At 58.0% G+C, this 56602-nt stretch carries 59 protein-coding genes (2 of these 59 running past the window's edge); 31 read left to right on the top strand and 28 right to left on the bottom strand.

Annotation, left to right across the window (positions count from 1 at the left end; genetic code table 11):
- From pyrH to lpxB, 12 genes are all read left to right on the top strand, one after another.
- On the top strand, window positions 1-408 hold the 3' portion of the coding sequence (pyrH, locus tag BMY55_RS08990; RefSeq protein ID WP_091432240.1) for a UMP kinase. Its footprint begins 366 nt before the window's first position; the window shows 408 of its 774 coding nt (coding positions 367-774); the start codon falls outside the window, past its left edge; its stop codon occupies window positions 406-408.
- A gap of 154 nt (window positions 409-562) precedes the next feature.
- Window positions 563-1129, top strand: a complete 567-nt coding sequence (gene frr, locus BMY55_RS08995; protein ID WP_091430034.1) for a ribosome recycling factor — start codon at window positions 563-565, stop codon at window positions 1127-1129.
- 48 nt (window positions 1130-1177) lie between these two features.
- Window positions 1178-1927 (top strand): isoprenyl transferase, encoded by a 750-nt coding sequence (locus tag BMY55_RS09000; RefSeq protein WP_091432242.1) that lies wholly within the window; start codon window positions 1178-1180, stop codon window positions 1925-1927.
- Window positions 1928-2049: 122 nt separating this feature from the next.
- On the top strand, window positions 2050-2868 hold the full coding sequence (locus BMY55_RS09005) for a phosphatidate cytidylyltransferase (protein ID WP_091430036.1): 819 nt from the start codon (window positions 2050-2052) through the stop codon (window positions 2866-2868).
- 13 nt (window positions 2869-2881) lie between these two features.
- The gene (gene dxr, locus BMY55_RS09010) at window positions 2882-4072 is read left to right on the top strand and encodes a 1-deoxy-D-xylulose-5-phosphate reductoisomerase (RefSeq protein ID WP_091430038.1); all 1191 of its coding nucleotides are present in this window, start codon (window positions 2882-2884) and stop codon (window positions 4070-4072) included.
- A gap of 38 nt (window positions 4073-4110) precedes the next feature.
- Window positions 4111-5451, top strand: a complete 1341-nt coding sequence (rseP, locus tag BMY55_RS09015) for an RIP metalloprotease RseP (protein ID WP_091430039.1) — start codon at window positions 4111-4113, stop codon at window positions 5449-5451.
- Between the two features lie 499 nt (window positions 5452-5950).
- The gene (bamA, locus tag BMY55_RS09020) at window positions 5951-8305 is read left to right on the top strand and encodes an outer membrane protein assembly factor BamA (RefSeq protein WP_091430041.1); all 2355 of its coding nucleotides are present in this window, start codon (window positions 5951-5953) and stop codon (window positions 8303-8305) included.
- A 121-nt stretch (window positions 8306-8426) separates the two neighbouring features.
- Window positions 8427-9026, top strand: coding sequence for an OmpH family outer membrane protein (locus tag BMY55_RS09025; RefSeq protein ID WP_218142237.1), 600 nt, complete (start codon window positions 8427-8429; stop codon window positions 9024-9026).
- Between the two features lie 80 nt (window positions 9027-9106).
- Entirely contained in the window at window positions 9107-9574 is a 468-nt protein-coding gene (fabZ, locus tag BMY55_RS09030) for a 3-hydroxyacyl-ACP dehydratase FabZ (protein ID WP_091430044.1), read from the top strand.
- Between the two features lie 3 nt (window positions 9575-9577).
- On the top strand, window positions 9578-10387 hold the full coding sequence (lpxA, locus tag BMY55_RS09035) for an acyl-ACP--UDP-N-acetylglucosamine O-acyltransferase (protein ID WP_091430046.1): 810 nt from the start codon (window positions 9578-9580) through the stop codon (window positions 10385-10387).
- 9 nt (window positions 10388-10396) lie between these two features.
- Window positions 10397-11212, top strand: coding sequence for an LpxI family protein (locus tag BMY55_RS09040; protein ID WP_091430048.1), 816 nt, complete (start codon window positions 10397-10399; stop codon window positions 11210-11212).
- A complete protein-coding gene (gene lpxB, locus BMY55_RS09045; protein ID WP_091430049.1) occupies window positions 11209-12384 on the top strand; it encodes a lipid-A-disaccharide synthase in 1176 nt (391 codons plus the stop codon). The genes BMY55_RS09040 and lpxB overlap by 4 nt, the downstream gene beginning before the upstream one ends.
- 25 nt (window positions 12385-12409) lie before the next feature.
- On the opposite strand, the gene BMY55_RS09050 is transcribed toward lpxB, so the two are convergent.
- Both BMY55_RS09050 and mnmA read right to left on the bottom strand, forming a co-directional pair.
- Complete coding sequence (locus BMY55_RS09050) at window positions 12410-12898, bottom strand: DUF2059 domain-containing protein (protein WP_091430051.1); 489 nt, start codon at window positions 12896-12898, stop codon at window positions 12410-12412.
- 105 nt (window positions 12899-13003) lie between these two features.
- Window positions 13004-14158 carry a tRNA 2-thiouridine(34) synthase MnmA gene (mnmA, locus tag BMY55_RS09055; protein WP_091430052.1) on the bottom strand — a complete coding sequence of 385 codons (1155 nt, stop codon included), beginning with the start codon at window positions 14156-14158 and terminating at the stop codon, window positions 13004-13006.
- Window positions 14159-14283: 125 nt separating this feature from the next.
- On the opposite strand from mnmA, the gene sciP reads away from it, so the two are divergent.
- Complete coding sequence (sciP, locus tag BMY55_RS09060; RefSeq protein ID WP_091430054.1) at window positions 14284-14562, top strand: CtrA inhibitor SciP; 279 nt, start codon at window positions 14284-14286, stop codon at window positions 14560-14562.
- 99 nt (window positions 14563-14661) lie between these two features.
- Window positions 14662-15375, top strand: a complete 714-nt coding sequence (gene ctrA / locus BMY55_RS09065; protein ID WP_091430055.1) for a response regulator transcription factor CtrA — start codon at window positions 14662-14664, stop codon at window positions 15373-15375.
- 69 nt (window positions 15376-15444) lie between these two features.
- Here ctrA and BMY55_RS09070 read toward each other — a convergent pair whose 3' ends face one another.
- Together BMY55_RS09070 and BMY55_RS09075 are read right to left on the bottom strand one after the other, a co-directional pair.
- The gene (locus BMY55_RS09070; protein WP_091430057.1) at window positions 15445-16353 is read right to left on the bottom strand and encodes a pseudouridine-5'-phosphate glycosidase; all 909 of its coding nucleotides are present in this window, start codon (window positions 16351-16353) and stop codon (window positions 15445-15447) included.
- Window positions 16350-17246, bottom strand: coding sequence for a PfkB family carbohydrate kinase (locus BMY55_RS09075; RefSeq protein ID WP_091430058.1), 897 nt, complete (start codon window positions 17244-17246; stop codon window positions 16350-16352). Before BMY55_RS09075 ends, BMY55_RS09070 begins: the two co-directional genes overlap by 4 nt.
- Window positions 17247-17552: 306 nt before the next feature.
- On the opposite strand from BMY55_RS09075, the gene rpsB reads away from it, so the two are divergent.
- A complete protein-coding gene (gene rpsB / locus BMY55_RS09080) occupies window positions 17553-18335 on the top strand; it encodes a 30S ribosomal protein S2 (protein ID WP_091432245.1) in 783 nt (260 codons plus the stop codon).
- Between the two features lie 110 nt (window positions 18336-18445).
- The gene (tsf, locus tag BMY55_RS09085; RefSeq protein ID WP_091430060.1) at window positions 18446-19321 is read left to right on the top strand and encodes a translation elongation factor Ts; all 876 of its coding nucleotides are present in this window, start codon (window positions 18446-18448) and stop codon (window positions 19319-19321) included.
- 463 nt (window positions 19322-19784) lie between these two features.
- Here the strand turns inward: tsf and BMY55_RS09090 are convergent, their stop codons facing one another.
- From BMY55_RS09090 to BMY55_RS09125, 8 genes are all read right to left on the bottom strand, one after another.
- Window positions 19785-20540, bottom strand: a complete 756-nt coding sequence (locus BMY55_RS09090) for a helix-turn-helix transcriptional regulator (protein ID WP_091430061.1) — start codon at window positions 20538-20540, stop codon at window positions 19785-19787.
- Window positions 20541-20982: 442 nt separating this feature from the next.
- A complete protein-coding gene (gene phoB / locus BMY55_RS09095) occupies window positions 20983-21672 on the bottom strand; it encodes a phosphate regulon transcriptional regulator PhoB (protein ID WP_091430062.1) in 690 nt (229 codons plus the stop codon).
- Window positions 21669-22400 (bottom strand): phosphate signaling complex protein PhoU, encoded by a 732-nt coding sequence (gene phoU / locus BMY55_RS09100; protein ID WP_091430064.1) that lies wholly within the window; start codon window positions 22398-22400, stop codon window positions 21669-21671. The genes phoB and phoU overlap by 4 nt, the downstream gene beginning before the upstream one ends.
- A 34-nt stretch (window positions 22401-22434) precedes the next feature.
- The gene (gene pstB, locus BMY55_RS09105; protein WP_091432248.1) at window positions 22435-23232 is read right to left on the bottom strand and encodes a phosphate ABC transporter ATP-binding protein PstB; all 798 of its coding nucleotides are present in this window, start codon (window positions 23230-23232) and stop codon (window positions 22435-22437) included.
- Between the two features lie 31 nt (window positions 23233-23263).
- A complete protein-coding gene (gene pstA, locus BMY55_RS09110; protein ID WP_091430065.1) occupies window positions 23264-24628 on the bottom strand; it encodes a phosphate ABC transporter permease PstA in 1365 nt (454 codons plus the stop codon).
- Window positions 24625-26091 carry a phosphate ABC transporter permease subunit PstC gene (gene pstC, locus BMY55_RS09115; protein WP_091430067.1) on the bottom strand — a complete coding sequence of 489 codons (1467 nt, stop codon included), beginning with the start codon at window positions 26089-26091 and terminating at the stop codon, window positions 24625-24627. Before pstC ends, pstA begins: the two co-directional genes overlap by 4 nt.
- Before the next feature lie 88 nt (window positions 26092-26179).
- Complete coding sequence (locus tag BMY55_RS09120; RefSeq protein WP_091430068.1) at window positions 26180-27232, bottom strand: substrate-binding domain-containing protein; 1053 nt, start codon at window positions 27230-27232, stop codon at window positions 26180-26182.
- Window positions 27233-27383: 151 nt separating this feature from the next.
- Window positions 27384-28421: an ATP-binding protein gene (locus tag BMY55_RS09125; RefSeq protein ID WP_091430070.1), complete on the bottom strand. Its 1038-nt coding sequence runs from the start codon at window positions 28419-28421 to the stop codon at window positions 27384-27386.
- A gap of 230 nt (window positions 28422-28651) precedes the next feature.
- Between BMY55_RS09125 and BMY55_RS09130 the strand changes: the two genes are divergently transcribed.
- Complete coding sequence (locus BMY55_RS09130) at window positions 28652-29038, top strand: hypothetical protein (RefSeq protein WP_091430072.1); 387 nt, start codon at window positions 28652-28654, stop codon at window positions 29036-29038.
- Here the strand turns inward: BMY55_RS09130 and BMY55_RS09135 are convergent.
- The gene (locus BMY55_RS09135; RefSeq protein WP_091430073.1) at window positions 29032-30126 is read right to left on the bottom strand and encodes a DUF6456 domain-containing protein; all 1095 of its coding nucleotides are present in this window, start codon (window positions 30124-30126) and stop codon (window positions 29032-29034) included. The genes BMY55_RS09130 and BMY55_RS09135 overlap by 7 nt on opposite strands.
- A gap of 245 nt (window positions 30127-30371) precedes the next feature.
- Here BMY55_RS09135 and BMY55_RS09140 point away from each other — a divergent pair, with 245 nt between their 5' ends.
- Window positions 30372-30668 (top strand): DUF6477 family protein, encoded by a 297-nt coding sequence (locus tag BMY55_RS09140; protein WP_091430075.1) that lies wholly within the window; start codon window positions 30372-30374, stop codon window positions 30666-30668.
- Between the two features lie 91 nt (window positions 30669-30759).
- On the opposite strand, the gene BMY55_RS09145 is transcribed toward BMY55_RS09140, so the two are convergent.
- Window positions 30760-32301: a trimethylamine methyltransferase family protein gene (locus tag BMY55_RS09145; protein ID WP_091430077.1), complete on the bottom strand. Its 1542-nt coding sequence runs from the start codon at window positions 32299-32301 to the stop codon at window positions 30760-30762.
- A gap of 186 nt (window positions 32302-32487) precedes the next feature.
- Between BMY55_RS09145 and guaA the strand changes: the two genes are divergently transcribed.
- The 9 genes from guaA (at window position 32488) to BMY55_RS09190 (ending at window position 41109) form a co-directional block, all read left to right on the top strand.
- Window positions 32488-34047: a glutamine-hydrolyzing GMP synthase gene (guaA, locus tag BMY55_RS09150; protein ID WP_091430079.1), complete on the top strand. Its 1560-nt coding sequence runs from the start codon at window positions 32488-32490 to the stop codon at window positions 34045-34047.
- Window positions 34048-34448: 401 nt separating this feature from the next.
- Window positions 34449-35108, top strand: a complete 660-nt coding sequence (locus BMY55_RS09155) for an FkbM family methyltransferase (protein ID WP_177179319.1) — start codon at window positions 34449-34451, stop codon at window positions 35106-35108.
- Between the two features lie 44 nt (window positions 35109-35152).
- Complete coding sequence (locus tag BMY55_RS09160; protein WP_091430082.1) at window positions 35153-35437, top strand: putative quinol monooxygenase; 285 nt, start codon at window positions 35153-35155, stop codon at window positions 35435-35437.
- Entirely contained in the window at window positions 35434-36303 is an 870-nt protein-coding gene (locus BMY55_RS09165) for a DMT family transporter (RefSeq protein ID WP_245744699.1), read from the top strand. The genes BMY55_RS09160 and BMY55_RS09165 overlap by 4 nt, the downstream gene beginning before the upstream one ends.
- 203 nt (window positions 36304-36506) lie before the next feature.
- Window positions 36507-37565 carry an OmpP1/FadL family transporter gene (locus BMY55_RS09170; RefSeq protein ID WP_143064317.1) on the top strand — a complete coding sequence of 353 codons (1059 nt, stop codon included), beginning with the start codon at window positions 36507-36509 and terminating at the stop codon, window positions 37563-37565.
- Window positions 37566-37708: 143 nt separating this feature from the next.
- Complete coding sequence (locus tag BMY55_RS09175) at window positions 37709-38569, top strand: ATPase (protein WP_091432253.1); 861 nt, start codon at window positions 37709-37711, stop codon at window positions 38567-38569.
- Between the two features lie 47 nt (window positions 38570-38616).
- A complete protein-coding gene (locus tag BMY55_RS09180; RefSeq protein ID WP_091430085.1) occupies window positions 38617-39555 on the top strand; it encodes a homoserine O-succinyltransferase in 939 nt (312 codons plus the stop codon).
- Window positions 39556-39629: 74 nt separating this feature from the next.
- The gene (gene ppk2, locus BMY55_RS09185; RefSeq protein WP_091430086.1) at window positions 39630-40499 is read left to right on the top strand and encodes a polyphosphate kinase 2; all 870 of its coding nucleotides are present in this window, start codon (window positions 39630-39632) and stop codon (window positions 40497-40499) included.
- The gene (locus tag BMY55_RS09190; protein ID WP_091430088.1) at window positions 40492-41109 is read left to right on the top strand and encodes a TetR/AcrR family transcriptional regulator; all 618 of its coding nucleotides are present in this window, start codon (window positions 40492-40494) and stop codon (window positions 41107-41109) included. The genes ppk2 and BMY55_RS09190 overlap by 8 nt, the downstream gene beginning before the upstream one ends.
- Window positions 41110-41124: 15 nt before the next feature.
- On the opposite strand, the gene BMY55_RS09195 is transcribed toward BMY55_RS09190, so the two are convergent.
- From BMY55_RS09195 to iscR, 11 genes are read right to left on the bottom strand one after another with little or no spacing between them, the layout of a single operon-like run.
- Window positions 41125-42345, bottom strand: a complete 1221-nt coding sequence (locus BMY55_RS09195; RefSeq protein WP_091430090.1) for a cysteine desulfurase — start codon at window positions 42343-42345, stop codon at window positions 41125-41127.
- A 14-nt stretch (window positions 42346-42359) separates the two neighbouring features.
- Window positions 42360-42962: a YIP1 family protein gene (locus tag BMY55_RS09200; protein WP_091430091.1), complete on the bottom strand. Its 603-nt coding sequence runs from the start codon at window positions 42960-42962 to the stop codon at window positions 42360-42362.
- Between the two features lie 3 nt (window positions 42963-42965).
- Window positions 42966-43454 (bottom strand): YIP1 family protein, encoded by a 489-nt coding sequence (locus BMY55_RS09205; protein ID WP_091430093.1) that lies wholly within the window; start codon window positions 43452-43454, stop codon window positions 42966-42968.
- 15 nt (window positions 43455-43469) lie between these two features.
- Window positions 43470-44759 (bottom strand): Fe-S cluster assembly protein SufD, encoded by a 1290-nt coding sequence (gene sufD / locus BMY55_RS09210; protein ID WP_091430095.1) that lies wholly within the window; start codon window positions 44757-44759, stop codon window positions 43470-43472.
- Window positions 44756-45520, bottom strand: a complete 765-nt coding sequence (gene sufC, locus BMY55_RS09215) for a Fe-S cluster assembly ATPase SufC (protein WP_091430097.1) — start codon at window positions 45518-45520, stop codon at window positions 44756-44758. The genes sufD and sufC overlap by 4 nt, the downstream gene beginning before the upstream one ends.
- A 12-nt stretch (window positions 45521-45532) precedes the next feature.
- Window positions 45533-45844 (bottom strand): heavy metal-binding domain-containing protein, encoded by a 312-nt coding sequence (locus BMY55_RS09220; RefSeq protein ID WP_091432256.1) that lies wholly within the window; start codon window positions 45842-45844, stop codon window positions 45533-45535.
- Window positions 45845-45870: 26 nt separating this feature from the next.
- Window positions 45871-46065 carry a hypothetical protein gene (locus BMY55_RS09225; RefSeq protein ID WP_143064318.1) on the bottom strand — a complete coding sequence of 65 codons (195 nt, stop codon included), beginning with the start codon at window positions 46063-46065 and terminating at the stop codon, window positions 45871-45873.
- Window positions 46062-46487 (bottom strand): hypothetical protein, encoded by a 426-nt coding sequence (locus BMY55_RS09230; RefSeq protein ID WP_091430101.1) that lies wholly within the window; start codon window positions 46485-46487, stop codon window positions 46062-46064. Before BMY55_RS09230 ends, BMY55_RS09225 begins: the two co-directional genes overlap by 4 nt.
- A 1-nt stretch (window position 46488) precedes the next feature.
- Window positions 46489-48012, bottom strand: a complete 1524-nt coding sequence (gene sufB / locus BMY55_RS09235) for a Fe-S cluster assembly protein SufB (protein WP_091430103.1) — start codon at window positions 48010-48012, stop codon at window positions 46489-46491.
- Between the two features lie 26 nt (window positions 48013-48038).
- Window positions 48039-49082, bottom strand: coding sequence for a cysteine desulfurase family protein (locus tag BMY55_RS09240; RefSeq protein WP_091430105.1), 1044 nt, complete (start codon window positions 49080-49082; stop codon window positions 48039-48041).
- Between the two features lie 58 nt (window positions 49083-49140).
- Window positions 49141-49602 carry a Fe-S cluster assembly transcriptional regulator IscR gene (iscR, locus tag BMY55_RS09245; protein ID WP_091430108.1) on the bottom strand — a complete coding sequence of 154 codons (462 nt, stop codon included), beginning with the start codon at window positions 49600-49602 and terminating at the stop codon, window positions 49141-49143.
- 188 nt (window positions 49603-49790) lie between these two features.
- Here iscR and BMY55_RS09250 point away from each other — a divergent pair, with 188 nt between their 5' ends.
- Together BMY55_RS09250 and BMY55_RS09255 are read left to right on the top strand one after the other, a co-directional pair.
- Complete coding sequence (locus tag BMY55_RS09250; protein ID WP_091430111.1) at window positions 49791-50444, top strand: alpha/beta hydrolase; 654 nt, start codon at window positions 49791-49793, stop codon at window positions 50442-50444.
- An 11-nt stretch (window positions 50445-50455) separates the two neighbouring features.
- Complete coding sequence (locus BMY55_RS09255) at window positions 50456-50671, top strand: hypothetical protein (protein ID WP_091430112.1); 216 nt, start codon at window positions 50456-50458, stop codon at window positions 50669-50671.
- A 12-nt stretch (window positions 50672-50683) separates the two neighbouring features.
- On the opposite strand, the gene BMY55_RS09260 is transcribed toward BMY55_RS09255, so the two are convergent.
- Complete coding sequence (locus tag BMY55_RS09260; RefSeq protein WP_091430114.1) at window positions 50684-51094, bottom strand: VOC family protein; 411 nt, start codon at window positions 51092-51094, stop codon at window positions 50684-50686.
- 309 nt (window positions 51095-51403) lie between these two features.
- Between BMY55_RS09260 and BMY55_RS09265 the strand changes: the two genes are divergently transcribed.
- Window positions 51404-51874, top strand: coding sequence for an SRPBCC family protein (locus tag BMY55_RS09265; RefSeq protein WP_177179320.1), 471 nt, complete (start codon window positions 51404-51406; stop codon window positions 51872-51874).
- 193 nt (window positions 51875-52067) lie between these two features.
- Here BMY55_RS09265 and BMY55_RS09270 read toward each other — a convergent pair whose 3' ends face one another.
- Window positions 52068-53546 carry a carboxypeptidase M32 gene (locus BMY55_RS09270; RefSeq protein WP_091430137.1) on the bottom strand — a complete coding sequence of 493 codons (1479 nt, stop codon included), beginning with the start codon at window positions 53544-53546 and terminating at the stop codon, window positions 52068-52070.
- A gap of 9 nt (window positions 53547-53555) precedes the next feature.
- Window positions 53556-54704: a heme A synthase gene (gene ctaA, locus BMY55_RS09275; RefSeq protein WP_091430139.1), complete on the bottom strand. Its 1149-nt coding sequence runs from the start codon at window positions 54702-54704 to the stop codon at window positions 53556-53558.
- A gap of 196 nt (window positions 54705-54900) precedes the next feature.
- On the opposite strand from ctaA, the gene gyrA reads away from it, so the two are divergent.
- On the top strand, window positions 54901-56602 hold the 5' portion of the coding sequence (gene gyrA / locus BMY55_RS09280) for a DNA gyrase subunit A (protein WP_091432259.1). Its footprint extends 1031 nt past the window's final position; only the first 1702 of its 2733 coding nucleotides appear in the window; it begins with the start codon at window positions 54901-54903; its stop codon lies beyond the right edge, outside the window.

A 56602-nucleotide genomic window follows, 5' to 3' on the forward strand; every position in this document is an offset into this window, starting at 1 on the left:
GCCATTCCGATGGATCAGGTGTGCGAGCCGTATATCCGACGCCGCGCGGTGCGCCACCTTGAAAAAGGGCGCGTCTGCATCTTTGCGGCAGGTACTGGAAACCCGTATTTCACCACCGACACAGCCGCGACTTTGCGCGCAAATGAAATGGCTTGCGAGGCGATCTTCAAGGGAACGAAAGTCGATGGGGTCTATGACAAGGACCCGGTCAATAATGCGGATGCCGTGCGCTATGATAAAGTTTCGTATGACGATGTTCTGGCCAAGCGGTTGGGGGTGATGGATGCGTCGGCAATTGCCTTGGCGCGTGACAACAACCTGCCTATCATCGTATTTTCGCTGGATGAACCGGGTGGGTTCCGGGGCATCCTGTCGGGCAAGGGCACCTATACCCGTGTTGGCAGCTGACCGGCGCAGACGCATGGGGCGATTTTTCGCCAACCGATGAAACACCGTGCTGGGTCCGGTCAACCGGACCTATACATCATATGGCTGGTGGCGTTATACCGGGCCGAAGACGCTCGGACGTAGGGACGAGAAGAAGACAAGGGGAAGCCACAGGATGGCAAACGAAGAATTTGAACTGGATATGGGTGATCTGGAACGCCGAATGGACGGTGCGATTGCATCGCTCAGAACGGAATTCGCGTCGCTGCGCACGGGGCGTGCGTCGGCCTCGATGCTTGAGCCGATCATGGTCGAAGCCTATGGGCAGCGCACACCAATCAACCAGGTGGGCACCGTGAACGTGCCGGAACCGCGTATGGTGACCATCAATGTCTGGGACAAAAGCATGGTCAACGCGGTTGAGAAGGCGATCCGCGAAAGCGGGTTGGGCATCAATCCTCAGCTCAATGGCACCATCATCATGCTGCCGATCCCCGAGTTGAACGAAGAACGCCGCCGCGAGTTGAGCCGTGTTGCCGCGCAATATGCAGAACACGCGCGCGTCTCTATTCGGAATGTGCGTCGTGATGGCATGGAACAGCTTAAAAAGGCAAAGAATGATGGAATGAGTGAAGATGATCACAAATTCTGGCATGATGAAGTGCAAGGCCTGACAGACAGATTTGTTGGTAATGTCGACAAGGCGCTTGAGGTAAAACAAGAAGAGATCATGCAGGTCTGACCCTCAATCGGGCGAAGATTGATCGAATAAACAGAATTGGGCATGTCGATGGGCAGAAAAGCCGCGGACAAAGCAGAGAAGGCGCATAAGTCGCCTGATCATGTTGCCATCATCATGGATGGCAATGGCCGCTGGGCGCAAAGTCGCGGAAAACCCCGACTTTTTGGCCATCACGCAGGTGCCAAACGGGTGCGCGAGATCGTCGAAGCCTGCCCGGATCTGGGCGTGAAATACATCACCATTTTTGCATTCTCGACCGAGAACTGGAAGCGGACTCAGGCCGAGGTTGCCGGTCTGATGAGCTTGTTTCGTCGCTATATCCAGAAAGAAGCGCGTGCCTTGCTGGCCGAGGGCGTGCGGGTGCGCTTCATCGGTGATCGTGACCGGCTGGACAAGAAGCTGATCGCTCTGATGCACGAGCTGGAGACGCTGACCGAAGGCAATGACCGTGTTCATCTGACCATCGCCCTGAATTATGGTGGCCGGGACGAGGTTGCGCGCGCAACACGTCGCATGGCGCTGGATGTGGCCGCGGGTCAGCTGGATCCTGAAAGCGTGAATGAGCAAACGCTTACAAGTTACTTGGATACATGCGTTTTACCCGATCCAGACCTGGTAATCCGCACATCCGGCGAAGCGCGAATTTCGAATTTTCTGCTGTGGCAATCCGCCTATGCGGAGTATGAGTTCATCGACACGCTCTGGCCCGATTTCTCAGCCGAGGTCTTTGAGGAGGTGGTCGACCGTTTTGCCGGGCGCGAGCGCCGGTTCGGTGCGGTCGAAACCGCTGCCGAGTAACCTTCAGACCGGTCCCTGATCGGCCCATCGGTGGCGCGACAATTGCGCCACGCCATAGCTTTGCCCCACATCTGCGTGATCAACAGCTTGAGGGCCGCGCGTGTGAGTGCCATAAACCCCGCATGACAACCGCAAATTCTTCTTCGAAATGGTCCGATCTGGCACCGCGCGTGCTTTCTGCCATCGCCATGGCAGCCATCGCAATCGTAGCCGTTGCGCTTGGCAATCCGGTCTATCTGATCATGATTGGCACAGTGATCGGGCTGTCCGTGGGGGAGTTCGCGCGCCTGATGCAACCCGAGACACCGCGCGTCTATATTCTGTTGGGAATTCTGGCGGCCATCGCCATATTCGTTACCGGGCTTGGCGTTGATATCGCCGATCGGTCAGGTGGTTTGATCGCGTCCAGAACGCTGTTTTTGCTGATTCCACCGCTGCTGGGCACCGCATTGATCAAACGGCACAAATTGTTGTTTCTGGGTTATTGCAGCCTGATCATGCTGGCCGGTTTGGGCTTTGTGGTGATGGGACCGGGCAAGGTTCTGATCTGGTTCTTGCTGATCATCATCATGTCCGACGTGGCTGGCTATTTTGTGGGCCGCACGCTTGGTGGGCCGAAATTCTGGCCAAAGGTCAGTCCCAAGAAGACATGGTCCGGCACGATTGCGGGCTGGGTCGGTGCACTGTTGATTGGCTTGCTTGGGGCAGGTCTGGGCGATTTCACCCCGACGGAAGCCTTGTTCGCCCCCGTGATCGCCTTCGCCGGTCAAATGGGTGACATTGCTGAAAGTGCAATCAAGCGCAAGATGAATGTGAAAGACAGCTCAAACCTTATTCCGGGTCACGGCGGTGTGCTGGATCGGTTTGATGCTATGATCGGCGCCTCGGCGGTTCTGCTGCTTCTGACTGGGGCCGCATCCTTTATGATTTCAGCGGTATGACAGGGCAGGGCGCATGACACCGACATCGCAGCGCAGGGTCTCGATCTTTGGGGCGACCGGGTCGATTGGGCAATCCACGATTGACCTGATCGCGCGTGACCTTGCCGCCTATGACGTTGTGGCGCTGACCGGTGGGCATAACGTGGCCTTGCTGGCGCGCGATGCAATCCGTCTGAACGCGGACATCGCGATCACCGCGCATGAAGAGCACCTGCCAGCCCTGCGCGACAGGTTGTCCGGTTCGGGGATTGAGGCTGCGGCAGGCGAGGCCGCGATTGAGGAGGCCGCCACGCGACCCGCCGATTGGGTCATGTCCGCAATCGTAGGGGCGGCCGGTTTGCTGCCAGGTCTGCGCGCACTGGAAGCCCGCGCGACGCTGGCACTGGCCAATAAGGAAAGCCTGGTAACGGCGGGGCCGCTGATCATGGCCACGGCAAAAGCGCATCACGCTCGCATTCTGCCCGTGGACAGCGAACACTCGGCGGTGTTTCAGGGGCTGGCAGGCGAAAACCTGGCAGCGGTCGAGCGGGTGATCATCACGGCCTCGGGTGGGGCATTTCGCGACTGGCCGTTGGAAAAACTCGCTCATGCCACGTTGGCGCAAGCCAGTGCCCATCCAAACTGGGATATGGGTCAACGCATCACCATCGACAGCGCATCCATGTTTAATAAGGCATTGGAAGTAATAGAAACCAAAGAGTATTTTGGTTTTCGTGCAGATCAAATCGAAGTCGTCGTGCACCCCCAAAGTCTGGTTCACGCGCTTGTCGGGTTCAACGATGGTGCCTTGATGGCGCATCTTGGCGCGCCGGATATGCGCCATGCCATCGGATATGCGCTACATTGGCCGGATCGGCGCACATTGCCAGTGGATCGTCTGGATTTGGCCCAAATTGCAACCTTGGAGTTTCGTGCACCTGACGAGCAACGATACCCCGCCCTGCGTCTGGCGCGCGAGGTGATGGCGGCAGGCGGCTTGTGCGGAGCGATTTTCAACGCGGCGAAAGAGGAGGCGTTGGACAGTTTCATTGCGGGCCGCATCGGTTTCATGGATATGGCTGACGTGGTTGAACAGGTTTTGACGCGTCTTGACGCAGATGTGACCCTGATGCAGGGCGCAATGACCCTTGATAATGTTCGCGCCGCCGACCAAATGGGACGGATAACTGCCCAGCAAGTCATCGGTTCATACCCCGCCGTGTAAGCGGCCAATAGTAGAAAAAAGAGCAGGAGAGACATCCCATGGAATTCACCGGGTTGCTTCCCGATTTTGGAAACCTCGCCTTTACGATATTGGCGTTCCTGGCTGCGCTGACGGTGATTGTCGCGGTGCATGAATATGGCCACTACATCGTCGGGCGGTGGTCCGGGATCAAGGCAGACGTGTTTTCGATCGGGATGGGCCCGGTTTTGACCTCGAAGATGGACAAACACGGCACGCAATGGCAGATCGCGGCCTTCCCCATCGGCGGATATGTAAAGTTCCGGGGGGACGCCAATGTCGCGTCGGGCAGCGCGGATGAAGACGCCATGGCGGCGATGAGCGCCGAGGAAAGGCGCCATACCATGCATGGGGCCCCGCTCTGGGCGCGGGCAGCCACGGTTGCAGCCGGGCCGATCTTCAACTTCATTCTTTCGATCATTGTCTTTGCCGGGCTTGCGCTTGCCACCGGCGTCGCGCGTGATCCGCTGTCGGTTGCCACACCATTGGACGTGCCGGGAATGGAAGATGGCCTGAGATCCGGGGACGAGATCCTGTCGATTGCCGGGATCGAGACTCCGCCCTTGGCGGACTTTGCCACATTGGTCGAAAAGCTGCCCGATACGGCCCTGATCGACTATCGGGTTCGGCGCGATGGGCAGGTGATGGATCTGACCGCAACCCATCCCTTTCCCGCCCTTGTCGGGTCTGTCAGCCCGCAATCGGCGGCGATTGATGCGGGTTTGAAAGAAGGCGACTTCATCGCGACGGTCGATGGCACCCCGGTGCCCACCTTCAACACCCTGCGCGAGATCGTGGTGAACGGTGATGGAAGCCCCATGACCCTTGGCATCGTGCGCGAGGGCAAACCGCTTGAGGTAACGCTGACCCCGCGCCGGCAAGACATTCCCAGCGCCGATGGCGGGTTTGAAACCCGTTGGCTGATCGGCATCACCTCGGGCATGGTGTTTGAACCGGCGACCCGCACACCCGGTGTCTGGGAAAGCGTCGCGTCCGGGGCTGAACGGGTGGTCTATATCATCCGCGCCAGCCTGTCGGGGCTTTGGCATATGATCACCGGTGCGATCTCAAGCTGCAATCTGTCCGGTCCAATTGGCATTGCGCAGGTCTCGGGGCAGGCCGCGTCGATGGGAGCCACCAGCTTCATCAGTTTTATCGCGATGCTGTCGACGGCCATCGGTCTGTTGAACCTGTTCCCGATCCCGGTTCTGGACGGTGGACATCTGGTGTTCTATGCATGGGAGGCGGTGACGGGCAAAGCACCGTCCGACAAGGTTCTTAATGTTCTGTTGGCAATTGGTCTGTCTCTGGTGTTGTCCTTGATGGTGTTTGGGGTCACGAATGACCTGTTTTGCCCGTGAAACCACTGTAAACCCGCACTTGCCACAATCTTGCCGCAATTCTGAAAAGGTTGTGCCGCAATCGCTTTTTAATCTTTGAGGTGTCGTGAACTGCGACTCGTTGAAAGGGTTGGGCAATGGACCGGATAGATCGCGGATCAAACGCATTCGCTGTTTTGGTTGATCTGAACTGGGATAGATTATTCTTCGCGAGCGCGATTGCAGCCGCTCTCCTCTTAAGCGCGGCGCTGCATAGTCTTTTGTGATCCCCCGAAAATCGCCGGGATGGCACGACCATCACCTTGACCCGCCACAGCAACCCTGTGCGCGGGTTTGTCATGACCGGATGCCGGATTTGATCGCGTCGAGCGCATCTGGACAATCTACATCGCACGCACACCGGAGGTCATCGAATTGGCGCGGCGCCGCCCCCTTTCGAAAGTCTTGTTTCGCGCTTTGACAAGACCGTCGCAACCCCTTATCCACATTGGCACTGGGATGTCTGGGGAAAGTAAATACGATGGCATTTGATAAGAGGTTGGGCAGCAACCGTTTCAAGACAACAGGGCGCGGCGCAAAAGGTCTTTTGACCAGCGGTGGGCTGGCATTTTTTCTGGCAATTACCGGGGTTACGGTCACGGTGCCGCATGTTGCGGTCGCGCAATCCTATGCGTTCCAGCGGATCGAGATCGAGGGCACGCAGCGGATCGAAGCCGCCACCATCCTGTCCTATCTGGGAATCGCCCAAGGAGAGGCCGTCTCGGCGGCGCAGTTGAATGATGGATATCAACGTCTTGTCGGCTCTGGCCTTTTCGAAGACGTGCAAATCCTGCCACGCGGCAACACTTTGGTGGTAAAGGTCCGCGAATACCCGACCATCAATGTTGTATCGGTCGAGGGAAACCGCAAGGTCAAAGATGACGTCTTTGCACCCCTCCTGAAATCCCAGCCACGTCAGGTCTATAGTCCGGCCAACGCGGAGCTGGACGTTCAAACCATCACCGAGCTGTATCAGGCGCAAGGCCGATTGGCGGCGCAGGTGACACCGAAAATCATCCGCCGCTCGAACAACCGTGTCGATCTGGTGTTCGAAGTTGTCGAAGGCCGCAATGTCGAGGTCGAGCGTCTGTCCTTTGTCGGCAACCGTCAGTTTTCGGACAGTCGACTGCGGCGGGTTCTTGAAACCAAGCAGGCCGGCATCCTGCGTGCCCTGATCCGGGCCGACACCTATGCGCCGGAACGGATCGAGTTCGACAAGCAGGTGTTGCGCGACTTCTATTTGTCGCGCGGCTATGTGGATTTCAAAACCACGGGCGTCACAAGCGAATTTTCCCGCGAGCGCGACGCTTTCTTCATCACCTTTTCGGTGCAAGAAGGCCAACAGTTCCGGTTTGGCAACATCACCACCTCGTCCGAGGTGAACAATATAAACGCGGCCGACTATCAAGCGGTGCATAAATTGCGCTCGGGTGTTGTCTACAGCCCGGCGCTGATGGACAACGCCATTGCGCGAATGGAACGTCTGGCCATTCGCAATGGTCAGGATTTCGTCCGCGTTGAACCGCGAGTGACCCGCAACGAACGCGCGCGCACGCTGGATATTGATCTGGTTCTGGTCCGCGGCCCGCGCATCATCGTCGAACGAATCGACATCGAAGGCAACGCGACCACGTTGGATCGCGTGGTGCGCAACCAGTTCCGCGTGGTGGAAGGCGACCCGTTCAACCCCCGCGAAATTCGCGAGGCGGCAGAACGTGTGCGCGCGCTTGGATATTTCTCGAATTCGAATGTCGAGGCACGCGAGGGATCTGCACCCGACCAGGTGGTGATTGATGTCGATGTCGAAGAAGCCCCGACCGGATCGCTGAGTTTTGGCGGCGTCTATAGTCTTGAAAACGGCTTTGGTCTGAATATTGCTTTCACGGAACGCAACTTCCTTGGTCGCGGACAGTATCTCAGCGCCAGCTATTCAAGCGGTGAGGATACGTCGAGTTTCTCGTTCAAATTTGCCGAGCCGAATTTCCTGGATCGTGATCTGGAGCTGGGGTTCGAAGCCTATTATCAGGAAACCGCCTTCGCCTCGTCCTTCTACAACACGCGCTCGCTGGCAATTCGGCCTTCAATCTCGTTTCCGATCAGCGAATATTCCCGGCTTGGTCTGCGTGTGTATGGCGATGGCGCGGAAATCACCGATGTCGATAATGATAGCTCGCAAGTCCTGAAAAACGAAGGCGCGCGCGGCCGGCAGGTTGGCGCGGGTGTCGGTTTGACCTGGAGCTATGATACGCGCCGCACCGGGTTGGACCCGAACCGCGGGTATCTGCTTCAGTTCGACGGCGATCTGGGCGGTCTGGGTGCAGATTATCAATACGCAAGGGCATCCGCCTTGGCGCAGGCTCAGACCAAGATATGGAACGATCAAGTGACACTGACGGCGACCATCGAAGGCGGGATCCTTCACGGTCTCGACGGCAACCCGTCGCGGGTGACGGACCGCTTCCGCCTTGGCCCGTCCAAATTGCGGGGATTTGCCACCAATGGGATCGGACCGCGGGACCTGACGGCAATCAATCAGGATACGTTGGGCGGCAACAAGTTTGCGGCCGCGCGTCTTGAAGCTCAGTTCCCCGTTGGCTTGCCCGAAGAATACGGCATCACCGGCGGTCTGTTCCTTGACGCCGGGACGTTGTGGGGGCTGGACGACACGTTGGGCGGCACGATTGACGACAGCGCGCATCTGCGTTCCTCAATCGGGGCGTCGATTTTCTGGGACACACCGATCGGTCCGCTTCGGTTCAACTTCTCGCATGTGTTGGCCAAGGAAGACTATGACGAAGAGAACAGCTTCGAGCTTACGATTTCGGCAGAGTTCTGATCCAGTGATCCGGCTGGCGCTGCGATACGCATGTTGCGGTTTGCGGCGTCATGCCGTCCGGTTCTTCTTTCCGGTCTCATTGGCGACGGGGCTGATTTTCGGATCACTTCCCACGCCGGTGATGGCCCAGCAGACTGGCAGCGCCGTGTCTCAGATTGTCACCATTGATCGGCAAAGTCTGTTTTCCGACACACAATATGGCCGCAGGGTGGTCGAAACGGTCGAGTCTGAACGCGTGCGGCTGGCCAGTGAAACGCGCAAGGTCGAAGAGGCCTTGGTAAAGGAAGAGCGTGAACTGACCGATAAGCGGGACGGTATGTCGCCCGATGACTTTCGCAAACTTGCCAAGGCGTTCGACGAAAAAGTTCAAGCTCTGCGCACTGAAGGGACTGAACGCGAGCAGGAATTTGTCCGCACGCTGGAACGGGAACAAGCCGCATTTTTTGAACGGATCGGCCCGATTCTGGGAAAGCTGGTGCGCGAATTGGGCGCTGTGGTCATCTTGGATCGGCGCGCCATACTGCTGACCACGCAGAACATCGACATCACCAAACTTGCGGTTGAGCGTATCGATCAGGTGCTGGGTGATGGCAGCGATTTGCAAGACAGCGCGCCCTCATCCCCGGCGGGAGAGGTTGTGCCCCCGGAACAGCCCGCACCCGAAATGCCGGTCTTTCCCTTGGGGGACGCAGCCCCGGACGGCACATCGCCTGATAACTGATAGCAATTGTTTCAACCGTTCCAGACTGGTAGTCAGATAGGACTGGGCCACCAAGAGCCCCATATGCAAAGGACGTGACTATGACATCAGACGTGCCCAGCACCGCAGATATCCAACTGATCCAGCAATGTATTCCCCACCGCTATCCTTTTTTGCTGGTGGACCGGGTCGAGGATATTCGCGCCAAGGAATTTGCCAAGGGCATCAAGATGGTCACGATGAACGAGCCGCATTTCCAGGGACACTTTCCGGGTCTGCCGATCATGCCGGGTGTCACGATCATCGAAGCGATGGCGCAGACCTCGGCGGTGATGGTGTCCTTGTCGTTGGGCCTTGTCGGGTCGGGAGCCGTTGTCTACTTCATGGGCATTGACAGCGCCAAGTTTCGTCGCAAGGTCGTGCCGGGCGATGTGCTTGAGCTGCATGTGACCACCATTCGCGGCGGCGCCAAGGTCTGGAAATTCGACGGGCGCGCCATGGTCGGTGACCAATTGGCCTGCGAGGCGACCTTTATGGCAATGATCGACGTGACCGGCGGGAAAGGCTGACCGATGACTGCCAAAGGGGGCGTTGATCCCACAGCCCTGGTTCATGCCAGCGCGATCATAGAAGACGGCGCGGTTGTTGGTGCCGAGTGCCGGATCGGCCCGTTTTGCGTGATCGGCCCGAAGGTCAGGCTTGGTGCCGGGGTCGAGGTGAAATCCCATGTGGTGATCACCGGCGATACCGAAATAGGCGACGAGACTGTGATTTTTCCGTTTTCGGTGATTGGCGAGATTCCACAGGATTTGAAATTCGCGGGCGAGGATACGCGGCTGGTGATTGGCAAACGCAACCGCATCCGTGAACATGTCACCATGAACACCGGCACCGCCGGCGGCGGCTTTGTCACGCGCATTGGTGACGATGGGTTGTTCATGGCGGGCAGCCATGTGGCCCATGACGCCCAGATTGGCAACAACGTCATTTTGGTCAACAATGTCGCGGTGGCCGGTCATGTGGTCATCGAAGATGATGTGATCGTCGGGGGTCTGTCCGGGTTGCATCAATGGATCCGCATCGGTCGCGGTGCGATCATCGGCGCCTTGTCGATGGTGACAGCCGATGTTTTGCCACATGCTTTGGTGCAAGGGCCGCGCGCGGAACTGGACGGGTTGAACCTTGTCGGGTTGAAACGTCGTGGGGTGGCGCGAGCTGATATCGCGGCCTTACGGTCTGCCTTGCAGGTATTGAAAAACGGCGAGGGGTCGTTTCGCGACCGCGCCGCCGGTTTGGCGGACAGCGCAGACAGCGACTATGTTCGCGAACTGGTTGCCTTTATCACCGGTGACAGCGACCGTGGTTTCCTGACCCCAAAATAGCGAGCAGCAATGACCGACCGCCTTGCCATCATCGCCGGAACCGGGGACCTGCCGCACCGCATTGCCGCCAGCAATCCGGGCGCGCTGTTCGTGACGATCAAGGGCGTCGAAGTGGCCGCCCCGGACGGGCATGAACTGGTCGAGGCGAGCTATGAAAAACTGGGTGCCTTGTTCAAATCCATGCGCGGGGCAGGGGTCGCGCGCGTGGTTTTTGCGGGCAAGGTTGATCGCCCTAAGCTGAACCCCTTGCGGATGGACCGTGTGACTCTGGGCCTGTTTCCTCGGGTCAAGGCGGTTCTGGGCAAGGGCGATGACGCGCTTTTGCGGCTGGTGGCCGAGGTTTTCGAAGAACAGGGGTTTCAGGTGGTCGCCGCCACCGATGTGGCGCAAGGGCTGAGCCTTGACGCCACGGTCATCGGTCGCACCCCCAGCGATCAGGACCGCCGGGATGCGGATCGTGCCTGGTCCATTCTGAACACGTTGGTCCCTGAAGATCTGGCGCAGGGGGCAGTTGTGGCGGGCGGACAATGTCTGGGGATCGAGACCATTCAGGGCACCGATGCGTTGTTGCGTTTCGTATCTGAATCTCCCGAACATCTGAAGCTGGGCGCGCGTGGCGTGTTTGTAAAACGTTCCAAACCCGGACAAGACCAGCGCATGGATATCCCGACCATTGGCCCGGCAACCGTGGAGGCGGTGGCCAAGGCGGGCCTGGGCGGCATCGTGATACCGGCAGGCGATGTGATCGTTATGGAGCAAGACGAAGTCGTACGATTGATTGAAGAGCATGATCTTTTCCTGGACGTGCGCGGGGCCACGCCATGAAGGTGTTCCTGATCGCGGGCGAACCCTCGGGTGATCGGTTGGGCGCGGCGCTGATGGCGGGACTGAAATCTGTGGTGGATGACGTCGAGTTTCTGGGCATCGGTGGCACCGCGATGGCTGGTGAAGGATTGCAATCGCAATTTCCCATGTCCGACCTGTCTGTCATGGGTATTGCCGAGGTCGCACCCAAATATTTCCACCTGAAACGCCGCATCCGTGAAACGGCCGAGGCAGTGATTAAAGCCAGTCCCGATGTGATGATCACGATCGACAGTCCGGATTTCTGTCTGCGCGTGGCGCGGATCGTGAAAGAGGATGAAGTTGAGGGGCTGACCTTTGGCCGCGACATTCCCACGGTGCACTACGTTGCGCCCTCGGTCTGGGCGTGGCGTCCGAAACGGGCCGAGAAAATGGCGCAGTGGATCGATCATGTGCTGGCGCTATTGCCCTTCGAGCCACCTTACATGGAAGCCGCGGGGATGAGTTGCGAGTTTGTCGGCCATCCGGTTGTGGCGGAGCCGGTCGCTTCGGATGCGCAGGCGCAGGCCTTTCGCGAGGATCGTGGGATTGGTGATGTTCCCTTGCTTCTGGCATTGCCGGGATCGCGCAAGGGCGAGGTGGCGCGCCTGGCTGACCGCTTTGGCGAGACTTTGGGCCGTGTTCAACACGACCTCCCCGACATCAAGGTCGTATTGCCGGTGGCGCAGGGCGTGGACGGGCTGGTGCGTGACATGACCGCCAAATGGCCCGTGCAACCGATCCTGATCCCTGCTGATCAAGCAGATCAGAAACGGGCCGCATTTCGGGCGGCAGATGTGGCTTTAGCTGCGTCCGGGACGGTATCACTTGAACTCGCGGCTGCCGCGACACCGATGGTGATTGCCTATGACATGAACTGGCTTAGCCGGCTCTTGATCGGGCGCTTGTTGAAAATCGACACCGTGACATTGGTCAATCTGGTGTCCGAAACGCGGGTGGTGCCGGAGTTTCTTGGGCGAAACTGCACGCCCGACCAGATCGCGCCGGCGCTTCTGGCAACGCTGGCCGACCCCTCGGCCCAAAAAAGCGCGATGTCATTGACAATGGATCGTCTTGGCAAAGGGGGCGAGGCACCCGGACTTCGGGCCGCCCGTTCGGTTCTGAACGTGGTGGCGCGGGCACAAACAGCCTGACGCGCCAGCCGATACAGCTTAGGCGCTACTCTGCCTCAGCGCCTTCGCTCAGGATCGCCTGAACTTTCGGGATGATCTCGGGCATCTTTTCCTGCACCATTTTTATCACCATTGGCGTCTGCCGTTCTGTCACCTGTGGCAGTTTACTCATCGCCGAACGACCCAGATCGGTGGCATAGAAATCGCGAATGGCCTTGATCTCGTCAAATGTGAACAATTCGGCCATGACAGCTGCCTGATCGCGCATGATATCGTACATGGGACCGGTCATTTCATCCTGATAAAGCTGGTCGATCCGGGCGATCTGGTCATCATTCAGGGGAATGCCTTTGGCGGTGACATCATTGACAAGGGGTTGCCACATGGTCTTGACCATTGCTTCCATGTCCATGTCTTCCAGGGTGGCTTCGATATAGCCGGTGGCGATCGCCAAACGCTGCTCATAGGTTTCCGCAGCCAGAACCGGCGTACCAAGCAGCGCGGCGGCGACAAGGGCGGGAAGTAGATTACGCATCAGAAGTCCTTTTCAGTGTCGTTTCCCTCGCATTCTCAACCCATAATTCCGCCGCCGCAATCACATTGGTCAAGTGGGGTGTGAACCGGAGCAAAAAAAACCGATTCAGCCGCGCCAGATCCAGCCGCCGCCGAAGACGCGCGAGCTGTCCGATGAATAGAACACACAGGCCTGTCCGGGGCTGACACCTTCTTCGGGGGTCAAAAGTTCGACCTCTGCTTCGGTCTCGGAAATCGGACGGATGATCGCCTCGCGCGGCGGGCGGGTTGATCGGATTTTCACGCCCATATGCCATTCCATGCGCGACATGAAGGGTTCGTCGCCCAGCCAGTTGATCTCACGCACAGGAACTGTGCGTGTGGCAAGCATCTCTTTCGGCCCGACCACGACCTGCTTGGCATCCACGTCCAGTTTGACCACGTAAAGCGGATCGGACAATCCGCCGATACCAAGCCCGCGTCTTTGGCCGATGGTGTAGTGAATGACGCCGTCATGCTGCCCCAGCGCGCGCCCGTCTGCATGCACAATCTCGCCGGGTTCGGCGGCCCCGGGGCGCAGTTTTTCGATGACGCTGGCGTAGTTCCCATCCGGCACGAAGCATATGTCCTGACTGTCGGGCTTGTCGGCGACTTCCAGCCCGTATTTTCGCGCCAGCGCCCGTGTTTCATGCTTGGTTTTCAGGTGGCCCAGGGGGAAACGAAGATAATTCAACTGCTCGGCAGTGGTCGAGAACAGGAAATAGCTCTGATCGCGGGCAGGATCGGCGGCGCGGTGAAGCTCCGGGCCGACCTGACCCACGGTGCGCTGGATGTAGTGTCCCGTCGCCATGCAATCGGCCCCCAGATCGCGCGCAGTTTCCAACAGGTCCTTGAATTTAACCCGCTCGTTGCAGCGGATGCAGGGCACGGGGGTGGCTCCGCCCAGATAGCTGTCGGCGAACTCCTCGATCACAGCGTCCTGAAAGATGTTTTCATAATCCAGCACGTAGTGCGGAAACCCTATGCTTTCAGCAACATGGCGAGCGTCGTGAATGTCGATTCCGGCGCAGCAGGCGCCTTTCTTGGCAAGGGCTGCACCGTGGTCGTAAAGCTGCAAGGTCACGCCGATGACATCATAGCCTTCTTCGGCCAGCATCGCGGCCACGACCGAACTGTCCACGCCACCCGACATCGCGACCACGACACGGGTCTCGGCGGGCGGTTTGGCGAAGCCCAGTGAATTCAGCACCGGGGCTGTTTTGGCTTTGACGGTCGTGGACATGACCAAATCCTTTCCAGAAGAATGTCGGAATATATGAAAATTCGAATGAACAACAAGGGGAAGCTTCACCTCTCTTTAAGTGTAACGGTCGAAAATCGTCACAGACCAAGACGTGAGGGCTGGATATGTATCTGAAAAAAGTTGAAGGGCCGCGCGCAGTGACCCTGCCGGATGGGTCGATCATGACGCGTGCTGATCTGCCACCGAAAACCACACGGCGCTGGGTCGCCAGCCGTAAAGCGGCCGTGGTGCGGGGCGTAATGTCCGGGTTGATTTCGGAACGAGATGCGCAAGAGCTTTATGCCTTGTCCGATGAGGAGTTGGCCGAGTGGATCCGGGCTGTGTCCGATCACGGAGAGGCCGCGTTGAAGGCCACCTCTCTACAAAGGTATAGACAACCTTAGATTGTTTTCGCTAAAAGTTCTGCATGGGTAACGTGTGGTTAACCATTTCACGAGATGCTGACTGCGAACATTAGGACTTTTTAGCGGAGAACCCGAAATATGCGTATACTTCTGGTGGAAGACGACCCGACAACATCGCGTAGCATCGAATTGATGCTGACCCATGCCAATCTGAATGTCTATGCAACCGATCTTGGTGAAGAAGGCATCGATCTGGCAAAGCTCTATGACTATGATCTTATCCTTCTTGATCTGAACCTGCCTGACATGAATGGGCACGAAGTTTTGCGTCAGCTTCGCATGGCGCGGGTGGAAACACCGATCCTGATCCTGTCCGGGGCCGATGACACCGAAAACAAGATCAAGGGCTTTGGGTTCGGGGCTGATGATTACATGACCAAACCATTCCACCGGGAAGAACTGATTGCCCGCATCCACGCAATCATTCGCCGGTCGAAAGGACATTCGCAATCGGTTATCAAGACCGGACCTATTGCCGTCAATCTGGATGCAAAAACCGTCGATGTTGACGGGCGCACCGTTCATTTGACCGGCAAGGAATACCAGATGTTGGAGCTTCTGTCGTTGCGCAAGGGCACAACCCTGACGAAAGAGATGTTCCTGAATCACCTTTACGGCGGGATGGACGAGCCGGAACTGAAGATCATCGACGTATTTATCTGCAAACTGCGCAAGAAATTGTCTACGGCAACCGGAGGCGACAGCCATATCGAAACGGTCTGGGGGCGTGGCTATGTCCTGCGCGACCCGGAGCCTGCCGAATTGGACGCAAAAATCGCGATGGGCGCGTAAGTCGCGGCCGACCGGCATCGGCGTGGGACCGGCGGCTTTTCACCACTGACTTTTATCACCGAACTGTGTTCAGGCCTTCAATTCACAAGCGATGCGTGCCGCAAGGCGCGCGTTGTTTTTGACAAGGGCAATATTCGCCACCAACGACGCCCCGTCGGTCGCGTGGAAGATGCGATCCAACAGATAGGGAGTTACTGACTTGGCCGCGATCCGCTCCGCAGCGGCGGCGGTCAGAGCCTCTTCGATAACCGGGGTGATCACCTCGGTGGGAATCTCGTCCGCCTCGGGAATCGGGTTGGCAATGAAATGACCACCCGTCAGGCCCATGCTGCGCCGCACTTTCATTGCCGCCGCGATCTGGGCGGGATCATCCATCGACAAGGGTGCAGGAAGTCCGGAACTGCGCGACCAGAAAGCCGGAAAGTCCGTCTGGCCATATGCGATGACCGGAACGCCCAGCGTTTCCAGCACTTCAAGCGTCTTTGGCAAATCGAGAATGGCTTTCGCACCGGCCCCGACAACCGTCACTGGCGTCTTGGCAAGCTCTTGCAGATCGGCAGAAATGTCGAAGCTTGTCTCGGCCCCACGATGCACGCCGCCGATTCCGCCCGTCGCAAAGACTTCAATTCCCGCAAGATGCGCCGCGATCATCGTGGCGGCCACTGTGGTCGCGCCCGTGCCGCCGGTCGCGATGCAAGCGGCCAGATCGGCGCGCGACAGTTTTGCCACGTTCTGGGCCTGGCCCAAAGTCTCAAGCTCGGTATCGGTCAGACCGATATGCAGTCGTCCATCAAGAATTGCGATGGTGGCCGGCACAGCGCCGTTTTCGCGAATGACGGCTTCGACCTCGCGGGCGGTTTCGACATTCTGCGGCCACGGCATCCCATGGGTGATGATCGTGCTTTCCAGCGCCACGATGGGTTGGCCAATTTTGCGCGCTGTTTCAACCTCGGGCGAAAAGGTCAGGGGCAGGGTCATGTGTCGTCTTCTCCGGATACGTAATGGGCGGCGGTTTCCTGGGCATGCGCCAGCGCTTCAGCCGGATTTTTGCCCGCCATTTCGGCGGCAATATGTGCGGCCATGAAAGTGTCGCCCGCACCGGTGATCCGGCGCACACGCACGGCGGGGCAGGGGGTTTGGATCACCCCGCGCAGCTTGCTGCCATCTGCGGCGAAGCTGCCGCCATCAGTGACAAGCACACGGTTCGCCCCGGCGGCCAGCAGCCCCTCGGCCGCTTCAAGCGCATTGTCGAACCGCTGATTGGCCAGGTATCCGGCCTCTTCGCGGTTGACATAAAGGGTGGCGCCCGGGTGTCCCATCAGGGGTGCCAATCGGCGCGCCTTGCCGGGACTGGCCGGGGCCACGCGCAGGTCGGCGTCGGCGAAGCTGGGGCGACCCGCGATGTCCGACAATAAAGGCAGCGTCAGGTTGCCATCCAGCGCAATAACGCCCGCATATGGTTTGTTGGCAGAGCCAAGCGAGCCGTCTTCCAGCGGTGCCAGAATTGCATCACCAGCAGCTTCCAGAGAATGGGCATCCGCCAATGCAGCGACCAGCCCCTGCGGCCCTTCGATGGCCATATAGACATCGGTGGGCAAACCAGGCGGGCGGTAAACATAGCTCGTGACCATGCCGCGCGCGCCGCATTCGGCCAACAGATCTTCCCCTTCGGCATCACGGCCAATCGCGGTCAAAAGGGCGGGGCGCAGATCAAATCGTTGCGCCGTCATGGCGATGTTCATGGCCACACCGCCCGGCAGTCGCGTGATGCGCCCCGGTTCGTCCGAGCCGATGCGCATCGGGTGCTGTGTGCGCCCGATCACGTCCCACAGCACGGACCCGATGCAAAGAATATCATGTGTCAACGTCATGCTGTCTGTTTGCCGAGGATTGCAGCGTGACACAAGAGCGGATCAGCCGGCAACCGATCGACACAGCAAGAACCAACAAAATATAGCCAAAGCCCCGCATTTTGGGCTTGTCAGTCCCCGGGTTGGGGTCTATACGCCCCCCATCAATCCACAGGCGGGGTTGGGCTGATGAGGGAGACATCCTCGGACGTCCGCCGGTTGAGCCGGGGAATGACCAAGAGATCGAAGCCGTGAAAGTGGTTAGATTTCAAGGACATGAACTGCTCGTATGGCCCCGTCAAGGTAGAAACCGGAAAGGAAAAGAACATGGCGCTGCCTGATTTCTCACTGCGTCAGCTATTGGAAGCTGGCGTTCACTTTGGCCACCAGACTCAACGCTGGAACCCCCGTATGGGCCCGTTCATCTATGGTGAGCGCAACGGGATTCACATCCTTGACCTGACACAAACGATGCCGATGCTCGACGCCGCACTGAACGCGGTACGCGAAACAGTCGCCAAGGGTGGCCGCGTGCTGTTCGTTGGCACCAAGCGTCAAGCCGCTGGAGCAATCGCTGAAGCCGCCGAGAAGTCGGCGCAGTATTACATGAACCACCGTTGGCTCGGTGGCACGCTGACCAACTGGCAGACCGTGTCACAGTCGATCAACCGTCTGAAAGAATACGACGAGAAACTTGCGAACGGTGCTGAAGGCCTGACCAAGAAAGAGCGTCTGGGCATTGAACGCGAGCAGGCGAAACTGCAAGCGTCACTGGGCGGCATTCGCGAAATGGGCGGTGTGCCCGATTTGCTGTTCGTCATCGACGTGAAAAAAGAAGCGCTGGCGATTGCCGAAGCCAACAAGCTGGGCATCCCGGTCGTGGCCGTGGTTGACACCAACTGCCCGCCGGAAGGTGTGGATTATATCATTCCGGGCAACGACGACGCGGCCCGTGCCATTGCGCTTTACTGCGATCTGGCGTCGCGTTCGGCCCTGGACGGTATGTCGGCCCAACTGGGCGCAGCTGGCGTTGATCTCGGTGCGATGGAAGAAGCTCCGACCGAAGAAGCTGTTGCTGAAGCTGCTGAAGAAGCTGCGCCGGTCGAGTAACGACCGCACAATTGCGGGGCAGGGCGATCTGCCTCGCATTTCTTGATACAGAAATGATCCGGGGGCGGGTATATAACGCCCCAGACCCCGAGACACCAAGGAGCTGAGATATGGCAATCACTGCTGCACTCGTCAAAGAACTGCGCGAATCCACCGGCGTTGGGATGATGGACGCGAAAAAAGCACTGGTCGAAAATGATGGCGACATGGACGCCGCCGTCGACTGGCTGCGCACCAAAGGTCTGGCGAAAGCCGCCAAGAAAGCAGGCCGCACGGCCGCCGAAGGTCTGGTGGCCGTCGCCGTGTCCGGCGGCAAGGGCGTCGCCGTTGAAGTGAACTCGGAAACCGACTTCGTTGCCAAGAACGCCGAGTTTCAGCAGATGGTTTCGGGGATCGCGAATGCAGCCCTAAGCGCCAGCGATCTGGACGCGCTGAACGCGGCTGACCTGGGTGGCAAGTCGGTCGCCGACACGATCACCAACAAGATCGCCACCATCGGTGAAAACATGTCGCTGCGTCGCATGGCATCGGTCGAAGGTGAAACCGTTGTGACCTATGTCCACAATGCAGCTGCGGACGGCATGGGCAAAATCGGCGTCTTGGTTGCGATGAATGGTGGTTCGGAAGAATTCGGTCGTCAGGTTGCCATGCACATTGCGGCGGCCAGCCCGCAAGCCCTGAACGAAGCCGAGCTTGACGCGACCGTCGTTGAGAAAGAGCGCTCGATCCTGACCGAGCAAGCTCGCGAAAGCGGCAAGCCCGAAAACATCATCGAGAACATGATCAAAGGCCGCATGAAGAAATTCCTGGCCGAAGTGACTTTGCTGGGTCAGGATTTTGTGATCAATCCAGATCTGACCGTCGAGGCCGCCGCCAAAGAAGCCGGTGCCGTGATCGTTGGCTATGTCCGCATGGAGGTGGGCGAAGGGATCGCAAAAGAAGAGGCTGATTTCGCCGCCGAAGTGGCGGCTGCCGTACACGGCTGATCAGGTTTCACCACGATGTCCAGAGAGGGCCGGGCGACCGGCCCTTTTTTGTATTGATCGGGCAAGAAAAGAGCGGGATGGCTGATCGCACCTGGCACCAAATGAAGCGCGGCGCCAACGGGAAGGTTGACGCCGCAAAAGACCCACACGGGACATGTATGTTTCTTTCTAGATTTCCGGGTACTTTAGGTTGCTGGTGCCTCTGGGAAAAATACTCCATCAGCACCAGCTCCCGGTTTCCCGGAAGAATGAGACGTTGTCTGAAATCGCAGTACGTCCACCCCTTCAAGTTCCAACGGCTATAAAGCCACCACTCACGGAACAATACTATAATGCCTCAAAATGAAGCGAAATGGAAGTCAGGGTTTCCGTACCGTTAGGTCAACTAGATGTGATTTTTTGTTCGCAGACGGTCTACAATGGCGTGAAATTATCTTGAATAAGTTCCCTAGGGTCAATTCAATCAACCATGAGGGGAGCGAATTTGATTCAGGTATGAGATTTTGAGGATTGCCTGCGCAGTTGTATCAACCCCAAGTTTGGACCGGGCGATTCGCAAATGCTTCTCGACCGTGGCAGCCGAAACGCCGATGATCGTCGCGATGTCCTGATTGGTCTTGCCGATGCCCACCCATTCCAGCACTTCGCGCTGGCGTGCCGACAGCTTCGCACGATCGGTTTGTTGGGGCAGGGACATTATTTTCAGATGCACGACATGATTCATGGTCTCGATTCTCTTGCCATGCTCTTCCCAAATCTGATCGACCTCATCCTGAGTCAGCCCGTTCCTGGCAGTCAACGCCATCAATGCACGGGCACGTTTGGCGGATTCCGGAAACGAGATCGTATAGCCTGCGGTGACATTCATTTGACGGTTGATGTCCCGAACCTTCAGACCGCCTTCCGAAAGCTTGTCGATGTTTTCACGCACCCAGGACCAACTGCAAGCGCCGCTGTTCTTCGATGCCCATTCGATCATCGGAGAATGGCGGTACAGTTCGTCATCGGTATAGAGAAGTTTTACGTATTCGGGGGGATGAGAAGACAGTATTAACGTATCTTCACGCGGGCCAAGCGATGTCGGCGTTGTGAAATGGGTGCAACCATAGACCAGCCGGTCAAACCCAAATTCATTCATCGCCTCACAGTGAATATCCCAAAGCTCTGCGATGGACGTGCAATGACATATCCGCGCCATGTAATCGAGTGTAGGATCCATTCAGATCGTCCCGGCTTCTACAATGCTGTCATACCATGATGTTGGTAGACATGCGGCAGGGTCAGGTATTCCCGACAAATCTCGGCGCGGCGCGTCCAGAACATCGAACAAAATCATCAATCAATTCCTTTTCTCGACCGCATTCTTTGCTGCTCGTGCAATAATTGTCGAGAAAAAACAGGATGTCAGTGTTTATCCCAAACGTGATCCGCCACAGCGGAGATCGAGGCGGTCTGTGTTACACGTGGTGTTAAGCGGTGCACAGAAAGCAAGACGCAGACGCCAGGGTGGATGATGGAGGTATTATTCCCATTTGCCGGGTGTCCATTAGTGTAATGATATGAGTGTGTTGCAGGATATAGCTAACATCCCACACTCATTCTGTATGTATAATTTTTACATAATACTGATTATGCGATGTAAAGGCTCGCAGCAGTGCGCGCTACCCCAGTGCATATCCTGTGCCGCGCACAGTGCGTAGCGGATCGTCACCACCCTGTCGGCAAAGCGCCTTGCGCAAGCGTCCGACATGGACGTCGACCGTGCGCGTGTCGACATAGACATCGCGCCCCCAGACGCGATCCAGCAATTGTTCGCGGCTCCAGACCCGTCCGGGTTTTTCCATCAACGTCGACAGCAGACGAAATTCTGTCGGTCCCAGTTTCACAGGCGCACCAGCCCGCGTCACGCGGTGGCTTTCGCCGTCCAGCAGGATATCCTGATACTCCAGCCGCTGCCCCACCGCCGCCGGACGTGTGCGTCGCAACTGGGTGCGGATGCGGGCCATCAGTTCACTGACCGAGAACGGCTTGACCACGTAGTCGTCAGCGCCGGTTTCCAGTCCCCGCACGCGGTCAACCTCTTCTGATCGGGCTGACAGCATGATCACCGGGATGGTGCGGGTTTCCTTGCGCGTTTTCAGGCGGCGGCAAATTTCGATGCCGGACACACCGGGCACCATCCAATCCAGCAGCACAAGGTCTGGCGTAACCTCATCAATCAGGATCAGCGCCTCATCACCGTTTTCGGCCATGGTGACGTCATAGCCTTCGGCGCTGAGGTTATAGCGCAGGACCTCTCGCTGGGCTGGTTCGTCTTCGACCAGCAAAACGCAGGGCTTATCTGCACTCATCCCTTGGCCCCCGTTTCACTGGAGCTTGGGATCTCGTAGTTGGGCGCATTGCCTTTCGGGCGCGCCTCGTCCGGCATTTCTCCTGTCACCAGATAGATCACCTGATCCGCGATCGAGGTCACATGATCCCCCATCCGTTCGATGTTCTTGGCGATGAAATGAAGATGCATGCAGGATGAAATATTGCGCGGGTCTTCCATCATGAAAGTCAGAAACTCACGAAACAGCGCGTTATACATCTGGTCAATCTCAAGGTCACGCTGGCGCACATCATGCGCCAGATCGGCATCGCGGCGGATATAGGCATCCAGTGCGTCTGTCAGCATGGATTGCGCTTCCCCGGCCATCCGTTTGATCGCCCCTGAAGCGCCGTCGATGGGAGGCATATGCACCAGAACAGTGGTGCGCTTGGCCATGTTCTTGGCATAGTCGCCGATCCGTTCCAGGTTCGCGGCCACTTTCATCACGGTCAGAACCGTGCGCAAATCGGATGCAATCGGCTGACGCAGGGCCAGAACACGCGCGCATTCTTCCTGAATTTGCAGGTCCAGCGCGTCGATCTTCTTGTCGTTCTTGCGCACGGTATCGGCCAATTCTTCGTCCCGACGCTTCAACGATTTGGCACCTTCGCGGATGGCGTCTTCGACCATCCCGCCCATTTTCATCAGATGAGCCTGGATTTCTTCCAGGTCGCGGTCGAAGGCGGATGCGATATGTTGGTCGGTCATGTATGTCTCCTGCCCTTTGAGAGGCGATCCGTCGTCAGCCGATCCGGCCGGTGATATAGCTTTCGGTGCGGGGGTCTGTGGGGTTGGTGAATATCCGATCCGTATCCCCATATTCCACCAGGTTGCCCAGATGGAAGAACGCGGTTTTCTGACTGACCCGCGCGGCCTGCTGCATCGAATGGGTGACGATCACCACCGAGTAGTTCTCGCGCAGTTCGTCGATCAGTTCTTCCACCTGCGCGGTGGCAATCGGGTCAAGCGCCGAGCACGGTTCGTCCATCAGAAGAACCTCGGGTTCGGTCGCAATGGCTCGGGCGATGCACAGACGCTGCTGCTGTCCGCCGGACAGCCCGGTGCCGGGTGCGTGCAGTCGGTCTTTCACCTCGTCCCAGATGGCACCGCGGCGCAGTGATTTTTCGACAATCTCGTCCAGGTCGGCCTTGTTGCGGGACAGACCGTGAATGCGCGGCCCATAGGCGATGTTGTCATAGATCGACTTGGGAAACGGATTGGGTTTCTGGAACACCATACCGACCTTGGCGCGCAACTGAACAGGATCGACGCGTTTGTCATAGATGTCTTCGCCGTCCAGGCGAATATCGCCTTCGACCCGACAGATGTCGATGGTGTCGTTCATCCGGTTCAGGCAGCGCAGAAATGTGGATTTTCCACAGCCTGACGGGCCGATGAAGGCCGTGACGGTGTTGTCCTGAATATCGACCGACACATCCTTGATGGCATGCGTGTCGCCGTAATGGACCTGCACGCCTTTTGCCGTGATCTTGATGTCGTGCATCGCGGCGGTCCTTTCAATCTTTGTCATATCGTTCATGGGTTCGGTCTTTCGCATTCTTTTTTGCGGCTCACCAGCGGCGTTCAAACCGGCGGCGCAGGATGATCGCAAGGATATTCATGCTCATCAAAAAGAGAAGCAGGATGATGATGCCGCCCCAGGCGCGTTCATAATAGGCCGGATCGGCACGCTTGGCCCATTCATAGATCTGCGCAGGCATGGCCGAGTTCGGCGCCATGAAACCTTCGATTAGACCATCGGGATAGTTCGACGCGATGTAGCCCACCATGCCGATCAGAAGCAGCGGCGCGGTTTCGCCAAGCGCCTGAGCCAAACCGATGATGGTGCCGGTCAGGATGCCCGGCATGGCCAGCGGCAGCACGTGGTGAAACACGGTCTGCATTTTCGAGGCCCCTACCCCCAAAGCGGCTTCGCGGATCGAGGGTGGGACTGATTTCAGAGACGCGCGAGTCGAAATGATGATGGTTGGCAGCGTCATAAGGGTCAGGACCAGCCCGCCGACCAGTGGGGCGGATTGCGGCAAATGTGCGAACTGGATGAACACGGCCAGACCAAGGATGCCAAACACGATGGACGGCACCGCCGCAAGGTTTGAGATATTGACTTCGATCAGATCGGTAAACCCGTTCTGCGGGGCAAATTCCTCCAGATAAATGGACGCAGCCACGCCGATGGGCAAAGCGCAGGCCAGCACCACAAGCATCATATAGAAACTGCCCAGCATAGAGACTCCGATTCCAGCCTGTTCCGGGCGACTTTCCGACGCATCCGCGCCGGTGATGAAGTCAAGGTTGAACGATTTCGTCACCACACCCGCGTCTGTGAGCGCATCAATGACATCAAGATGTTCTGGTGTCAGGTTCTTGTCGCGGGCCAGGCTTTCACGGGTCACGCGGCCCTTCAGATAGCCGTCGACACGGGACGAGGCCAGCAGCTTGAACGTCACGGTCTCACCGATCTGATCCGGGTTGGCGATGACATGGTCGCGAATGTCTGCCGCTGCGCCCGAACTGATCATCTTGCGCAGGTCTTTGCCTTTGCTGAACGGGTTATCGGCCCCGATCTCGGCAATCGCGCGTGCGAGTGCATCATCAATCAGCGGGTTATATCCGAAGGTTGTCACCTTCTTGATGGCCTCGATGTCACGGGACCCGGACTTGTCCAGTTTCGCTTCCTGAAGCTCGACATTCAGGGTGATGAAACTCTGCTGAAACGCGCCCACACCTTTGAGGATGATCGAGCTGATCAGCACCACCAGAAAGATCAGGCCAACCGCGATGGCCATGATGCCACCGGCGCGAAACCGGGCCTCGGCGGCGTTGCGCTTCTTGGTGCGGGCGTCTTGGGTCAGAAGCGACGATGGCGCGCGCGGCGCGGACCCGTTGGCACCGTTTGGAAAAGCGGCGTCGGTCATTCGTATTGCTCCCGGTATTTGCGCACGATGTAGAGCGCAAGGACATTGAGACCAAGGGTCAGGATGAACAGGGTCATACCAAGCGCGAAGGCGACCAGCGCCTCGGGGCTGGCAAAATCGCTGTCGCCGGTCAACTGGCTGACAATCTTGGCGGTGACGGTCGTCATTGCTTCGAACGGGTTCAGGTCCAGCCGGGCGGCAGCCCCTGCCCCCATCACCACAATCATGGTTTCGCCAATCGCGCGGCTGGCGGCCAGCAGCACGGCACCCACGATGCCCGGAAGGGCAGCCGGCAGAACCACCTGACGAACGGTTTCCGATTGTGTCGCGCCCAGCCCGTACGAGCCATCGCGCATCGCCTGCGGCACCGCGTTGATGATGTCATCGGACAGAGAGCTGACAAACGGGATCAGCATGATGCCCATGACCAGCCCTGCTGTCATCACCGACCGCGCGCCTTGCATCCACCCCAACCCGTCCGCACCGAATACAGTAACCAGCATCGGTCCGACCACGGTCAGGGCAAACAGACCATAGACGATGGTGGGAATGCCCGCCAGAACCTCCAGCATAGGCTTGGCGAAGGCGCGGGTGGCCCGGTTGGCGTATTCGGCCAGATAGATCGCCGCGAACAGGCCGATGGGCACTGCGACCAGTAACGCGACGAGCGAGATATAAAGCGTGCCCCACAGAAGCGGCAGTATGCCCAAGTGCTCGGATCCGCCGCGCCCCTCCGGGCTCCAGACCGTGCCGAACAGAAAATCGCCGGCTGGAAACATGCCAAAGAAGCTGATCGTGTTGAAGATCAGCGACAGGACAATGCCGATGGTGGTCAGGATGGCAAGGGATGCTGCCCCAATCAGCAACAGCTTGACTCCAGCCTCGACCCGGTTGCGGGCCCGGAACGTGCCCGAGGTCACGCGCATTGCGGCCAGAAAACCGCCCGCCGCAATAATCAGGACAATCACTGTCAACGCCATCGTGCCGGTTTCAGTTTTGCTGCGCAGCACTTGCGCGGCGGTCAGGATGGCGGGGCTGATATCAGCCCCAACCGCGACACCGACCTGTGCCAGTTGCCCGCGAAGATCAACAGAGGCAGCGTCAAGGCTGGCCACTCCGGCCTCGGTCAATGATGTTTGGCGGACCAGTTGATCCAGCCCGGTTGCCACGCGGTTCACGTCGCTCATGATCAGGTTCAGTTGTCCGGCATCCTCATAAAGCCCGTCGGGGATCAGGCCTGCCACGCTGGCATTGATCGCAATGGGCTGCACGACAACCCACAGTGCCAAAACAAGAAGAGCCGGCACCAGTGCCAGCATTGCAACATTGAAGCCATAATAATGCGGCAAGGAATGAAGTTTCCGCCGATCCCCCCCGACCGAAGCCATCGCGCGTCGGCGTCCAAGAAAGAAGCCGGTGACTGCCAGCGCCAGTATGATCACAAGAAGCCAAAGTGCAGACATGTAAGAACTCTTGCAGCAGCTATGCGGATCCGTTGCCGAACCCGCAGGGATAATGCGGTGCGGGACCCCTGCCCCACACCGCGTTCACTTAGTTGGTCAGCACGTCTTCCGCGGCGACTGCGGCTTGCGTGGCACCCAATTCAGGATCAGATACCAGACCATATTCTGCCAGCGGGCCATCAGGGCCAGCAATTTCATCCGCGACAAAGAACTCGGCAAATTCTTTCAGGCCGGGGATCACGCCGATATGCGCCTTCTTGATATAAAAATAGAGCGGGCGCGATACCGGGTATTCACCGGTTGCAATCGTCTCGGTTGACGGAGAGACACCTGACATGGTCGCCACTTTCAGCGTGTCGGTGTTGTTTTCGTAAAACGCCAGACCGAAGATGCCGATACCGTCTTTGTTTGAAGAAATCGAGGCCAGCGTCTCGGTATAATCCCCGTCGATATCGACCGATTTGCCATCAGTGCGCACGCCGTAGCACATTTTGGCTGCGGCCTTTGCCTTGGCTTTGTCATCATCCCCTTCTGCGATTGTCAGGAAGGCGTCATAGGCGCCGGTGGCCTTGCAGCCCTCTTCCATCACCTTGACTTCAAAAACTTCGCGGGTGCCGTGCTTGGTGCCGGGAATGAAAGCCGCAATGTCGGCGTCGGGTAGGTCGGCGTTGAAATCCGACCACTTCTGATGGGGGTTATCGACCAACAGACCGTTGACGATCACTTGTTCAGCCAGCGCGTTGTAAATGTCGGCAGGCTCAAACGCCGAGAAGTCAGGGCCGTCGATCTGGCTGGCAAAGACGATGCCGTCATAGCCGATGCGCACCTCAACGATGTCGGTGACGCCCGCCGCGGCGCAGGCGTCGACCTCGGAGGCTTTGATTTTGCGCGATGCGTTGGCGATGTCGATGGTGTTTTCCCCGACACCTTCGCAGAAACGCTTCAGGCCTGCCGACGATCCACCCGATTCAATCACCGGTGTCGGGAAGTCAAAGTTTTCACCAAAGGCTTCCGCCACGATCGAGGCATAGGGCAGCACGGTCGATGACCCGGCAACCTGAACCTGATCACGCGCCGCAGCAGCAGTTGCAGACACGGCAGCGATGGCCAGGGTGGAAGCGGTCAGTTTCGCGAAGGACATGGATAGCTCCTGTTTCAATATGGCATCGCCCCCTCGGACGACATGCGGCTGTCCTATGGGTCTTGATCAAAGGTTTTGTGTAAGTTTTGTAAAAGTAATGTGACAAACCGCGTCGGACAGAAAATTTTCTGAAGACTGCGAGAAAAAGTTGTCAGGTGGGATCGGGCACCGGCAAGGTAACGGAAAAGCAACTGCCCGCGCCGGGGGTGCTTTCGATCCGCAAACGCCCGCGATGCCGGTTCACGATGTGCTTGACGATCGCAAGCCCCAACCCGGTGCCGCCCAGTTCACGTGACCGATGGTTGTCGACCCGGTAAAACCGTTCAGTCAAACGGCCAAGATGTTTGGAATCAATGCCGTCGCCATCGTCCTGCACCGTGACCTCCAGCCCCGGCCCCTTGAACGCGGGCATCTGCGCCACCGCTTTGACAGTGATCTGCACAGTTCCACCCTTGTGCCCATATTTGATCGCATTTTCCGTCAGATTGGTGAAAACCTGCGTCAGTTGATCCCGGTCCCCCAACACGATAACGGGGCGGGTGGTGTCAAAACTGGCACGCACATCGACATTGCGATCCTTTGCCGCGGGGTTGAGTGCGTTAATCACCATCAGGATCACCTGATCCAGTTCGACCAGATCGGTGGGGCGCATCCACCCCATGTCTTCAAGCCGGCCAAGCGACAACAGATCCGTTACCAGCCGATTCATCCGGCCTGCTTCTTTTTCCATGATATCCAGGAAACGTGCGCGGGCGGCCGGATCATCACGCGCCGGGCCACGCAGAGTTTCAATAAAGCCCGTCAATGCGGTCAACGGTGTGCGCAGTTCATGGCTGACATTCGCCACGAAATCTGACCGCATCTGCCCGGCCTCTTCCTGCCGCGAGACATCCAGAAATGTCAGGATGGCGCTGCGTTCAGACGAAAGTGTCGCCACATGCACATTGTAGATCAGATCGCGACCATGGGGCGAGAATACAAGACGGGCATCGGCGTGCGGCGCGCCAACAAGCACTGCTTCGATGGCCTCGAGCAATGCCGGTTGGCGGATGGCGGTCGCCACATGGCGCCCCAGCAGATCAGCGCCGAACAGGTGTGCAGCAGCACCGTTCTGGCCTGTGACCCGTTGATCCTGGCCAACCACCAAAACGGGTATCGGCAACGCTTGCAAAACTTCGCTGGACGACATCACACAGTAGCACCCTTGGTTCAGCTTTCGCTGGTACAGGGATGGCGGGATATTGTCGCCAGGTCAAACTGCAAAAAATACGGCAAACTTCATGGGGGGAGAATTGCAAACCTTTTGCTCGCCTTATATGTGTGATCCGTAATTGCGGACGACAGGCCGGGAATATCGTCCTGCGTTGCAACGAATAATGTGACTGAGGCCGCAAAAGCCTTCGAACGGGTATCGGGTTGATGACAGACAGCCGCTTTGAGAAACCAATGCTGTTGGCATTGGGGGGCGACGCAATCGCAGATGAACGGCTGAGGGATACATATCGCTTGGCCCATATGACATGCGACACGTTTTTTCGCCTGTCGCGCGCAGAATTTGGCAAGAAAAACATTCAGTTGGTGATGTCAGCCCTGTTCTGCGCGCAAACAGATTGTATCGAGATCGGTCAGCATCTGAGCGCGCTCGGGTTTCAGGGCATCTATCTGATCCGGACAGATACCCTGCCAGATCCGACTGTCATCAAGCGCGAATTGCACCAGCTTTATCCGGATCTGGAATGTCAGATCATGACTTCGGACGATCTGATGGATTTCCTGGGCAATCCACACACGAGCCCAAGTCAGTAGATCAGGTCATGATCGTCGCCTGTCACTTTGTCATAGTGGCGCGCAAGATAACTGAGTGCGACCCGCAGCATGTATTTCCCCGATCGCGCGGGCATCGCCAGGTCGGCCTCGATGCGCTCCATGCCGCGTTCGTGGCAACAGACCGCCATCGCGATCTGGGCAAGTTCTGGTCCAAGGGCTGTAATCGCATCGGCAAATCGCTTGCGGGCATCGAGCTTGCGGTCGGACGGGTTCCCCGCCGCCGCACCGGTCGAGGATGGAATGGCTGCCTGAACACGGTCCCACGAATTCAACCCGGATACGGCGCACTGGCCCAGAGCGAAATCGCGGTGTAACCGCTCGGCAGCGCTGACCAGATCCGGTCCCAGATAGGGTTCTTGATGTCCCTTCGCGCGCCCCAGTACCCGCACGGGGCTGTCGGCGCCAATCGGGCGTTTTGATGTTGTGGCAGAACGCTTGCGGTTGCCCGGACCGGGATGATTGGACATCCCCATGAAGGTTGTCTGTGCTTCAGCAAATCCGGTCGCGCGGCTCTCCATTTGGGCCAGCATGCGGTTCAGGGCGACCCGACCTTCTGGCGTCATATGATAGCGGCAAATCCGTCCTCGCGTGCTGCCCTCGATCCAACCGCGCAGGGCCATGACTTCCACAACCTCGGTCGGACCCTTCGCCAGTGTCACAGGGTCGCCATCATCACGGGCGGCCAGCACAACGGCGGTATCAACACCCTGACTGACCACCATAACGGCCCGGTCCTTCAGCATCGCCCGCAACAGTCGCAGCATATGGGGCGACACCGGATCTTCGTCGGGGCTATCCTGCGCGTGTTCGTTTGCTGCAAGATCAGCCCGACCGTCGCGCAGCCCTGCCCCCAATCGGGTTAGCAAAGCGTCGACCAAAGGGTCATCCCTGCGCGCTTCGGTCTTGCGCACCTGACGCATCACGGTCGAGGCATGGACACCCATGTCGCGCGCAAGTGAACGGATCGACGCACCCTTCTCGGTGTGTTTCAGATAAAGGTGAACCTCGTCCGGCAACCAGCGCAGTACAGAGTTGTGTTCGATCCCAGATGGCGTCGCGTTTTGCATTCAAGCCCCTTCCAATTGGCGTTCCGTGCGTTTCGCGATATTCCACCGCGCAACCGCAGGTTGAATTTTAGCCGGTAAGACCTATCATTCGATTGGTTAGCGGTTCGTTAACCCACATTGTCTGGAGAAAGGATCATTGCTGAACCGGTAAGATTTGTTAAAGGCCGCGCACGGTATCAACGAGGCTTGCGCAACACCCGCTGCGGTTGTGTCACGATCATGAAGAATCACTGAAAGGACACTCCATGACCGACGCCTTCACCTGTATAAAAGCCCTTCGTCGTCCGCGTATCCTGGTCCGCGCCGCACGGTTTGGGCTGGTTGACTATAATCGGGATAGAGATTTGAAAAAACTCATGAAAACCACGATGACGCCCAGCCCGGCAAAGGCGCTGGATGAGCTGCTACAGGAAGAGGCGCGACTGGAAGATACGCGGACATCGGGGGATGCGTCTTACTCCATCGCCCATCATGTCGAGGTGCTGATCGCGCTGATGTCTGAGCTGCGTCTGCTGCCCCAGAGCCCCCGCGAAGTCCAGTAATCCAAGCGCCCCTGCACAAAGAGTTAAGGGGGCCGTTAAGCCCCCTTACCCCGATGTTAACCGACCGGAACGGACCGCGAACGATTCCACCTTAGCCGAACGCATCCGGCATCGAGGCTTTCTTGGTCTCGACATAGTCACGCAGACCTTCGGCAATACCCGGATCAATACCTGGTTGCTGGTAATCGGTCAGCAGTTTCTGCACCCGCGCCGTTGCCAGCGCTTCGGTGTCGCGCGCACCTTCTTCTTCCCATGTCTCGAACGGTTTGTAATCCAGCAGGTCGGACCGCCAGAACGCGGTCTTGAAGTTCGACTGGGTATGCGCACAGCCCAGATAATGCCCGCCCGGCCCGACTTCACGGATGGCATCCATGGCTTGCGCGTTTTCATCAACCTCGATGCCCTTGGCAAGATGATGCAATGTGCCCAACTGGTCGGCATCCATCACAAACTTCTCAAAGCTCGCAACCAGACCACCTTCCAGCCAACCGGCGGCATGCAGCATGAAGTTCACACCGGACAGAAGCCCCATGTTCAGACTGTTGGCGCTTTCATACGCCGCCTGCGCATCGGGCAGTTTCGATCCGTTGAACGACCCGGCAGACCGATAGGGAAGCCCAAGGCGGCGGAACAACTGCCCCGCGCCATAGGTCACATGCGCCGCTTCCGGTGTGCCGAATGTCGGCGCGCCCGAGTTCATGTCGATCGACGACACGAACGTCCCCGCCACGACCGGCGCCCCTTTGCGCACCAACTGGCTGTAGGCCACGCCCGCCAACACCTCGGCCAGCACCTGCGTCAGCGTGCCCGCCACCGATACCGGTGCCATGGCCCCGCCCACAATGAAGGGTGAAATGATCGAGGCCTGGTTGTTGGCCGCGAACACCTCCATCGCACCCATCATCACGTCGTCATATTGCATGGGCGAGTTGATGTTGATGAGCGACGTCATCACTGTGTTTTGCTGGACGAACTCCTTGCCGAACAGGATCTCGGACATCTCAATGCTGTCCTGCGCCCGTTCCGGGGCCGTGACCGACCCCATATAGGGCTTGTCCGAGAGGGTCATATGGGCAAGCAGCATGTCCAGATGGCGTTTGTTGACGGGCACATCCGTCGGCTCACACACCGTGCCGCCCGAATGGTGCAGCCATTTGGACATATAGGCCAGTTTCACGAATTTGCGGAAATCTTCCATCGTGGCATAACGACGGCCCCCGGCTGCATCGCGCACAAATGGGGGGCCGTAAACAGGTGCAAGCACCATGTTCTTGCCGCCAATTTCGACATTCCGTTCCGGATTGCGCGCGTGTTGGGTGAAGCTGCTGGGCGCGGTCTTGCACAGCTCACGCGCCAATCCGCGCGGTATGCGCACCCGTTCGCCACTGACATCGGCGCCGGCGTTTTTCCAACGCTCAAGGGCGGTCGGGTTTTCAACGAAGTTGACGCCGACTTCTTCCAGAACCGTTTCGGCGTTGTACTCGATGATCTCCAATGCCTCTTCGTTGAGAATCTCGAGATTGGGAATATTGCGCGATATGGTTTTGGCGCATTCGATCCGCACAGCGGTGCGTTCTGCGCGCCGTGCTGCGCCGCCGCCTCCGCGACCACGACGGGTGGGTGCCTCGGTCATGGATGTCCTCCAAATTATCCTGTTGATGTGTGAATATCCTGCGGCCCCGGTCAAATCCGCTCGCAAGCGTCCTTCATGGGGCAAAAGCGACATCTGAACGGAAAAGGTTGGAAAAAGTGTCCAACAAGTCACGAAGTGCCCACGGCGGGACTTGCGTTGCCCCCGCCCCTGCCCTAATCGGTTTCCATGACAGATCAGAGCCACGACCGCCTTCTTATCATCGACTTCGGCAGCCAGGTGACGCAGCTTATTGCGCGGCGTCTGCGCGAGTTGAACGTCTATTGCGAAATCCACCCCTATCAGAACGTTACGATGGATTTCGTACGCGAAATGGCCCCGAAAGCGGTTATTCTGTCTGGCGGCCCCGACAGCGTCACCCGCGACGGCAGCCCCCGCGCCCCGCAAGAGATTTTCGATTACGGCGTGCCGATTCTGGGCATCTGCTATGGGCAGCAGACGATGATGACGCAGCTTGGCGGCAAGGTGGTCAGCGGCCATGGCACATCCGAGTTTGGCCGCGCCTACGTCACCCCTGAAGCCAAGTTGGATTTGCTGGATGGCTGGTTTGAACATGGGGTTGAACAGGTTTGGATGAGCCACGGCGATCATGTCTCTGAAATCGCACCGGGTTTTCAGGTTTACGGCACCTCGCCCAACGCGCCGTTCGCGATCACCGCCGACCCATCGCGACATTTCTATGCAGTTCAGTTCCATCCCGAAGTGCACCACACACCGAAGGGTGCAAAGCTGTATGAAAACTTCGTGAAGCTGGCCGGGTTCAAGGGCGACTGGACCATGGATGCCTATCGCGAAGAAGCGATCCGGGTGATCCGCGAACAGGTCGGCGATAAAAAGGTCATCTGCGGCCTGTCCGGTGGCGTCGACAGTTCGGTTGCCGCCGTTCTGATCCACGAAGCGATTGGCGACCAGTTGACCTGCGTGTTCGTGGACCACGGCCTGCTGCGCAAGGGTGAGGCGGAAGAGGTCGTCACCATGTTCCGCGACCATTATAACATGCAGCTGATCCACGCAGACGAGCAGGAGTTGTTCCTGGGCGAGTTGGACGGGCAATCCGACCCGGAAACCAAACGCAAGATCATTGGCAGACTGTTCATTGACGTGTTCCAGAAACACGCCGACCAGATCGAGGGCGCAGAATTTCTGGCCCAAGGCACGCTCTACCCCGATGTTATTGAAAGCGTCAGCTTTTCGGGCGGGCCGTCGGTGACAATCAAATCACACCACAATGTAGGCGGGCTGCCTGAAAAGATGGGGCTGAAACTGGTCGAACCGCTGCGCGAGTTGTTCAAGGACGAAGTGCGCGCCTTGGGTCGTGAACTGGGCTTGCCCGACCATTTCATCGGTCGCCACCCCTTCCCCGGCCCCGGTCTTGCGATCCGCTGCCCCGGAGAAATCACTCGCGAAAAGCTGGACATCCTGCGCGAGGCCGACGCGGTCTATATCGACCAGATTCGCAAGCATGGCCTCTATGACGAAATCTGGCAGGCCTTCGTCGCCATCCTGCCCGTCCGCACCGTAGGTGTGATGGGCGATGGACGGACCTATGATTATGCCTGCGCCCTGCGCGCTGTGACCTCTGTCGATGGCATGACCGCAGATTATTACCCGTTCAGCCATGATTTCCTGGGCGAGACCGCGACGCGGATCATCAACGAGGTCAAGGGCATCAACCGTGTGACCTATGATGTGACCTCGAAGCCACCGGGTACGATTGAGTGGGAATAAGCGCCTGCCGCGTTTCTTCTGTCGCCAGCCCAATTTGACCCAAAGCGTTTCACCCGTTTGGGTGGTGATCCCCTTGTTCGACACCCTCTAAAGGTGTTAACTGCGACGAGGTATCGGCCATCGTGGGACCGTAAAGCATGAAAGCAATCTTGGTGAGGGCGATCACCTTTTTCACAGCACGTTTGCGGTTTCGTCCCGTAATTCTTGTGTTGCAGAAGCTCAATCAATTTCCGTTTGTATACCGCGCGGCGCGGTTTTTCGATCCGAATTACATCAGAAAAATAAGACCGTTCCGATACCAGCCCGCGGTTGCGCAGATCAACTGGCAGGGCACCAGGTTGTTGGTCGACCTCAATGACCATATCGGATTTCAAAGTTTCATACGAAACGAACCGTTTGAAATGACGGTCTATACGATGGCCCAAAACCTCGGCCTTTCAGGCGGCGACGTCATTTTGGACATCGGTGCCAACATCGGAACCGCCAGCATTCCGATTTGTCGCGAACGTGGTTGCGAGCTTGCAGCGGTTGAGGCGTCGAAAGACACGGCGGCACAATTGCTCAGAAATATTTCGCTGAACGATGTGAAAGCCCATGTGGATGTGATTGCGCTTGGTTCTTCGTCAGGTGTTGGCGGGTTTCTGAAACTGCATCTGCGCGACGGGAACCGAGGTGCGAGTTCACTACATGAAGACTGGTCAACATCGGTTGGCGTTGACACTTTCGAATGGGTGCCCTGTCAATCGCTGGATGATTACGTGGCGCGGTCGCCGTTTGCGGACCGGATCAAGTTGATCAAGATTGATGTTGAAGGCGCGGAACTGGATGTCCTGCGCAGTGGGCGTACCTTCCTGTCCCGCAACACCGCGCCAATTCTATTGGAATATCGGATCGACGCCGGCGAAAAGACACGGAAAATGTTGCATCAGGTTCTGGACGACCTGGACGACAGCTATGAGGTGCACGCGCTGGACGAGGCTGGAAACAAGCATCCATTTGATCGCGACACAGCTTACGCGAACGTGCTTTTCGAACGGCGGACAAAGGACGCACGACCCTGAGTGTTTCGGCTTTCAAAACCTAAATCGTCTGTTAACGTGCCGCCATGCCTAAGATATTCCTGACCGGTTACATTGATGTTCCCGAAGCGCGACGTGCTTTGGCTCACGACGCGTTGCCCCAACACATCGCCTTGACCCGGGCGGAACCGGGCTGTCTTCGCTTCGACGTCACGGAAGATGAAACCAGTCCGGGTCGCTATCTTGTTTCTGAACTCTTTGACTCACGGGTCGATTTTGACGCCCATCAGATGCGCGCGGCCCAAAGCCCATGGGCTGCCGTCACCGCGGGCATTCCGCGTCACTACACCATTGAAGAGGTCTCAGCGTGACACCCACCGTGCGTGCCGCATTTTGGATGACCGGCGCGATTGCCTCGTTTTCGGCGATGGCCATTGCAGGGCGCGCGGTCAGTCACCAACTGGATACGTTCGAGCTGATGCTCTATCGATCCTGCGTAGGGTTTGTCATTGTTCTGACAATACTCATTGCACGCGGTCGGCAGAACGAAATCACGATGCTCAATGCGCCGCTGCACGTGGTCCGAAACCTTGCCCATTTTGCGGGGCAGAATCTTTGGTTCTTCGCCCTGACAGCCATACCACTTGCACAAGTCTTTGCGTTGGAGTTCACTTCGCCCCTGTGGGTCGCGGCATTATCGCCGCTGGTGCTGGGCGAACGGCTGACCGTGATCCGGGCAATCAGCGCTGCGGTGGGCTTTGTCGGCATTGTAATCATAGCGCAGCCCGGTTCTGGCGCGGTGAACTCGGTGGGTCTTGGCGCGGCGGCACTGTCGGCGATCTGTTTTGCCTTTACGGCGATGCTCACCCGCCGGTTGACCCGGTCTGAAACGACATTGGCGATCCTTCTTTGGCTCACCTCAACGCAGTTGGTGTTCGGTATGGTAACAGCGGGGTATGACGGGGACGTCACCCTGCCCAGCCTGGCAACCGCACCGTGGCTGGTTCTGATCGGCTGCGCCGGTCTTCTGGCGCATGCCTGCCTGACCACCGCCCTGTCGCTCGCCCCGGCCTCGGTGGTGATCCCCATCGACTTTACCCGCCTGCCCCTGATCGCACTGATTGGCGCGGTCTTTTATGACGAACCGATTGGTTGGGCACTCGTGCTGGGCGGGAGTCTGATTGTTGTGGCGAACCTTGCCAACATCCGCGCCGAGGCGACACCTCGCGCGTCCTAGTTCACCCAATACAACTTATGCAATAGCCGGTCGAAGCCGGATTTTCGCTTGAAACCGTGTCCTTTCCACATCGCTTAACCGGTTATAAACGGCGCTGTGTTATGTGACCCAAGGTAACGATTGACCAATATCAAGTGCGACAAATAGCCTTGCCCTAATGTAACATATCTAGTTCGGACAGTTTGTGGTTCACGGGAGGAATGATGAACAAACTTACACTCACAACCGCTGCGCTTTTCACCGCCGCAGCAACCACCGCTCAGGCGGGGATCGACAGGTCTGACCAGGACATCTCGATCCTGTTTGAAGAAGGCAACTACCTGTCCTTCTCATATGCCAATGTCAGCCCGACCATCGAAGGTGTCGGTGCCGGCGTTTTTCCGATCAGCCAATCGGCGGTTGATTTTTCGATGTTTTCGCTGGGCTACAAGACCCAGTTGAACGATAACCTGAGCCTTGCGCTGATCTGGGACCAACCCTTTGGCGCAAGCATCCAATATATCGACGCCCCCCTTGCCCCTGGCATGGCGGAAGTCAAAAGCTCTGCCCTGACGGGAATTCTGCGCTATGAAATGGGCAACGGGTTCTCGGTTCACGGTGGTGTCCGCGCCCAGAAAGTATCGGGCGAGATCATTTCAAGCCTTGGCGCCCTGAGTGCCGAAAGCGGCAACGAATGGGGTGGTCTGGTCGGTGTGGCATATGAGAAGCCTGAAATTGCTCTGCGTGTCGCCCTGACTTATTTCACTTCGGTTGACCACGCTCTGACTGGTTTCCGCGCCACGCCGTTTGGCGTGGACGCCGTGACTGGCTCCGTCACCATGCCGGAGGCCTTCAACCTCGATTTCCAGACGGGCATTGCAGAAAACACGCTGGTGTTCGGCTCGATCCGTCATGCCATGTGGGATGGTATCTCGCTTGACACGACCGGCCCGGCTTTCGGGGATGCAAACTGGGTGAACTTTGTTGAAGATATCACCTCGTACGAGTTGGGAATCGGTCGCCGTCTGAACGACAACTGGTCGGTTTCGCTGTCCGTCGGCTATGAGAATGGGATGGATACCGGTGCTACTTTCCTGGCCCCTGCCGGTGCATCGAAATCCGTTGCTCTTGGCGCGAAATACACCCAAGGCAACTACGATATCTCGGCCGGCGTTCAATACACCAAATTCGACAGCAAGACCGTCACATCCGGTGGCCTGCCCGTCGTCTATGACGGTGGCAGCGCCGTTGCCGTCGGCGTGAAAATGGGTCTGCGCTTCTAAGCGACCCCTTGCGTCAGAAACACAGAATGCCCCGTGCCGACCGCGCGGGGCGTTTTCATTTTCCCTTTCCGTCCCAATCTGATGCGAACCATTTGACCCGCCCGCTTTCCCCGCTTACCAAGGGGCAAAATGGTGGATGCAAGATGTTGTATCAAAACGCACAGGAATGGATAGATGCCCCGCATAAGCGGGTGTTGTTCTTTGGCATGTCCGGGCTGGGCAAGACCTATCTTTCGACAATGCTGCGCGAACAGGGCGATTGGTTCCACTATTCCATCGATTACCGGATCGGCACCCGGTACATGGACGAATACATCACCGACAATCTGAAAACCGAGGCGATGAAAATCCCCTTTTTGCGCGAGCTTCTGCTGTCGGATTCGATCCGCATCGCACCCAAGGTAAGATTTGATCACCTGACCCCGGTTGCGACCTATCTGGGCAAACCGGGCGCGCCTGACAAAGGTGGCGTGCCAATCGAAGAATATCGCCGACGGCAAACGCAGTTTAGAACGGCGGAAACTGCCGCCCTGATGGACACCGGCCATTTCATCGACCGGGCCGAAAACATCTATGGCTATCCCCATTTCATTTGCGACAGCGGCGGATCCATCTGCGAATGGATCGACCCGGCCCTGTGCGAAAACGATCCACTGATTGCCGAACTCAGCCAGCACTGCCTTCTGGTCTGGCTCAGGGGGGACAAGGCTCATACCCGGCGACTGGTGGAACGCTTTGACCGCGCGCCCAAACCAATGGCTTATCAACCGGAGTTTCTGGCGCGTATCTGGGAAGATTATTTGTTAAAAAACAGCGTCAAGGCCGACGATGTTGAACCCGACGATTTCATCCGTTGGACCTATGCGCAGGCGCTTGCCCATCGCCAGCCACTCTATGAGCATATGGCGCGCTACGGTGTATCGCTCTGTGCCCATGACGTCGCTGCCATCAAGACCCCGGACGATTTCACGGCGATGATCGCTACGGCCATTGACGCCGCCTGATCCGACCTTATCTGACAGACTTCACCCGCAACCCAAGGACATGTGACATGCCGATCAAGATACCTTCCTCCCTTCCCGCAGCGAATGTGCTGAAGGATGAGGGCGTGATGGTCATGTCCGAAGATCAGGCCGACAAGCAGGACATCCGTCCGATGCGGATCGCTTTGCTGAACCTGATGCCCAAGAAGGTCGAAACGGAAACTCAGTTTGCACGATTGATCGGTGCCCATCCGTTGCAGATCGAACTGACGCTGCTGCGCCCGTCGGAACATACGTCGAAAACCACCAGCCAGGCCCATATCGGCGCGTTTTATCAACCGTGGGAGGACGTGCGCGATCAGAAGTTCGACGGGCTGATTATCACCGGCGCGCCGATTGAACACATGCCGTTCGAGGACGTGACCTATTGGGACGAGATCAGCCAGATCTTCGATTGGACCCAGACCAACGTGCATTCGACCTTCGGTGTGTGCTGGGGCGGTATGGCGATGATCTATCACTTCCACAAGGTTAAGAAGCACATTCTGGACGCCAAGGCCTTCGGGTGTTTTCCGCAAAAGAACCTTGATCCCGCCTCGCCCTATCTGCGCGGCTTTTCCGATACTTGCGTCGTGCCGGTCAGCCGTTGGACCGAAATGCGGCAGGACGAGATTGATGCCACAGTCGGGTTGACCACGCTTTTGGGATCGGATGAGGTTGGGCCGTGTCTGGTCGAAGACACTGCGCATCGTGCGCTCTATATCTTCAATCATTTCGAATATGATACCGGCACACTGAAGGGCGAATATGACCGTGATGTCGCCAAGGGCGCGCCGATCAACGTGCCGATAAATTACTATCCCGGCAACGATCCCGGCAAACGCCCTGAAAACCGCTGGCGCAGCCACGCGCATCTGCTTTACGCCAACTGGATCAGCGAAATGTATCTGACCACGCCGTTTGACATCGACCAGATCGGGGAAAGCAAGCAGGACCGCCGTAACTGAACCAACCGATGCAGCCTGCCAATTGCCAACCCGCGGCCTTCGCCCCATAATGGCGTGAAATCAGGAGTTTGCGTATGTCTTTGCCGTTCGATGGTGCCATCTCGAAATTCTTTCAAGAGACCGCGCCAGTTGCGGTCCAAAAGGCGATCACGGACGGCCGCAAGAAGGATATTCTGTCAGACAGCTATCCCTATCGCGCCCGCATGGACAAGGACATCTATCAGGCCGAGATTGAGGCCCTTCAGCTTGAACTGGTGAAGTTGCAGGCTGACGTGAAAGCCACGGGCAAGCGAGTCGTGGTCATCTTCGAAGGGCGCGATGCGGCGGGAAAAGGCGGCACGATCAAGCGATTTCGCGAGAACCTGAACCCGCGCGTGGCGCATGTCGTGGCCCTGTCCAAACCGTCGGACCGCGAGGCGGGGGAATGGTATTTTCAACGCTACATCAGGCACTTGCCGACCGAAGGTGAGATAACTTTGTTCGATCGGTCCTGGTATAACCGCGCAGTGGTCGAGAAGGTTTTCGGCTTTTGCACCGATGCCGAGCGAGAAGCATTCTTTCGTCAACTGCCCGAATTCGAGGACATGCTGGTCGACGAAGGCATTCATTTTGTCAAGATTTGGCTGAATGTCGGGCGTGCTGAACAGTTGCGCCGCTTCCTCGCCCGCGAAAAAGACCCTTTGAAACAGTGGAAACTCAGCTGGATCGACGTTGAAGGATTGAACCGCTGGGATGCCTATACCGACGCCATCCAGGAAACCTTTGATCGCAGCCACCGCCCACGTGCGCCTTGGACCATCGTCCGGTCCGACGACAAGAAACGCGCGCGTCTTGCCGCGATACGCGCTGTCCTTCAAAACATTGATTACACTGGTAAAGATTCGAACGTTGCCCATCCGCCTGACAGCACTATCAGCGGCGGGCCAGAGGTTTGGGATGGCTAAGCGCGGCTATCACCACGGGAACTTGCGGCAGGCGTTGGTCGATGCGGCGCTTGAACTGATCGAGGCGAAAGGCCCGACCGGCTTCACCTTGTCCGAAGCTGCCAAACAGGCGGGCGTCACGCCAGCCGCTGTTTATCGTCATTTCGCAGGGCGCGAAGATCTGATTGCCGAAGCCGCGCGTCAGGGGTATGAGATATTCGCCGATCTGATGGTCTATGCCTATAACAAGGGCCAGCCCTCGGCACTGGCCAGTTTCGAGGCAACCGGCCGCGCCTATCTGGCCTTTGCGCGCAGGTATCCCGGTCACTATATCTCGATGTTCGAAAGCGGGATTTCGATCAACCATTCTGCCGATCTGGCCCGTGTCGCCGGGCGGGCGATGGGTGTTCTGGAAAATGCGGCGGAAAAACTGGCGGAAAACATTCCCGAGGATAAACGCCCCCCATCGCGCATGGTCAGCGCGCATATCTGGGCGATGAGCCACGGGGTCGTCGAACTTTTCGGGCGTGGCAGCCCCGGCCAGAAAAGCCCCTTCCCGCCGGAAGAGCTGCTGGAAAGCGGGATCGGGATCTATCTGCGAGGGCTTGGTTTGATCCGGCCCGACGACTGAAGCGGGCCGGGTGGGTCAGACCAAAAGCCGGTGGCACAGTTCCAGCCCTTCGACCAGGCGATCCACCTCGTCCTTGGTGTTATATAGCCCAAACGACGCACGCGCCGTCGCGGACACGCCCAGATGCGCCATCAAGGGCTTGGCGCAGTGGTGCCCTGCCCTGACGGCAATCCCTTTCTTGTCCAGAATGGTCGAGATGTCGTGGGCATGGGCCGCGCCTTCCATCGTCAGCGAGAATATCGCCGCCTTGCCCGGTGCCGTACCCTGCACGTTGACCCAGTTCAGCCCGGCGAGCCGTTCGGTTGCATAGCTGGCCAACGTCGCCTCGTGCGCAGCGATGTTCTTCATCCCCAAGTCCATCAGATACTCCAGCGCTGCACCCAGGCCGATGGTTTGCACAATACCCGGCGTGCCCGCTTCGAATTTCAGCGGAGGGGCGGCATAGGTGACGCATTCTTTCGTCACGTCATTGATCATGTCCCCGCCACCAAAGAAGGGTTGCATTTCTGCCTGACGTTCAGAGCGAATATAGATCGCACCAGAACCGGACGGCCCATAGAGCTTGTGGCCGGTGATCGCATAGAAGTCGCACCCGATATCCTGCACGTCGACGGGCAAATGAACCGCCCCTTGCGACCCGTCTACAAGCACCGGAACACCCCGACGGCGGGCTTCGGAACAGATGGTCTTGACATCCACCACCGTGCCAAACACGTTCGAACATTGGGTGATGGCTATCAGCCTGGTCCGGTCGGTGATCGCATCCAGCAGTTTTTGCGGGTCAAGTGATCCATCGGGTTCGGGATCGACCCATTTCAGAACCACCCCCTGGCGTTCGCGCAGGAAATGCCATGGCACAATATTGGCGTGGTGTTCCAGAGTGGACAGGACAATCTCGTCTCCTGCCTGCATTCGTGGCGCTGCCCACGCATAGGACACAAGGTTGATGCCCTGAGTGGTGCCTGAATTGAAAATGATTTCCGACTCGGACCCGGCATTCAAGAACCGCGTGACGGTGCCGCGCACCGCTTCGTATTTCTCGGTGGCGAGGTTGGACAGGAAATGCAGGCCGCGATGGACGTTGGAATATTCCTCGGCATAGGCACGCGTCACGGTATCAATCACCACCTGTGGCTTCTGCGCCGAGGCGCCATTGTCCAGATAGGTCAGCGGTTGGCCGTTCACTTGCCGCGACAGGATCGGAAAATCGGCGCGGATTTTGTTGATATCGTACATGGCGCGGGCTCCGGTCAGTTAGGGGCGGTGGGCATCGGCATCGGCTCGACCCCCAGCAGCACAAGCACGAAAGACAAGGCGAACACCGCAACGATCATGAACCCCAGGATCGAGGTGAAAACCAACCCGGTCGACCGAAAGCCGTGGCTTTCAGTGGTGAAATGGCTTAGCACCCAGAAGAACAAAACGACGGACACAATCATCAGGATCGCCGCCAGTCCTGGTGCAAAAAACGTCAGAACCAGCGTCAGTGCCTGCAACATCAGGAAGATAAACTCCATCCACACCACGGTGATGATGGCGTCTGACAAAGCTCCTTGCCCGCCAAACATTCGCCCGATTGCGAAGATCCCCCAAGCCAGACCGAACATGAACACGGCTTCGATCACGCCCAGCAGAACCGGGCTGGACAATACGGTGCCCATCTGAGCGGGGTCCAGCGGATACATCATCCCCGCCAGCACGCCGAGTGCGGCGTTCACGACAACGACCAGCGCCAGCGCGGTCCAGAGGACCTCGCGCGGCAGATCCAGGTCGAACAGGTCGCGCGCGACCTTTCGCGGTTCGGGCACCGTTTGCAGCGCCATACCCAAAAGATAACCGGGATCAAACCGCATGGATCATCCTTCCACCCTACGTTCCGCTTCACGCAGGTTGATGGACCAGAACAGCAGAAAAGCCAACAGCGCAAGCGCGCCGGTCAGAGTCATTTGCACACCTTCGCCAATAAACCCCGCAACCAACCCCCAAAGAAGCCAAAGCGGAGTGGCACATAACAAGGCCCAGAACAGCGCAAACCGAGCGGCAAAGGCGTTGCCATGACCGCCGACAAGACGCATCAGGACATGGCTCAGCGTTCCGATCAGATAGAATGCCAGCGGCATGATGAAGATCCACGCCAACATGGTCGCCCCCATCAGCATATTCAGATCCTGTCCGGTTTCATGGGCGACACGCGCCAATCGGGGAAGTTGAGCGGCAAAGACCAGAAGGCAGCCCCCCATCAGAACGGCCAGGGCCTTGTCCTCACGCGCGCCCAGATCAAGCCTGCGCCGAAACACCGCGCGGGGCGCGCGGTAGCTTCGGATCACATCATCAATCACAGACATCGCATCTGGCCTTGGTCAGCCGCGATGGCGGGCAAGCCACGCATCCAGACGGTCATTGATTTCAGCCGCGATAGCGTCATCCTCGATCTCTTCGATCGCATCGGCCAGAAACGCCAGCACCAGAAGATCGGTGGCGATATGGGCCGGAACGCCGCGCGAGCGCAGATAGAACAATGCCTCTTCGTCGATCGCGCCGGAGGTCGAGCCGTGCGAACAGATCACGTCGTCAGCATAGATCTCAAGCTCCGGTTTGGCCTGGAAACTGGCGTCTTCGTCCAACAGAAGCGATTGCGACTTTTGATACCCATCGGTTTTCTGCGCATCCGGTTTCACAAGGATCTTGCCTTGAAACACCCCTTTTGCACCGTTTTTCAGGACTTTCTTGAACACCTGACGGCTTTCGCAGGACACGGCATCATGGGTGATGAACACCGTGTCATCATGGTGAAAATCGCCATCTGCCCCATCGCCCAAGGCAGCGCCCGCGACATGGGCCGTCGCGTTGTCACCCAAAAGCTCGATCACGCACTCATTGCGGGTCAGGCGGCCATTCACTGTCATGGTGAAGCTTTTGAACACCGATTCCGCGCCAAGGCGGGCAAACAGATGGGTGATGGCCTGCCGTTCGTGATCGCGACCCTGCGCGCGGATGTGGTGAAATTCAGCGCGATCGGCCACGTCCACCTCGCACACTTTCGAAAAACGGGCCGCGGCGGCTCCGTTTTCCAGAAGCGTCAGCTTCGCGCCTTCTTCCACCCGGATCACATGGTGCAACACCGCGTCCGAATTTGCGTCGTCGTGGCGATAGAACAGGCTGACCGGGCGGCTGACCTGCCCGGTGACGCGGATCACCACACCATCGGTGGCCATCGCTGTGTTATGGGCGGCCAAGGGGCGGGCGACGGGAGATTGGCCGCGTGCCTCCAAAACACCATAGAGGTCTTTGGCCCAGTGAATATCGGCAGCAGCCGCATCCGCCAGACGCTCGATCTCGATCCCCTCGTCCGACAGATCGTCCGAGGCATCTGCGTCAAACACACCATCGACAAAGACGACCGTAAGTCGGTCGATCGCATGAAAGACCGGCGGCTCGCCTGCATAATCGAATACGGCGGCGGGCGATGGCGAGGCCGCGATCAGACTGTCGGGCCACGTCCATTTCCAATACTCATCCCGGCGTGTGGGCAATCCCACATCGGCCAGCCGCGCGGCGGCATCGGCCCGTGCTTCTTGCGCCCATGCACCCGAGACCGGGCGCGCATCGGCACTGATCATGGGTGTGGCTTGTTTTGTGGCGGTGTTCATGCCTCGACCTCCATCTCGGCAAGGATGTCGGCATAGCCGTTGTTTTCAACTTCCAGCGCCAGTTCGGGACCACCCGATTTGACAATGCGACCGCCTGCCATGATGTGCACCACGTCAGGTTTGATATGGTCCAGCAGACGCTGATAGTGGGTGATAACAAGGAAAGCGCGGCCCTGATCGCGCAAGGCGTTCACGCCTTCCGACACCAGCTTCATGGCATCCACATCCAGACCGGAATCGGTTTCGTCCAGAATGCACATCTTCGGTTCCAGCATCGCCATTTGCAGGATTTCGTTGCGTTTCTTCTCGCCACCCGAAAAGCCGACATTCACCGGGCGTTTCAGCATCTCGGCGTCGATTTTCAGCTCTTTTGCCTTTGCGCGGATGAATTTCAGGAAGTCGGCGGCCGACATTTCCTCTTCGCCGCGCGCTTTGCGCTGCGCGTTCACCGCGGTGCGCAGGAAGGTCATGTTGCCCACGCCGGGGATTTCGACCGGATATTGGAAGGCCAGAAACAGGCCAGCCGCGGCGCGCTCTTCCGGTTCCATCTCCAACAGGTCAGCGCCTTCCAACGAGGCACTGCCTTCGGTCACTTCATACCCATCACGGCCCGACAGGACATAGGACAGCGTCGATTTGCCCGAGCCATTTGGACCCATGATCGCATGCACCGACCCGGCGGGCACCTCAAGGTCGACACCTTTCAGAATGCGCTTGTCTTCTTCTTCAAGTTTGACGTGCAGGTTATTGATTTTAAGCATTTTATATCGTCCTTACGAAACAGTGACAGCCGTGCCCGAGGCCGACACCATCAGCATGTTGTTGATCACTTCATAGTCGAGGTCCACGCCCACGACCGCGTTGGCGCCCAGTGACGCCGCGTGTTCTTCCATCTCGGCCAGCGCGGTGCGGCGCGCCTTGCCCAGTTCTTCTTCATAAGCCCCCGAGCGTCCGCCCACGATGTCGCGCACCTGTGCAAATAGATCGCGAAAGATATTCGCCCCCAAAATGGCTTCGCCGGTGACGATGCCGTGATAGGCAACGATGGGATGACCTTCTACGGATGGGGTTGTGGTGATAATCATCTTATCCGCCCTTTTTTCACGCTGCATCAGCGCCACAGATCCAACAGTTTCATCACACCGCGCGACGCAGCCCATCCCAGAAAGATGCCGAACGGAATCCAGATCATCGGGTTCAGCTGATCCATCTTGTGAGTGTTGATGTAAATCACAGCCGCGCCGCCACCGATGGCCGGCAGAATATAGGGTATGGCGCTTTCCACATTACTCAAGAAGTCTCTCACCCTGCCCCTCCCGCACCGAAAAATTTGAACAGTCCAAGCCCAAGCGCGAGGACAACAAAGGCTCCGATCACAAAAGATGGTGGGGCCATGCGGGTCTTGCGGCGCAGGGCGTTCACGATGACGCTGACCAGAAACCATGATGGAATAAGCGCGATCCAAGCGACCGAAAGAAGCGCGACAGGCATAGCAAAGGCCCCGGGGGTATCGTTTTGCGTGACACGTTCTGGTGCCAGATCAGAAATCGCCTGTAGGTTTACAAACAGCAACAGCACCACCGCCGAACAGACTCCCCCAAGCATCGCCCACTTGCCCGAAAGCTTGTTGTCATGGCGCGGTGCGGACGGGGGCTGCGCGTCCGGTTGCACACCGCGTCCTTGCGCATCCAACCGGTCCGGCATGTCTTGGAAGTGGTCCTGGCTCATTTTACCCCACCGACCCCTCCAGCGATATCGCCACAAGCTGTTGGGCTTCCATGGCAAATTCCATCGGCAGGGCTTGCAACACTTCCTTGGCGAAGCCGTTAACGATCAGGGCCACGGCCTCTTCTTCGTCCATGCCCCGCTGGCGGCAATAGAACATCTGTTCGTCATCCACCTTCGAGGTCGTCGCCTCGTGTTCCACGCGCGAGGAATTGTTCTTCACCTCGATATAGGGCACCGTATGTGCGCCGCATTTGTCGCCGATCAGAAGGCTGTCACATTGCGTATAGTTACGCGAGTTCTTGGCCTTCGGGTGCATCGAGACAAGTCCGCGATAGGTGTTCTGCGCCACGCCCGCCGAGATCCCCTTGGACACGATCCGCGATTTGGTATCGCGCCCCAGATGCACCATCTTGGTGCCGGTATCGGCCTGTTGATGGTTGTTGGTGATCGCGATGGAATAGAACTCGCCCTGGCTTTCATTGCCGCGCAACAGGCAGGACGGGTATTTCCACGTCACGGCGGACCCGGTTTCGACCTGCGTCCACATCACCTTGGACCGGTCGCCCCGGCAATCGGCGCGTTTGGTCACGAAGTTATAGATGCCACCCTTGCCGTTCTCGTCGCCGGGGAACCAGTTCTGAACGGTCGAGTATTTCACTTCGGCATCTTCTTCGATGATGATTTCCACCACGGCGGCGTGCAGCTGGGCGGTGTCGCGCTTGGGGGCCGTGCACCCTTCCAGATAGCTGACATAGGAGCCCTTGTCCGCGATGATCAGCGTGCGTTCGAACTGGCCGGTATTCTCCGCGTTGATGCGGAAATAGGTGGACAGCTCCATCGGGCACCGGGTGTTGGGCGGGATATAGACGAACGACCCGTCCGAGAACACCGCCGAGTTGAGCGTGGCGTAATAGTTGTCCGACACCGGCACGACGGAGCCGAGATATTTTTTGACCAATTCGGGATGATCGCGGATCGCGTCCGAGATGGAACAGAAAATCACGCCGGCCTTTTTCAGTTCAGCCTGAAATGTGGTTCCCACGGACACCGAGTCAAACACCGCGTCCACGGCGACCTTCCGCCCTTCGGCGGGCACGTCTTCGGCGCCTTCGACACCGGCAAGGATCATCTGTTCCTTCAGCGGTATGCCAAGTTTTTCGTATGTAGCCAGCAGCTTGGGATCAACATCGTCCAGCGACTTCGGCTTCACCTCCATCGACTTGGGACGGGCATAGTAATACTGATCCTGAAAGTCGATCTCGGGATAGCTGAGCATCGCCCAGCTTGGTTCGACCATCTTTTCCCAGCGCGCAAAGGCCCCGAGACGCCATTCGGTCATCCATTCGGGTTCTTCGTTTTTCTCGGAAATCAGCCGCACGATATCGGGATTAAGGCCCTTGGGGGCATAATCCATCTCGATATCCGTTTCCCAGCCGTACTTGTATTGTCCAGCCAGCGTTTTTACCGCCTCGACGGTTTCTTCTTCAACGCCTTCTTTGACGTTCAGTTCATCTACACCGGCCATGTTGTCCTTTCATCCAAGCAAAGGGCCTAGCGACCCCGCGCCCGGAATTTCTCGTATTCCATGATCCATGCCTTGGCAAAGGCACGCACCTCATCCTCACTCGTCATGGGGCCAAGCGAGACACGCAAAGCGCATCCCGCATGTTCCCGGTCAAAGCCCATTGCCACCAAGGCGGCGCTGGATTTTACCTTCCCGGATGAACAGGCCGAACCTGCGGAAACCGCAAACCCGGCAAGGTCCATCACCATCACCTGTGTTTCACCCTTCCAGCCCGGAGTGATGAAGCACGAGGTGTTGGGAAGCCTGTTCGCATCATTCCCGACAAAAATAGTCTCTTTTGCCGATTCCGCAATGGTGTTTTCTAGAATCTTTCTAAGTTTTTCGGTGACAGACATAACGCCACCCTCCAGATCGGTCTGGGCCGCACGGGCAGCGGCGGCAAATCCGGCAATACCGATCACGTTTTCAGTGCCCGACCGACGACCCATTTCCTGCCCGCCACCCTTGATCCGCGCTTCGATATCCGTGCCACGTTTGACGATCAGGGCACCCACGCCCTTCGGCCCGCCCAGTTTGTGCGCCGAGACGATGGCCATCTGCGCCCCGCACCAGTTGAACGCAAAAGGGATCTTGCCAAAGGCCTGCGTTGCGTCGGTCAGGAAAAGCCCGTCCGGCAGTGCCTGAATTACACCGGTTTCGGAGTTCGCGACCTGCAATGCGCTTTGCGCTGGGTCAGCGACGGACACCGCGCCGTTGATGTCAGCCGTCAGGCTTTCGTCGCACCAACTGCGCACCGCGTCATGTTCGATCCCCGCACAGGCGATCCCGCGCCCTTGTAAGGCCAGCGCCGCCGCTTCGGTCGCGGACGAGGTGAAGATGATATCGGCCCCTTCGGCCCCCAACGCCGCGGCCAGGTCTTTGCGCGCCCGTTCGATCAAACCTTTCGCCGCGCGCCCCTCAGCATGGACGGATGACGGGTTGCCCACCAGATCCATCGCCGCAATCATCGCCTCCCGCGCCTCGGGGCGCAGAGGTGTTGTGGCGTTCCAGTCAAGATAGGTTCGGGGCACCGACGGGTCCTATTCGATTACGCGTCTCAGGATGGCAGGCAAACGCCGCTGCCGCCTATCATTCCTCATCCACAACCGCAAACAATGTCGGCACTGCGGGGCATGGTGTCAGCTCGTTCTTCACCACGTCCGACAGGCGGGTCTGGTGCAGGAATACATAGACATGGGCCGACAGACCCTCCCACAACCGGTTGGTCATGGATTGCGCCTTGGAGCCAGAGCTTGCACCCGATGCCCCTGCCCCTTTGTGCATCGCAGACACGGTTTCGTCCACGGCCGCAAGGACCTCGGACACCCGAATATCGGACGCCGCGCGCGCCAGTTTATAACCGCCGCCCGGCCCACGCACGCTGTCGACAAGACCGGCACGCCGCAATTTAACAAAGAGCTGTTCCAGATAAGGCAGGGAAATGTCCTGACGTTTGGCCAGATCGGTCAGCGACAAAAGGCTGTCGCCGTTTTGCAACGCCAGATCGGCCAGCGCGACCATCGCGTAACGCCCCTTGGTTGACAGCTTCATCGCGTAACCTCTCTGCAAAAACATTGACCTTTTGAACTATCACCACTAGGTCACTTAGGACTGGCAAAGGCAGGTTCCAGACCTGTCAATTCGCCACCCCTGTATTATGGTGCGGGTCCGTATGCGTCAAGAATGCTGGCAGTGGCAGCCTGACGCAGGATCTGACGAAAAAAAGAGGCCGCAACCGAATGCCCGAAGTGATTTTTCCCGGCCCCGAAGGCCGTCTTGAAGGCCGCTATCACGCCCAGAAGGAAAAAGACGCCCCCATCGCCATCATCCTTCATCCGCACCCGCAATTCGGCGGCACGATGAACAACAAGGTGGTGTATAACCTGCACTATGCGTTCCATAATATGGGCTTCAACGTGCTGCGGTTCAATTTCCGTGGCGTGGGTCGCAGTCAGGGCGAATATGATCAGGGTGTGGGCGAATTGTCCGATGCCGCGTCGGCGCTGGATTATCTGCAATCCATGAACCAGAACGCCAAACATTGCTGGGTCGCAGGCTTTTCCTTCGGCGCTTGGATCGGCATGCAGCTTTTGATGCGCCGCCCGGAAATCACCGGCTTCATCTCGGTCAGCCCGCCCGCCAACATGTATGATTTCAGCTTTCTGGCACCCTGCCCCAGTTCCGGCCTGATCATCAACGGCACCGCCGACCGGGTGGCACCCCCGGCAGACACTCATGCGCTGGTGAACAAGCTGCACGAGCAGAAAGGCATCACCATCACACATACCGAGATTGAACGGTCGGGTCACTTCTTTGAAAATGACCATATGGACACCATGATCACGCATGTGGATGAATATGTGCGCCGCCGCCTGACAGAAACCACTCGCTGAACGAGGCGCCGATGGATCTTCTTGAACAAGTCGCAGACGCCATGGCGAAAGACGTGCTGGAAGCGGTCGAGTTGACGGGCGAGGAAGATCTTGTTGATGAGATCAAGAAAACCATTGGCGCATCCTCGACCACGCTGGAAGAGGCATTCATGACCGCGGTCCGCATCCGCCGGGCCGAGGCACGCGGGCGGGCGCAGCTAAAGCTGTTGCTGCGGAAACTGACCTGAAGTTGTTCTGGTCTAGCCTGCGTTTTCTGTGCGGGAATCGTCCCATTCACAAGGCTGCCAAAGTTCAACCTTGTTGCCCTCCGGGTCCATGATCCACGCGAAATCACCGTTCTCGTGACGCTCAGGTCCGGCAACGATCTGCACACCTGCCGCCTTCAGTTGGGAAAGCAGGCCGTCCAGATCATCCACTCGATAATTGATCATGAAACCCGCAGTGCTTGGGGCAAACCAGGTGCTGTTGCTGTCCGCCGTCGCCCAGACAGTCAACCCCCCATCATTGGCTTCGTCGTCCTGCCAGTTCAGAACCGCGCCGCCAAAATCTGATAGCTCGATCCCCAGATTGTCCCTGTACCAGTTTGCCAGAGATGCTCCGTCTCTGGTCGACTGAATGAACACGCCGCCGATGCCGGTTACTTTTGCCATTTGGAATCCTTCTGACTGTCAATATGATACCACGGAAGATTGTTCGTTGATTGTTGGGTTTGAGCCCATAGTTACCGATGCCGCGGTTGGGACGAACCGGTCATTTGCCGATGTTGGAGACATTTGATCACAATGCTCGGATGGCTGTGCCGGGGTTTAACGAAACCACAGACTTCCGCGGCGTGCACCACAGCGAGCCGGCCATTGGGTATATTTAACCTTTGGTCAGGTGCCCTTTTATGGTATTCTGAACTTGCGAATGATTTGTCGCGCAAGCAGATAGGATTTGGTCAAAGTGGGACACAATCAATGAATCCGATTCTGATAACTTCGCTGGCAGTGCTCGTTCAAGCCACCGCCACTGTCGGATGGGCGGAGCAATACACGGTCGAACGATCATTGCAAGTTTCGTCTCCGAAAGACACGGTTTGGAATCAAGTGGGCGATTTCTGCGATATTGACGATTGGCATCCGGCGGTAAGTGACTGCAGTCTCAAGGTTATCGACGGGTCTCTCCACCGTGTGTTGACGTTGACTGATGGTGGAGAATTCGTCGAAAAGCGGATCGCAGTGGAACCGGGGCTTTCCTACACCTACAGGATCGTCAGTTCTCCACTACCGCTTGAAAAATACACCGCGACGTTTTCGATTACACACGGAGACAGTACGACCATCACTTGGGCTGGTCGTTTCTCGGCAGATGATCCCGAGACTGAGAAAACGATTGCCGGGATCTACGAAGCCGGACTGTCTGCAATCGAGGAACGGCTGGCTGACTAATTTCTGTGCAGGAGATTTGGCTTCTTCTGCCCGTAAACCGGGTCTTAGCCGGAACCGCCCCGACGTCCGCAAAGTGCAGGTTGCCATCGTCGATATGGGCAAGGTGAACGACTGCAAGGTCCCGCAAGGCCGCGATTGATGCTTGGTCCATTAGCCCCGACTTACTAAGCGCAAAACTGATCGAATTCTCCAATCAAAGCCTATAGATCTCGCCAAACTTAGCCTCAAGGTAGGCCAGCAACGGCTCGACCGAGACTGGCTTGCCGGTGGCCCCTTCGATCACCGCTTGCGGCGCGCAAAGCGCGCCGTGCCGTTGCACCTTGTCGCGCAACCAGTCGGTCGCATAGGTCGCGTTGCCCTGTGCCAGTTGCACATCCAGATCGGGTCGGTCGTGCTGCAACGCCTCGTGCAAACAGCCCGCATAGACATTGCCAAGGCTATAGGTCGGGAAATAGCCAAACAGCCCCACCGCCCAATGCACATCCTGCAACACACCGTTCGCGGCGCGATCAACCTCGTATCCGAAATCGGTCACGAACCGCGCGTTCCACGCCTCTTCCAGGTCCGCCACATCCAACTGGCCCGCGATCAGACGACGCTCCAGATCGAAGCGCAGCATGACATGCAGGTTATATTGCACCTCGTCCGATTCCGTGCGGATATAGCCCTTTTCCAGCCGGTTCACGGTGCCATAAAAGGCATCCGCATCGCTGGCTGGCGCATGGCCAAAGCGGCGTTGCATTCGATCGAAAAGCCAGGCCGAAAAGGCGCGCGAGCGGCCAAGCTGGTTTTCGTATATCCGCGACTGGCTTTCATGCACCCCCATCGAGGCACCGCGCCCGATCGGCGTCAGCAAATAGGCGCGGTCGACATTCTGTTCGTAACAGGCGTGGCCGACTTCGTGGATGGTGGAATAGAAACAGTTGAACGGATCGGTATCGCTGGTGCGGGTCGTGATGCGCACATCAAGGCCAGAGCCGGAACTGAAAGGATGCACCGCCTTGTCGATCCGCCCATGGGTCAGGTCATAGCCAAAGGTGCGCGCCAGCTTGGCGGACAGCTTCATCTGTTTCTTGGCCGGATAGGTTCCGATCACCTTCTCGGGCTGGTGGGCCGATCCAAGTGCCGCATCCCGCAGCTTGACCAATCTGGAACGCATGGCGTCAAACATCGTTTGAATGTCCTGACCTGACGCACCGGGTTCGTAATCATCCAGCAGCGCGTCGTAAAGATCGCCGCCATTGGCAAGGGCGGCGGCCTCTTCCCTCCGCAGTGCGACGATTTCTTCCAACACAGGGCAAAAAGCGGTGAAATCATCCTTGGCCCGCGCATCCGCCCATTTGCGTTGGGCGGCGGATGTGGCCCGCGCGATCGCCATCGACAAATCCACCGGCACCTTCAGCGCGCGGGTCTGCGCGCGTCTGATTTCACGAATTTGTGCGGCATCGGCCGGGGTCAGTTTACTGGCCTCTACGGCTTCAAGCCACTCGGAAATCCGCGGGTCAATGCGGCGCGCATGCAGCACGTTCTCGATCGCGGCCATTTCCTCGGCCCTCTGCGGTGCGGCCCCTTCGGGCATAACGGTTTCCTGATCCCAGCCAAGGCGACCGGCGATTTCGGCCAGCGCCTGCGTGTCGCGCTGAAACGCCATCAAATCATCAAAGGCAGTCATCTGTCACCTTCACTTGCGAATGGATTGCTCGGCGGGGTAGCCCGCCATAAAACGGGCGTTCAGGATCAAAACCCAGGTCAGGATTGCACCAACCTGATGCGTGATCGCCACATGCAGCGGAGAGGCTTGCAATACCGTGGTGATACCCAGCACCACCTGCCCCAACACCATCAGCGTGGCGAGGGTGAAGCCCGACCGCACCATCTGGTTGCCCGACCGGCGCGAGGCGCGCCAGACCACGATGGCAAAGATCGCCAGCAAGTAACCCGTGATCCGGTGCATGAATTGCACAAGACCTGCATTTTCAAAAAAGTTGCGCCAGACCGGACTCAGGCCAAGCGCGTCCGGTGGGAAAAATTGTCCCGCCATCCACGGCCAGTCGACAAAGCTGCGGCCTGCGTCGATCCCGGCGACCAGCGCGCCCAGAACGATTTGCAACAGTGCCAGATGCATAAGGCCGGTGCCCATGCCGAACAATTTTGTCTCGCGTCCACGACGTGCCGCCATCAGGCTTGCCTCTTTCCGGCCCAGCATAAGCACATACCATGCGATCAGCCCCAGTATGACGAAGGCCAGACCAAGATGGATGGCCAAACGGTAGGACGCCACATCGACCCGGTCGCCTGACAGGCCCGAGGACACCATCCACCAGCCGATGGCACCCTGCAAACCGCCAAGCGCGCCCAGAAGCAGCAGACGACCGGTCCAGCCATTGGGGATCTTGCGCGCTGCCAGAAAACCGAAAAAGCCAACTGCCCAGACCAGACCGATGAAACGGCCCAACTGGCGATGGCCCCATTCCCACCAATAGATGGATTTGAAATCGACCAGATCCATGCCGCTGTTTTGCAGCTTGAATTCAGGGATTTGCTGATATTTCCCAAACTCTGCCGCCCAGTCGGCATCGTTCATAGGTGGCATTGCCCCGGTAAAGGGTGCCCATTCGGTGATCGAAAGACCCGAATCCGTCAGCCGCGTCAACCCACCGACGACCACCATGGCCGCAACCAATGCGAACAGTAGCATCAGCCAAAGTCGCACCGCCCCGCGCGCCGCTCCTCCGCCTGATCCCCGCTCGATCACACCCGCCTCCGGCGCGGCGCGCGACGTCGTGGTGTCGTCGCTGACTTCTTCAAAAATACTGCGGGGTTTGGACATTCGGCTCTCCCATAGGCTTTGGCGCGATACTCGTTTACTTGACGCCGATTGCCAAGGGGGCAACCGTCAAGAAAAACCGTGATTTTCCGCCGGTTTCAGGGGCAAATCCAGTCCTTTTGGTTGCCCCTGCCGTCAGGCCAATGATATAGTTCCCAGACCTAGATATAGTGTGAAATGCACCAAAACGGCGGACAACGTGACAGACACCCCAGAACCCCCTGAGCAGACAGGCGAATTGCCGCCTGAACGACCCCAATACGACGGCCCCCAGATCACAATCGAAGAGGAGATGAAGACCTCCTATCTCGATTATGCGATGAGCGTGATCGTCAGCAGGGCGATCCCTGATCTGCGCGACGGGCTGAAACCCGTGCACCGGCGTATTCTTTACGCCATGTACGAGACGGGCAACTCGCACGACAAACCCTATCGTAAATCGGCCCGCCCGGTGGGCGACACAATGGGGAAATACCACCCGCATGGTGACAGCGCGATTTATGACGCTTTGGTGCGCATGGCGCAGCCGTTTTCCATGTCGCTTCCTCTGCTGGATGGGCAGGGGAACTTCGGTTCGATGGACGGTGATAACGCCGCGGCCATGCGATACACAGAAGTGCGGATGGACAAACCCGCCGCCTCGCTGTTGGCCGATATTGAAAAAGACACGGTTAATTTTCAGGACAACTACGACGGCAAAGATCTTGAACCGACCGTCTTGCCAGCGCGTTTCCCGAACATGCTGGTCAATGGCGCCGGCGGCATCGCCGTTGGCATGGCAACAAACATTCCGCCTCACAATCTGGGCGAGGTTGTGGATGCGACGCTGGCCCTGATAGAAGACCCGGACCTGACGTCGGAAGGCTTGATGGACTATGTCCCCGGCCCCGATTTTCCGACAGGGGCTATCATGCTGGGCCGGTCCGGTGCGCGAAAAGCGTATCTGGAAGGGCGCGGCAGCGTCATCATGCGCGCCAAGACCCGGATCGAGGAAATCCGCAAGGACCGTTATGCCATCGTGCTGGATGAAATCCCCTATCAGGTGAACAAGGCCACGATGATCGAAAAGATCGCCGAACTTGTGCGTGACAAGCGGATCGAAGGCATTTCGGCTGTCCAAGACGAAAGCGACCGGATCGGTGTGCGCGTGGTGGTCGAGTTGAAACGCGACGCGACCCCCGAGGTCGTGTTGAACCAACTGTTCCGTTATACCCCCATGCAAACCTCGTTCGGTTGCAATATGCTGGCCCTGAACGGGGGCCGTCCCGAGCAACTGACGCTTCGCGATTTTTTGAAATATTTCATTAGCTTCCGAGAGGAAGTTGTCACGCGCAGGACGGCATTTGAACTGCGCAAAGCGCGGGAGCGCAGCCATGTTTTGTGTGGTCTGGCCGTGGCCGTCACCAATGTTGACGAAGTGGTCGCCACCATCCGTGCCTCGCATGACCCGGCGGACGCCCGTGCCAAATTGATGGAACGTCGCTGGCCTGCGCGTGACATCGCGGAATATATTCAGCTGATCGACGATCCGACCCACAAGATGAACGAGGATGGGACCTATAACCTGTCCGAAACGCAGGCCCGTGCAATTCTTGAGTTGCGCTTGCAACGCCTGACCGCCATGGGCGTGAAAGAGGTCACGGACGAACTTCAAGACCTTGCTGCAAAGATAAGAGATTACTTGGATATTCTTCGGTCTCGTGAACGTATCATGGCGATCATCTCGGACGAGCTTACCGAGGTGAAAGAGGCTTACGCCGTGCCGCGCCGCACCGAGATTGTCGACTGGTCCGGCGACATGGACGACGAAGACCTGATCGAGCGCGAAGACATGGTTGTGACCATTACCGCAAGCGGATGGGCCAAGCGCACGCCGCTGGCCGACTTCCGTGCGCAGAAAC

The sequence above is a fragment of the Aliiroseovarius sediminilitoris genome (assembly GCF_900109955.1).
Classification (GTDB): Bacteria; Pseudomonadota; Alphaproteobacteria; order Rhodobacterales; family Rhodobacteraceae; genus Aliiroseovarius; species Aliiroseovarius sediminilitoris.

Coding starts and splice junctions, on each gene's coding strand:
- frr (WP_091430034.1), top strand. CDS start 563: ATGGCAAACGAAGAATTTGAACTGGATATGGGTGATCTGGAACGCCGA.
- BMY55_RS09000 (WP_091432242.1), top strand. CDS start 1,178: ATGGGCAGAAAAGCCGCGGACAAAGCAGAGAAGGCGCATAAGTCGCCT.
- BMY55_RS09005 (WP_091430036.1), top strand. CDS start 2,050: ATGACAACCGCAAATTCTTCTTCGAAATGGTCCGATCTGGCACCGCGC.
- dxr (WP_091430038.1), top strand. CDS start 2,882: ATGACACCGACATCGCAGCGCAGGGTCTCGATCTTTGGGGCGACCGGG.
- rseP (WP_091430039.1), top strand. CDS start 4,111: ATGGAATTCACCGGGTTGCTTCCCGATTTTGGAAACCTCGCCTTTACG.
- bamA (WP_091430041.1), top strand. CDS start 5,951: ATGGCATTTGATAAGAGGTTGGGCAGCAACCGTTTCAAGACAACAGGG.
- BMY55_RS09025 (WP_218142237.1), top strand. CDS start 8,427: ATGGCCCAGCAGACTGGCAGCGCCGTGTCTCAGATTGTCACCATTGAT.
- fabZ (WP_091430044.1), top strand. CDS start 9,107: ATGACATCAGACGTGCCCAGCACCGCAGATATCCAACTGATCCAGCAA.
- lpxA (WP_091430046.1), top strand. CDS start 9,578: ATGACTGCCAAAGGGGGCGTTGATCCCACAGCCCTGGTTCATGCCAGC.
- BMY55_RS09040 (WP_091430048.1), top strand. CDS start 10,397: ATGACCGACCGCCTTGCCATCATCGCCGGAACCGGGGACCTGCCGCAC.
- lpxB (WP_091430049.1), top strand. CDS start 11,209: ATGAAGGTGTTCCTGATCGCGGGCGAACCCTCGGGTGATCGGTTGGGC.
- BMY55_RS09050 (WP_091430051.1), bottom strand. CDS start 12,898: ATGCGTAATCTACTTCCCGCCCTTGTCGCCGCCGCGCTGCTTGGTACG.
- mnmA (WP_091430052.1), bottom strand. CDS start 14,158: ATGTCCACGACCGTCAAAGCCAAAACAGCCCCGGTGCTGAATTCACTG.
- sciP (WP_091430054.1), top strand. CDS start 14,284: ATGTATCTGAAAAAAGTTGAAGGGCCGCGCGCAGTGACCCTGCCGGAT.
- ctrA (WP_091430055.1), top strand. CDS start 14,662: ATGCGTATACTTCTGGTGGAAGACGACCCGACAACATCGCGTAGCATC.
- BMY55_RS09070 (WP_091430057.1), bottom strand. CDS start 16,353: ATGACCCTGCCCCTGACCTTTTCGCCCGAGGTTGAAACAGCGCGCAAA.
- BMY55_RS09075 (WP_091430058.1), bottom strand. CDS start 17,246: ATGACGTTGACACATGATATTCTTTGCATCGGGTCCGTGCTGTGGGAC.
- rpsB (WP_091432245.1), top strand. CDS start 17,553: ATGGCGCTGCCTGATTTCTCACTGCGTCAGCTATTGGAAGCTGGCGTT.
- tsf (WP_091430060.1), top strand. CDS start 18,446: ATGGCAATCACTGCTGCACTCGTCAAAGAACTGCGCGAATCCACCGGC.
- BMY55_RS09090 (WP_091430061.1), bottom strand. CDS start 20,540: ATGGATCCTACACTCGATTACATGGCGCGGATATGTCATTGCACGTCC.
- phoB (WP_091430062.1), bottom strand. CDS start 21,672: ATGAGTGCAGATAAGCCCTGCGTTTTGCTGGTCGAAGACGAACCAGCC.
- phoU (WP_091430064.1), bottom strand. CDS start 22,400: ATGACCGACCAACATATCGCATCCGCCTTCGACCGCGACCTGGAAGAA.
- pstB (WP_091432248.1), bottom strand. CDS start 23,232: ATGAACGATATGACAAAGATTGAAAGGACCGCCGCGATGCACGACATC.
- pstA (WP_091430065.1), bottom strand. CDS start 24,628: ATGACCGACGCCGCTTTTCCAAACGGTGCCAACGGGTCCGCGCCGCGC.
- pstC (WP_091430067.1), bottom strand. CDS start 26,091: ATGTCTGCACTTTGGCTTCTTGTGATCATACTGGCGCTGGCAGTCACC.
- BMY55_RS09120 (WP_091430068.1), bottom strand. CDS start 27,232: ATGTCCTTCGCGAAACTGACCGCTTCCACCCTGGCCATCGCTGCCGTG.
- BMY55_RS09125 (WP_091430070.1), bottom strand. CDS start 28,421: ATGTCGTCCAGCGAAGTTTTGCAAGCGTTGCCGATACCCGTTTTGGTG.
- BMY55_RS09130 (WP_091430072.1), top strand. CDS start 28,652: ATGACAGACAGCCGCTTTGAGAAACCAATGCTGTTGGCATTGGGGGGC.
- BMY55_RS09135 (WP_091430073.1), bottom strand. CDS start 30,126: ATGCAAAACGCGACGCCATCTGGGATCGAACACAACTCTGTACTGCGC.
- BMY55_RS09140 (WP_091430075.1), top strand. CDS start 30,372: ATGACCGACGCCTTCACCTGTATAAAAGCCCTTCGTCGTCCGCGTATC.
- BMY55_RS09145 (WP_091430077.1), bottom strand. CDS start 32,301: ATGACCGAGGCACCCACCCGTCGTGGTCGCGGAGGCGGCGGCGCAGCA.
- guaA (WP_091430079.1), top strand. CDS start 32,488: ATGACAGATCAGAGCCACGACCGCCTTCTTATCATCGACTTCGGCAGC.
- BMY55_RS09155 (WP_177179319.1), top strand. CDS start 34,449: ATGACGGTCTATACGATGGCCCAAAACCTCGGCCTTTCAGGCGGCGAC.
- BMY55_RS09160 (WP_091430082.1), top strand. CDS start 35,153: ATGCCTAAGATATTCCTGACCGGTTACATTGATGTTCCCGAAGCGCGA.
- BMY55_RS09170 (WP_143064317.1), top strand. CDS start 36,507: ATGAACAAACTTACACTCACAACCGCTGCGCTTTTCACCGCCGCAGCA.
- BMY55_RS09175 (WP_091432253.1), top strand. CDS start 37,709: ATGTTGTATCAAAACGCACAGGAATGGATAGATGCCCCGCATAAGCGG.
- BMY55_RS09180 (WP_091430085.1), top strand. CDS start 38,617: ATGCCGATCAAGATACCTTCCTCCCTTCCCGCAGCGAATGTGCTGAAG.
- ppk2 (WP_091430086.1), top strand. CDS start 39,630: ATGTCTTTGCCGTTCGATGGTGCCATCTCGAAATTCTTTCAAGAGACC.
- BMY55_RS09190 (WP_091430088.1), top strand. CDS start 40,492: ATGGCTAAGCGCGGCTATCACCACGGGAACTTGCGGCAGGCGTTGGTC.
- BMY55_RS09195 (WP_091430090.1), bottom strand. CDS start 42,345: ATGTACGATATCAACAAAATCCGCGCCGATTTTCCGATCCTGTCGCGG.
- BMY55_RS09200 (WP_091430091.1), bottom strand. CDS start 42,962: ATGCGGTTTGATCCCGGTTATCTTTTGGGTATGGCGCTGCAAACGGTG.
- BMY55_RS09205 (WP_091430093.1), bottom strand. CDS start 43,454: ATGTCTGTGATTGATGATGTGATCCGAAGCTACCGCGCGCCCCGCGCG.
- sufD (WP_091430095.1), bottom strand. CDS start 44,759: ATGAACACCGCCACAAAACAAGCCACACCCATGATCAGTGCCGATGCG.
- sufC (WP_091430097.1), bottom strand. CDS start 45,520: ATGCTTAAAATCAATAACCTGCACGTCAAACTTGAAGAAGAAGACAAG.
- BMY55_RS09220 (WP_091432256.1), bottom strand. CDS start 45,844: ATGATTATCACCACAACCCCATCCGTAGAAGGTCATCCCATCGTTGCC.
- BMY55_RS09230 (WP_091430101.1), bottom strand. CDS start 46,487: ATGAGCCAGGACCACTTCCAAGACATGCCGGACCGGTTGGATGCGCAA.
- sufB (WP_091430103.1), bottom strand. CDS start 48,012: ATGGCCGGTGTAGATGAACTGAACGTCAAAGAAGGCGTTGAAGAAGAA.
- iscR (WP_091430108.1), bottom strand. CDS start 49,602: ATGAAGCTGTCAACCAAGGGGCGTTACGCGATGGTCGCGCTGGCCGAT.
- BMY55_RS09250 (WP_091430111.1), top strand. CDS start 49,791: ATGCCCGAAGTGATTTTTCCCGGCCCCGAAGGCCGTCTTGAAGGCCGC.
- BMY55_RS09255 (WP_091430112.1), top strand. CDS start 50,456: ATGGATCTTCTTGAACAAGTCGCAGACGCCATGGCGAAAGACGTGCTG.
- BMY55_RS09260 (WP_091430114.1), bottom strand. CDS start 51,094: ATGGCAAAAGTAACCGGCATCGGCGGCGTGTTCATTCAGTCGACCAGA.
- BMY55_RS09265 (WP_177179320.1), top strand. CDS start 51,404: ATGAATCCGATTCTGATAACTTCGCTGGCAGTGCTCGTTCAAGCCACC.
- BMY55_RS09270 (WP_091430137.1), bottom strand. CDS start 53,546: ATGACTGCCTTTGATGATTTGATGGCGTTTCAGCGCGACACGCAGGCG.
- ctaA (WP_091430139.1), bottom strand. CDS start 54,704: ATGTCCAAACCCCGCAGTATTTTTGAAGAAGTCAGCGACGACACCACG.